45 protein-coding genes are annotated in these 50,132 nt (G+C 35.6%); 16 read left to right on the top strand and 29 right to left on the bottom strand.

Going from position 1 to position 50,132, the window contains the following annotated elements:
• Positions 1–14 precede the first annotated feature (14 nt).
• The 15 genes from ACP5P5_RS12285 to secA all read right to left on the bottom strand — a co-directional run bounded on the left by ACP5P5_RS12285 (position 15) and on the right by secA (position 18,407).
• Positions 15–1,154 carry an NAD(P)/FAD-dependent oxidoreductase gene (locus ACP5P5_RS12285; RefSeq protein ID WP_428286410.1) on the bottom strand — a complete coding sequence of 380 codons (1,140 nt, stop codon included), beginning with the start codon at positions 1,152–1,154 and terminating at the stop codon, positions 15–17.
• Positions 1,138–1,842 (bottom strand): methyltransferase domain-containing protein, encoded by a 705-nt coding sequence (locus tag ACP5P5_RS12280; protein ID WP_428286409.1) that lies wholly within the window; start codon positions 1,840–1,842, stop codon positions 1,138–1,140. The genes ACP5P5_RS12285 and ACP5P5_RS12280 overlap by 17 nt, the downstream gene beginning before the upstream one ends.
• Positions 1,839–2,900: a type III polyketide synthase gene (locus ACP5P5_RS12275; RefSeq protein WP_428286411.1), complete on the bottom strand. Its 1,062-nt coding sequence runs from the start codon at positions 2,898–2,900 to the stop codon at positions 1,839–1,841. Before ACP5P5_RS12275 ends, ACP5P5_RS12280 begins: the two co-directional genes overlap by 4 nt.
• A gap of 22 nt (positions 2,901–2,922) precedes the next feature.
• Positions 2,923–3,786 carry a UbiA family prenyltransferase gene (locus ACP5P5_RS12270; RefSeq protein WP_428286408.1) on the bottom strand — a complete coding sequence of 288 codons (864 nt, stop codon included), beginning with the start codon at positions 3,784–3,786 and terminating at the stop codon, positions 2,923–2,925.
• Positions 3,787–3,859: 73 nt separating this feature from the next.
• Positions 3,860–5,263, bottom strand: coding sequence for an MBL fold metallo-hydrolase (locus tag ACP5P5_RS12265; protein ID WP_428286407.1), 1,404 nt, complete (start codon positions 5,261–5,263; stop codon positions 3,860–3,862).
• 76 nt (positions 5,264–5,339) lie between these two features.
• Positions 5,340–5,741, bottom strand: coding sequence for a DUF4442 domain-containing protein (locus ACP5P5_RS12260; RefSeq protein WP_428286406.1), 402 nt, complete (start codon positions 5,739–5,741; stop codon positions 5,340–5,342).
• A 146-nt stretch (positions 5,742–5,887) separates the two neighbouring features.
• On the bottom strand, positions 5,888–6,625 hold the full coding sequence (locus ACP5P5_RS12255; protein ID WP_428286405.1) for an MlaE family ABC transporter permease: 738 nt from the start codon (positions 6,623–6,625) through the stop codon (positions 5,888–5,890).
• A 48-nt stretch (positions 6,626–6,673) separates the two neighbouring features.
• Positions 6,674–9,112, bottom strand: a complete 2,439-nt coding sequence (locus tag ACP5P5_RS12250; RefSeq protein WP_428286404.1) for an NADP-dependent malic enzyme — start codon at positions 9,110–9,112, stop codon at positions 6,674–6,676.
• A gap of 66 nt (positions 9,113–9,178) precedes the next feature.
• Positions 9,179–9,865: a response regulator gene (locus ACP5P5_RS12245; protein ID WP_428286403.1), complete on the bottom strand. Its 687-nt coding sequence runs from the start codon at positions 9,863–9,865 to the stop codon at positions 9,179–9,181.
• A gap of 163 nt (positions 9,866–10,028) precedes the next feature.
• Positions 10,029–11,210 (bottom strand): M20 metallopeptidase family protein, encoded by a 1,182-nt coding sequence (locus tag ACP5P5_RS12240; protein ID WP_428286402.1) that lies wholly within the window; start codon positions 11,208–11,210, stop codon positions 10,029–10,031.
• A gap of 19 nt (positions 11,211–11,229) precedes the next feature.
• A complete protein-coding gene (locus tag ACP5P5_RS12235) occupies positions 11,230–11,655 on the bottom strand; it encodes an SPOR domain-containing protein (RefSeq protein ID WP_428286401.1) in 426 nt (141 codons plus the stop codon).
• Positions 11,656–11,664: 9 nt separating this feature from the next.
• Complete coding sequence (locus tag ACP5P5_RS12230) at positions 11,665–12,552, bottom strand: aldehyde dehydrogenase family protein (RefSeq protein WP_428286400.1); 888 nt, start codon at positions 12,550–12,552, stop codon at positions 11,665–11,667.
• Between the two features lie 54 nt (positions 12,553–12,606).
• Positions 12,607–14,076: an aldehyde dehydrogenase family protein gene (locus tag ACP5P5_RS12225; RefSeq protein WP_428286399.1), complete on the bottom strand. Its 1,470-nt coding sequence runs from the start codon at positions 14,074–14,076 to the stop codon at positions 12,607–12,609.
• Between the two features lie 36 nt (positions 14,077–14,112).
• Positions 14,113–15,027, bottom strand: a complete 915-nt coding sequence (gene deoC, locus ACP5P5_RS12220) for a deoxyribose-phosphate aldolase (protein WP_428286398.1) — start codon at positions 15,025–15,027, stop codon at positions 14,113–14,115.
• Positions 15,028–15,119: 92 nt separating this feature from the next.
• Positions 15,120–18,407 carry a preprotein translocase subunit SecA gene (secA, locus tag ACP5P5_RS12215; protein WP_428286397.1) on the bottom strand — a complete coding sequence of 1,096 codons (3,288 nt, stop codon included), beginning with the start codon at positions 18,405–18,407 and terminating at the stop codon, positions 15,120–15,122.
• A gap of 380 nt (positions 18,408–18,787) precedes the next feature.
• Between secA and ACP5P5_RS12210 the strand changes: the two genes are divergently transcribed.
• From ACP5P5_RS12210 to mdh, 8 genes are all read left to right on the top strand, one after another.
• Complete coding sequence (locus ACP5P5_RS12210) at positions 18,788–19,252, top strand: DUF6992 family protein (RefSeq protein WP_428286396.1); 465 nt, start codon at positions 18,788–18,790, stop codon at positions 19,250–19,252.
• An 82-nt stretch (positions 19,253–19,334) separates the two neighbouring features.
• Positions 19,335–20,213: an ATP synthase F1 subunit gamma gene (gene atpG, locus ACP5P5_RS12205; protein WP_428286395.1), complete on the top strand. Its 879-nt coding sequence runs from the start codon at positions 19,335–19,337 to the stop codon at positions 20,211–20,213.
• Between the two features lie 42 nt (positions 20,214–20,255).
• The gene (gene scpB / locus ACP5P5_RS12200; RefSeq protein ID WP_428286394.1) at positions 20,256–20,993 is read left to right on the top strand and encodes an SMC-Scp complex subunit ScpB; all 738 of its coding nucleotides are present in this window, start codon (positions 20,256–20,258) and stop codon (positions 20,991–20,993) included.
• 47 nt (positions 20,994–21,040) lie between these two features.
• Positions 21,041–22,252 (top strand): diaminopimelate decarboxylase, encoded by a 1,212-nt coding sequence (gene lysA / locus ACP5P5_RS12195; RefSeq protein WP_428286393.1) that lies wholly within the window; start codon positions 21,041–21,043, stop codon positions 22,250–22,252.
• 12 nt (positions 22,253–22,264) lie between these two features.
• Positions 22,265–23,047: an ABC transporter ATP-binding protein gene (locus tag ACP5P5_RS12190; RefSeq protein WP_428286392.1), complete on the top strand. Its 783-nt coding sequence runs from the start codon at positions 22,265–22,267 to the stop codon at positions 23,045–23,047.
• Positions 23,048–23,207: 160 nt separating this feature from the next.
• Positions 23,208–23,555, top strand: coding sequence for a hypothetical protein (locus ACP5P5_RS12185; protein WP_428286391.1), 348 nt, complete (start codon positions 23,208–23,210; stop codon positions 23,553–23,555).
• 217 nt (positions 23,556–23,772) lie between these two features.
• Positions 23,773–24,279 (top strand): TlpA family protein disulfide reductase, encoded by a 507-nt coding sequence (locus ACP5P5_RS12180; RefSeq protein ID WP_428286390.1) that lies wholly within the window; start codon positions 23,773–23,775, stop codon positions 24,277–24,279.
• A 37-nt stretch (positions 24,280–24,316) separates the two neighbouring features.
• On the top strand, positions 24,317–25,246 hold the full coding sequence (mdh, locus tag ACP5P5_RS12175) for a malate dehydrogenase (RefSeq protein ID WP_428286389.1): 930 nt from the start codon (positions 24,317–24,319) through the stop codon (positions 25,244–25,246).
• Between the two features lie 44 nt (positions 25,247–25,290).
• On the opposite strand, the gene ACP5P5_RS12170 is transcribed toward mdh, so the two are convergent.
• The 4 genes from ACP5P5_RS12170 to ACP5P5_RS12155 all read right to left on the bottom strand — a co-directional run bounded on the left by ACP5P5_RS12170 (position 25,291) and on the right by ACP5P5_RS12155 (position 29,655).
• Entirely contained in the window at positions 25,291–26,301 is a 1,011-nt protein-coding gene (locus ACP5P5_RS12170) for a glycosyltransferase family 9 protein (RefSeq protein WP_428286388.1), read from the bottom strand.
• Between the two features lie 108 nt (positions 26,302–26,409).
• Entirely contained in the window at positions 26,410–27,627 is a 1,218-nt protein-coding gene (locus ACP5P5_RS12165; RefSeq protein ID WP_428286387.1) for an MFS transporter, read from the bottom strand.
• Positions 27,628–27,719: 92 nt separating this feature from the next.
• Positions 27,720–28,397, bottom strand: a complete 678-nt coding sequence (locus tag ACP5P5_RS12160) for a DedA family protein (RefSeq protein WP_428286386.1) — start codon at positions 28,395–28,397, stop codon at positions 27,720–27,722.
• A gap of 13 nt (positions 28,398–28,410) precedes the next feature.
• Complete coding sequence (locus tag ACP5P5_RS12155; protein WP_428286385.1) at positions 28,411–29,655, bottom strand: dicarboxylate/amino acid:cation symporter; 1,245 nt, start codon at positions 29,653–29,655, stop codon at positions 28,411–28,413.
• Between the two features lie 294 nt (positions 29,656–29,949).
• Between ACP5P5_RS12155 and ACP5P5_RS12150 the strand changes: the two genes are divergently transcribed.
• From ACP5P5_RS12150 to ACP5P5_RS12135, 4 genes are all read left to right on the top strand, one after another.
• Positions 29,950–31,440 (top strand): amino acid permease, encoded by a 1,491-nt coding sequence (locus ACP5P5_RS12150; RefSeq protein WP_428286384.1) that lies wholly within the window; start codon positions 29,950–29,952, stop codon positions 31,438–31,440.
• Positions 31,441–31,648: 208 nt separating this feature from the next.
• Positions 31,649–32,371 carry a YebC/PmpR family DNA-binding transcriptional regulator gene (locus ACP5P5_RS12145; RefSeq protein ID WP_428286383.1) on the top strand — a complete coding sequence of 241 codons (723 nt, stop codon included), beginning with the start codon at positions 31,649–31,651 and terminating at the stop codon, positions 32,369–32,371.
• 64 nt (positions 32,372–32,435) lie between these two features.
• Entirely contained in the window at positions 32,436–32,858 is a 423-nt protein-coding gene (locus tag ACP5P5_RS12140) for a thiol-disulfide oxidoreductase DCC family protein (protein ID WP_428286382.1), read from the top strand.
• A gap of 208 nt (positions 32,859–33,066) precedes the next feature.
• The gene (locus tag ACP5P5_RS12135; protein ID WP_428286381.1) at positions 33,067–36,321 is read left to right on the top strand and encodes a TonB-dependent receptor; all 3,255 of its coding nucleotides are present in this window, start codon (positions 33,067–33,069) and stop codon (positions 36,319–36,321) included.
• Positions 36,322–36,413: 92 nt separating this feature from the next.
• On the opposite strand, the gene ACP5P5_RS12130 is transcribed toward ACP5P5_RS12135, so the two are convergent.
• The gene (locus ACP5P5_RS12130; protein WP_428286380.1) at positions 36,414–38,801 is read right to left on the bottom strand and encodes an alpha-ketoacid dehydrogenase subunit alpha/beta; all 2,388 of its coding nucleotides are present in this window, start codon (positions 38,799–38,801) and stop codon (positions 36,414–36,416) included.
• 483 nt (positions 38,802–39,284) lie between these two features.
• Here ACP5P5_RS12130 and ACP5P5_RS12125 point away from each other — a divergent pair, with 483 nt between their 5' ends.
• From ACP5P5_RS12125 to ACP5P5_RS12115, 3 genes are all read left to right on the top strand, one after another.
• Positions 39,285–39,731 (top strand): DUF1573 domain-containing protein, encoded by a 447-nt coding sequence (locus tag ACP5P5_RS12125; protein ID WP_428286379.1) that lies wholly within the window; start codon positions 39,285–39,287, stop codon positions 39,729–39,731.
• Between the two features lie 69 nt (positions 39,732–39,800).
• Positions 39,801–40,175, top strand: coding sequence for a DUF1573 domain-containing protein (locus ACP5P5_RS12120; protein ID WP_428286378.1), 375 nt, complete (start codon positions 39,801–39,803; stop codon positions 40,173–40,175).
• An 85-nt stretch (positions 40,176–40,260) separates the two neighbouring features.
• Positions 40,261–41,457, top strand: coding sequence for a pyridoxal phosphate-dependent aminotransferase (locus ACP5P5_RS12115; protein WP_428286377.1), 1,197 nt, complete (start codon positions 40,261–40,263; stop codon positions 41,455–41,457).
• 3 nt (positions 41,458–41,460) lie between these two features.
• Here the strand turns inward: ACP5P5_RS12115 and ACP5P5_RS12110 are convergent, their stop codons facing one another.
• Positions 41,461–42,294 carry a ParA family protein gene (locus ACP5P5_RS12110; protein WP_428286376.1) on the bottom strand — a complete coding sequence of 278 codons (834 nt, stop codon included), beginning with the start codon at positions 42,292–42,294 and terminating at the stop codon, positions 41,461–41,463.
• 248 nt (positions 42,295–42,542) lie between these two features.
• Here ACP5P5_RS12110 and ACP5P5_RS12105 point away from each other — a divergent pair, with 248 nt between their 5' ends.
• Complete coding sequence (locus ACP5P5_RS12105; protein ID WP_428286375.1) at positions 42,543–43,211, top strand: PIG-L deacetylase family protein; 669 nt, start codon at positions 42,543–42,545, stop codon at positions 43,209–43,211.
• A 163-nt stretch (positions 43,212–43,374) separates the two neighbouring features.
• Here the strand turns inward: ACP5P5_RS12105 and ACP5P5_RS12100 are convergent, their stop codons facing one another.
• The 8 genes from ACP5P5_RS12100 to ACP5P5_RS12065 all read right to left on the bottom strand — a co-directional run.
• Complete coding sequence (locus ACP5P5_RS12100) at positions 43,375–43,815, bottom strand: hypothetical protein (protein WP_428286374.1); 441 nt, start codon at positions 43,813–43,815, stop codon at positions 43,375–43,377.
• A 30-nt stretch (positions 43,816–43,845) separates the two neighbouring features.
• Positions 43,846–45,222 carry a murein hydrolase activator EnvC family protein gene (locus tag ACP5P5_RS12095; RefSeq protein ID WP_428286373.1) on the bottom strand — a complete coding sequence of 459 codons (1,377 nt, stop codon included), beginning with the start codon at positions 45,220–45,222 and terminating at the stop codon, positions 43,846–43,848.
• A 72-nt stretch (positions 45,223–45,294) separates the two neighbouring features.
• Positions 45,295–46,122, bottom strand: coding sequence for a DUF4292 domain-containing protein (locus ACP5P5_RS12090; protein ID WP_428286372.1), 828 nt, complete (start codon positions 46,120–46,122; stop codon positions 45,295–45,297).
• Between the two features lie 3 nt (positions 46,123–46,125).
• The gene (gene dut, locus ACP5P5_RS12085; protein WP_428286371.1) at positions 46,126–46,569 is read right to left on the bottom strand and encodes a dUTP diphosphatase; all 444 of its coding nucleotides are present in this window, start codon (positions 46,567–46,569) and stop codon (positions 46,126–46,128) included.
• A gap of 186 nt (positions 46,570–46,755) precedes the next feature.
• Entirely contained in the window at positions 46,756–48,087 is a 1,332-nt protein-coding gene (locus ACP5P5_RS12080) for a vanadium-dependent haloperoxidase (protein WP_428286370.1), read from the bottom strand.
• Positions 48,088–48,374: 287 nt separating this feature from the next.
• Complete coding sequence (locus ACP5P5_RS12075) at positions 48,375–48,860, bottom strand: DoxX family protein (RefSeq protein ID WP_428286369.1); 486 nt, start codon at positions 48,858–48,860, stop codon at positions 48,375–48,377.
• 62 nt (positions 48,861–48,922) lie between these two features.
• Positions 48,923–49,696 (bottom strand): DNA-binding domain-containing protein, encoded by a 774-nt coding sequence (locus tag ACP5P5_RS12070; RefSeq protein ID WP_428286368.1) that lies wholly within the window; start codon positions 49,694–49,696, stop codon positions 48,923–48,925.
• The coding region (locus ACP5P5_RS12065) for a DUF692 family multinuclear iron-containing protein (RefSeq protein WP_428286367.1) at positions 49,680–50,132 on the bottom strand (453 nt) is incomplete at its 5' end. The genes ACP5P5_RS12070 and ACP5P5_RS12065, both read right to left, overlap by 17 nt.

The raw sequence follows: 50,132 nt of genomic DNA, 5'->3' as shown, positions 1-50,132 counted from the left end.
TTAACAAAGCAATACTAAAATGGTTGCCCATGTGTTGCTGTAATAATATGCCGAGCTAAATAAGGAATGCGACGCATTATTTCTAAAGAAAGCGAGGTTAACCATTGTGAACCCATTAATGATTGTACTTTTCTTCCATACCATAACCTAGTTTCAAAATGGTGTCGCCAGTTAATGATGTAGCGCCGCTCCATTTCAGGCCTATTAATATTCCCTTTCAAAAAATTGTCAACCACAGTAAAAGCTAACTTACCGGAATGCATGGCCATACTCATTCCATTACCACATAACGGTGTAATTAAACCGGCAGCATCACCAACCATCAAAACATGGTTTTGCACTTGCGATTTTGGCGCGAAAGATACTTGAGCTATAGTCTCCGGTTTTTCATATAAAAATTCTGCCTCACGAAATATTTTCTTTAAAGCAGGATTTTTATACAAAACTTTTTCCTGCATAACCTCAATTCTATTTTCATTTTCTTTTAAAGTACGCATTGTAGTTAGATAACACAAACAACATTTTTCATCTTCAATCGTGGAAATACCACAATAGCCATTTTTGAAATTATGAAGTGCTATCAAATTGTTAGGAAAAGGATAACGGATATGATATTTAATGCCAATGTATTTATTATCAATTGCATATTTTCTATCTTCTTTAATTCTATTCCACTGCACATCCAAATTACTACGTTTACCAAAACTGCCTATAACAATTCTTGATGAAAAATTTCCTTTAGCTGTATGTACCTCAAAATTATCTTCCAAGAAACTAACGTTCAAGACCTTTGTACGCGAAAATACCTGTACTTTTTTTTGTACAGCAAGTTTATATAATTCATCATCTAACTTAAACCTGCTTATTCCAAATCCTCCTAAATCTAATTTAAACGGATATGCATTGCCGTTTATATCTGTTAATAACAATTTTTCAATTTCAGGCAAGTTCCATGAGCTTAATGGTAGTCCTAATTGAATTAAAAATAATTTACTTTCATTACTTACATATTCGCCGCATACTTTATGAAATGGATATTGTTCTTTTTCAAAAACTGCTACCCGGTAACCGGCACCAGCACATTGTATGGCAAAAGTTAAACCACCCAGGCCACCACCTACAACAACTACATCAAAATTATTTTGTTTTTGCATGTTGCACCAAGATTAAATATCGAAATGCCCATTTCCAGGAAATAGTATAATATTGAATATTAGTAAGCGCCAATAAAGCAATCCACTCTTTTTTTCGCCATCCTCTAGCTACGCTTAAAGCTGCATCATATTTTACTAAATATGATTGTGAAAATATTTTAGTAAGGAATAAAATAGAATAGTAAGCTAAATAATTTCTATGCAAATCATTTATGAAAAAACCTAACTCAGAATTTTCTTTCATCCATTCTAATTGGAAACGAATTTCATTATCTGTGAAATGATGGCAGAATAAACTTGAAAATATAATATCGGGCTTTTGTTTAAAATTAACAGTGGCATAATCTGCTATTATCCAATTCGTATTTATTCTACTGTCAAATAATTCTTTAGCAACATCAATACAATTCTTGTTTTTATCAATTCCAACTATGCTAAGGATAATATTATGCCGAATACAAAAATTAGCAATAGCTTTTAAATTATCGCCTCCGCCACAACCTATTTCACAAACAGTAACTGATTTCCTATTACCTACTAATTTTTTAAACCCATTCAATGTAATTTTATGCCCGCCTAACCAAGTATTAATTACACTCAATTCCTGCATGTTTATTTTGATGTCATCAAAAGGGATATTCTCACCATCTAATAATTCAGGTTGATATGAGCGTTTTTGCAAATTCATATTAAAGTAGCAGTAAAGGTTTCCATTGTTAAACCAGGGCCGAATGCTACTCCAAAAATGGACTCTTCGTGCAATGGCTTTTGCTTTATAATTTCATTTAACACAAATAATATACTTGGTGAAGACATATTTCCATAGTTTTCTAAAACATATCGGGAAGGAATTGTTTTACACGGCAACAATTGTAATTTTTGTTCAACCACGTCAATAATTTTTCTTCCTCCGGGATGAATACACCAATGAGTAATATCTTTTGTTAAAAGATTGTTTTTTTCTAATGCATTGGTTACTAAAGTATCAATATCGCTTTCTATAATTGTTGGAATAAAACTACTCAAGGTCATTTCGAAGCCATTATTACCGATTTTCCAAGCCATATCGTTTTTACCTTTCGATTCGATTGAGGAATAAAAATTATTTAGTTGAACAATAGCTTTTAAACTATTTTGAACACTTTGATTAGAAACTAATACAGCAGCAGCTCCATCAGCAAATAACATACTACTTGATGCATTATCTTCAGAAAATTTTGGCTGAAAATGTATTGTACATAATTCAACAGCCACAATTGCTACTAAAGCATTTGGCTCTGCATTGCAAATATAATTGGCCATTTTTAATGCATGTATAGCAGCGTAACATCCCATAAAATTGACCGATGTTCTAAAAATATTTTTAGGCATTTGAAGCATTTCAACCAATTGCAAATCAATACCGGGGGCACACATACCTGTACAACTTACTGTAATAAGATGAGTAATTTCAGAGGATACTGCTACCCCCTCTAAACAATTTTGAAGAGCAGAAAAAGCCAGCTGTGGTGCTAACAACTGATATAGCTCCATACGCTTAGCTACAGAAGGGTTTTCTTTTCTGTCAATAAATAATTGTCTGTCATTTAGTTCCTGATTTGAAAAATCATCAAGTACGGAGTAGCGTTGACGAATAGAACTTTGACGGTATAAATAGGCTAAGATTCGTTTTTGTGATTGGTTTAAAGCATACATATCCTGCATAAAATGCAGAATATGTGTTTGCTGATGACAATATTTTGGCACAGCAGTTCCTATGGATATGATATTAGCCAAAGTGTTTCAGTATAAGTATAAAAATAAAAGCTACATTAGTAAATATAGCAGCAATCCAATTCATTCGCATTGTTTGTTTAAAGTTTGCATATGTGACATCTTTCCACACCCAATACAACCAGTAAAAAAAGTAAACCAATACAGGCACAAAAAACAATTGAATAATGATAAATATGTAGGCAGTAGCTATACTTATAAAATAGTAGGCCATACATAAAAATGCCAACATATACATGAACATACAAAACAAAAATGTTCCTTTTACACCTAACAACATGGATAAGGTAGTTACACCATCGGCTTTATCAGCTGCATGTTGGTATACCTGTGTAATTGGGTAAAAACCACCAATCAATAAAATTGAAATTAAGACTCCAATTATAGGGAAAGTAACAATTGACTCGTAAGTTGAAGCTATATAAACAGTAAAAAAAATCAAACCTCCTTGATTGAGTACCACCGTAAGAAAACCAATAACCGGAAATTTTTTTAATCGAATTCCTCGGTAGCTATAAAGCCGAGAAAAACATACATATATGCCTATACATATGCCAACAGTTGTACTTAACTGAAGTGCCCATAAAATCGCTAATACATCCATTATTAATGAAACATAAAATAGTTGCTTAGAGGGCAAAAGTGGTTTAGCTACCCCGCCAATACTTTCGGTATCCTTATCCATATAACTATTATAGGCATTACTTGCAGGATATAATAAAACATGAATAATGATAAAAAGCTGTAATGCAATTGCCCAATGTACTGTTTTTACAAACAATAAAGCAAACCAAAATACCGGCATTAAAAAAAAAGAAAAAGGGAAGCGTAATAATTGTAAAGTGGATTGCTTTAGCATGGTTGATTATTATAGTCGAACTTGTTTGTTCGCATAATTGATAATTATAATAAACACTTTCCCCTCAATACCATTAATCTAATAAATGCTCTGAATGAAGTTCAGGTATTACTACCTCTTTAAATCCTTTTCTCAATAATCTACTGCGAAAATCTTGTTGTACATCATATTCTCCGTGCACTAAGAATAATATGCGTACCAAATCTTTTTGTTGGCAAGCTACAAACTGCAATAAATCGTCGTAATCACCATGCGCACTCATACTATGCATTTCACCAATTTCAGCGACTACTTTATAATAATCGGCAAATATTTTTACCTCTTTTGCACCAGCCAATAAACGTCCGCCAAGGGTATGCGGCTCGCAATAACCCACCATTAAAATGGTATTTTTATTATCACCTATATTATTCAAAATATGATGTTTTACCCTGCCGGCATCAGCCATACCACTTGCAGAAATAATTACACAAGGTTCAGTTTTAAAATTCAATGCTTTACTTTCATCTACTGTTTTAATAAAAGTCAGACCGGGAAAATCAAATGGATCACTATCTGTTTCCATTATCTTCCTAATTCTATTATTAAAGTATTGCGGATACGATTTTACCACTTGTGTAGCTTCTCTACTTAAAGGACTATCCACATAAACAGCCACTTTTGGTAATCTTCTCTCTAAAGAAAGTTGATTTAAAGCATATAATAATTCTTGGGTACGTCCAACACTAAATGCTGGTATAATTAATTTTCCTTTTTTTTCAACACAAGTATGTTCAATCCACTTTAATAAAGTATCGGGTATACTATGTACTTCATCGTGCAACTTATTGCCATAAGTGCTTTCTAAAATAATATAATCAGCTTGAGAAAATGTTTGTGGCGAACGTAAAATAACATCATTATATCGACCAACATCACCGCTAAAAGTTATCTGTTTGGTCTTGCCATTTTCCGTAACTCGTAAATGTATAGCTGCACTACCGATAATGTGACCTGTATCGGTAAACATAAATTCTATACCTGGCTCAATAGTTGTCCATTCACCATATTCAGCCAAATTAAAATAATCAAAAGCTTTTTCTGCATCCGATAAGTCATATAAAGGTTCATAAGGAGGAAGCCCTTGTTTGGCCCTTTTTTTATTAATGAATTTAGTATCATCACGTTGAATTTCTGCGGAATCTTGTAATAAAACATCACTTAATTCACGAGTAGCCGGCGTTGAAAATATTTTACCCTGAAAACCTTCTTTTACCAACTTTGGTATTAGCCCACAATGATCAATATGTGCATGCGATAATATTAAATAATCAATCTCAGAGGGTACAAACCCAAATTCCATATTCAATGGTTCAGTTTCTTTACCTAAACCTTGGAACATACCACAATCTAATAATATCTTTCTTCCATTATCTAATTTTACGAGATGTTTAGAGCCAGTAACTGTTCTAGCTGCACCATGAAATACAATTTTCATATTTAAACTAAATATAAATTATTAAATGATTCTTTTAAAGTTAATACAAATTCATATTCAACTTTCAAATACTGGTTTATTTTCTTTTAAAACTCCATTTAAATTCAAAAATGGCAACAATTTCATCATGTTCATTTACTCCCACTGACCGACAGGTAATGCTCACTCCTTCACCGGTATTAATTGTTTGTTGAATAGCTGCAGCAATTTCTTCCCCATTGTTACATTTAAAATAAACAAAACCGGTAGCTTTTTTCAGAAATTGGGCATTTAAACCAACTACCAACATACTTACGTTTACGCGCTTATCGGCAATATGTGCAAAAGCTAAAATGCCGGTACTTAACTCTGCTGCCATACTTAGCACAGCAAAATATATGGAACGAAATGGATTTTTATTTAAATAACGATACTTTACGCCAATGACTGCCTCATTGGTTGTTAATTGTTTTACACATAAACCTGCCCAAAATGCCATGGGCAAATTTTTTAATAAAAACAACCGATATAAGAATGGGTTACTAACAACGTTTTGAAAGGATTGGAATGATTGTACTTTCATATATGCAAACTGAATAAGCTACAATTTAATAAATTATAGCCGGCAACCCAAACAAAACAACATTAAAGCAATAGAGCAGCTAATGCATAATCAGCAAATAGAATTAAAATGCAACTGGTTACTACGGCACTGGTACTAGCTTTTCCAATTTCTAATGCACCGCCCTTTACAAAGTAACCAAAATAAGCAGGAACACTGCTAATAATAAAAGCAAAGGTGTATGATTTGTATAAAGCAAATTGTATGTTGTAAAGATTTAAATTTTGCCGTAAACCAACATCATAAATATCATGCGATATAATACCGGTTAAACTCCCGGCTTCTCTTCCACCCCATATTCCTAACACAGCTGAAATAACTATTAGTGCAGGAACAACTATTAAAGCGGCTAATATTTTTGGGAACAACAAATAACTTTTTGTATTGATTCCCATAATTTCAATGGCATCAATTTGTTCGCTAATGCGCATATTACCTAATTCACTTGCAATTTTACTACCTACAACTCCCGCCAATACAATACACACAACTGTTGGCGAAAGTTCCAAAATCATACTATCACGAACAATTTGTGCAATGGTTGCTTGAGGCACTAAAGGGCTAACCAATTGATAGGCAGTTTGTACTGTTGTTACCGCACCTAAAAACAAAGAAATTATTACAACAATTGGTAAGGCACCTACACCAATATCAACACATTGGTTCATCAATTCCTTCCAATACATTTTCCAGTTTTCAGGCTTAGTAAACATGCCCTTTAACAACAATAAAAAAGCGCCTAAATGCGAGAAAAATGACATTCGTTTTCGTTTGTGTATTGTTAGATTGTAAAAAACTTATTAAAAATATTAATTCTTTTTCAAACGGCGTTTTTTCCACCATTTGGTTTTTTGAATTTCTGCTTCAGTATCCAATTTACATTTCATTTGTGCATCAACAACGGCTATTAATGCCATATTTACAATACTACGCACACTGCTACCCAATTGCAAAACATGAACCGGTTTTTTTAGCCCTAATAAAATGGGCCCAATTGCATCGGCACCACCTAACTCTTTCAGCAAATTATACGCAATATTTCCTGAAGTAAGATTAGGAAAGATAAGTACGTTCACATCCTGATCAACCAAATCACTGAACGGATAATTATCTTTTAAAATTTCATTATTAAAAGCTAGGCTGGCTTGCATCTCTCCATCAATAATTAATGAAGGGTTTCGTTGCTTTACAATTTGTACAGCTTCAGCAACCAACTTTGCCTCGTAAGAATTACTGCTTCCAAAGTTACTGTAACTAAGCATTGCAATGCGAGGGATTAAATTAAATGTTCGTACCTCACGGGCTACCATTAAAGTAATATCAGCTAACTCTTCAGCAGAAGGATTAAAATTAATTGTAGTATCTGCCAAAAATAAAGGCCCACGTTTCGTAAGCAATAAATACATGCCTGCTATATTTTTTACACCCTCATCGGTTCCAATAATTTGTAATGCAGGCCTAATGGCATCGGCATAGTTGCGAGTTAGTCCCGAAATCATTGCATCAGCATCTCCTGTTTCAACCATCATGCAACCAAAATGGTTCCTATCTTTCATACGTTTAAAACTCTCATAACGGTTAAACCCTTTGCGTTGTCGTTTCTGGAAAAATATTTGTCCATAAAATTCACGCTTATCTGCACAAGCTTCACTTCTTGGATCAATTATGGGCAAATCAGAAATATCAATACTGTTTTCGTTGGCTATACGTATAATATCTTCTTCAACACCTAATAATATAGGGTATCCAATTCCCTCATCATAAACAATACTGGCTGCTTTTATAATTTTTAAATTATCTGCCTCTGCAAAAACAATTCGTTTGGGTGCTCTGCGTGCTTTGTTACTAATAATCCGCATCAGCTGGTTGTCTAATCCCAGGCGCTTATTCAGTTCCAGCGCATATTCATCCCAATTTTGAATGGTGCGTTGTGCCACACCACTTTCAATGGCAGCCCGTGCTACTGCAGGCGCTACGGTAGATAGTAAACGCGGATCAATTGGTTTGGGAATAATATATTCCGGTCCGTAGCTTAAATTTCTCTGGTTATAAGCCAGGTTTACAATATCAGGCACCGGTTTACGGGCCAATTCGGCCAAAGCCTTCACTGCAGCTAATTTCATGGCTTCGTTAATTTGAGTAGCACGTACATCTAATGCGCCCCTAAAAATGTACGGAAATCCCAATACGTTATTTACCATATTCGGATAATCGCTTCTGCCGGTAGCCATAATAATATCTTTCCTAACGGCAATTGCATCTTCATAACTTATTTCCGGATCGGGATTAGCCATGGCAAATACTATAGGATTCTTAGCCATGCTTTTAATCATTTCTTTAGATACAACATTACCTACACTTAAGCCTAAAAACACATCAGCATCTTTCATTGCTTTTGCCAAATCCCAGTCGGGTTTATCAACTGCAAATTTCTTTTTTAAATCATCTAAGTCGGTACGGCCTTTGTGTAACACTCCATCTTTATCAAACATAATAAAGTTTTCATACTTCGCCCCTAACTCAATGTACAATCGTACACAAGCCATGGCTGCGGCACCTGCACCATTTACTACAAATTTAGTTTTTTCAATTTTCTTTTTTTGAATATCTAATGCATTCAGCAAAGCAGCGCTACTAATAATTGCAGTGCCATGCTGGTCATCATGCATAATCGGGATTCTAAGTTGTTTACGCAGTTGTTCTTCAATGTAAAAACATTCCGGTGCTTTAATATCTTCCAAATTAATACCGCCAAATGTTGGCTCTAAACTTTTTACAATAGCCACAAATTTTTCCGGATCCTTTTCATTAATTTCAATATCAAACACATCAATGTCCGCAAAAATTTTAAACAAAACTCCTTTCCCTTCCATCACAGGCTTGCTGGCTTCGGGGCCAATATCGCCCAAACCTAACACTGCCGTTCCGTTTGAAATAACGGCAACCAAATTGCCTTTTGCTGTGTATTTGTAAATATTTTCAGGATTTTCTTTAATAGCCTTGCAAGGCTCTGCAACACCGGGGCTATAGGCTAACGATAAGTCGCGCTGTGTTTTTGCTTCTTTGGTAGGTATTACTTCAATTTTTCCCGGGCGTCCTTTGGCATGGTATTCCAATGCCTCTTCTCGCTTTAACTTTTTAATATCCATGGCTGCATTTTTTTGTTGCCGGCTAATACAACTTTGGGCATCGCCTGTTGTGTCACTCACTTCAGGGTTCGGGGCAGTGGGCAACAATGCCGTTGCCAAAAACATTGTTTTAGCCGCATGCAAAGTACAACTAAAATACAGAAATAACCATGATTGTAACTAGTGCTAAAAATTTTGCGTGTAATCGGCCATATGTGTTAAGCCATGCTGATGGGCAAATAAAGTTAAATGCTGACGGCTGGTAAGTTTTAATTTATTGGATACTGCTTCAAAATAGCCATGTACCGATTTTTCACTTAGGTTCATTAAATCGGCCACTTGCTTATACTTTAACGAAGTGGCAGCTAAAATAATGAATGCCATTTCTTTGGGGTTAAGTGTAGGTAATGCATTCCGAAAAGCAATAATTTTTTCTTTCCGCTTTTTAACGGTTACCAAAATGTGCTCAATATCAAAGTCAAGCCTATAGTCAATAAAAATATCTCCTTTTAGCACTTTCTCAATGGCTTCGGCCAAAATATTTTCCAACAAGGCTTTTGCAACAAAACCATCCATTCCGGCTGTAATAGCATGTATGGCCATTCCTTCAGTACTATGCGAGGTTAATCCTATAATACGAATTTGGGGAAATTGATCTTTTATAAAACTGGTGGCTTCAATACCATCTATCAATGGCATTTCAATATCCATTAATATTACATGAGGTAACTCTTTGTGGGTAATTATTTCCTTCAGTAAATCCATACCGTTACGAGCAAAATACAACAACTGCATTCCTGGTTCCCGTAATACCCAACCGGTAGTTTTATCTAAAAAATTTACATTATCTTCTGCAATCACTATTAAGGCCATACTCAGCAGCAAATTAGAATATTACATCAATTTATATTGCAAGGTATGGGTTTACGCTTTACAAAAATTCCGTGAAATCACCTGATTTTTTTGTTGAAAAGTATAGTAGATTTGCAAGTTTATATTGTTTCCTAATTAAAAAATTTCATCATCCATATTTGAATTATATGGAAGCACTTGCTCCCAACCAAGCCATCATACCCATTCCAATTTCTATTGCTGCTTCATCAATATTAAAAGTGGGTGTATGTACCCCGGAAATAATTCCTTTTTCTGCGTTCATTACACCTAACCTAAAAAAACAGCCGGGTACAACCTGCGTATAATAACCAAAGTCTTCAGCACCCATTCTTACTTCCGTTTCTTCAATATTATTTTTACCCATGTATTGGTTAGCTAATTGCCATGTCTTCTCCGTCAATTCAACATCGTTATCAACAGTTGGGTAACCAATATCAATATGCAGTTGCACTTCTGCCCCCATACTTTTAGCCATGCCATTTACAATTTGATCAATTAATGTATGAGCTTTAAAGCGCCACTGTTCATCCATCGCTCTAAACGTTCCCATTAACTTAACCTCGCTGGGTATTACATTAGTAGTATGCCCTCCTTGTATGGAACAAATTGATAACACTGATGGCGACAAGGGGTTGTTATTACGAGAAATAACTTGTTGTAAGGCAGTAATGATGTGGGCAGCTACCAAAATAGTATCAACAGTTAAATGAGGCGCAGCCGCATGTCCACCTTTACTTTTTATAGTAATATAAATTTCATCGGCACTTGCCATTACGCGTCCTTTTCTAAAACTTAGTCTTCCTATTGGCAAACCCGGATGCACATGTAAGCCAATAATACCTTGTGGTTTAGGATTTTCTAATGCGCCTTCTTTAATTAATAAACTAGCACCGCCTGGATTTCTTTCTTCACCGGGTTGAAAAATAAATTTTATGGTACCTTTCCACTCATGCTTCAACTCATTTAATATTTTAACTGCCCCCAACAAGCAGGTGGTATGTACATCGTGCCCACAGGCATGCATTACACCATCATTAGTTGAGCGATAGCTAACCGTATTTTCCTCTTGAATGGGCAAAGCATCCATATCGGCACGCAAAGCCATTATTCGAGATGCAGGTTCAATTCCTTCAATTGTACCAACAACACCTGTACCTGCTTTTACTTGAAATGGTATACCACACTCCGCTAGTTTTGATTGAATGAATTTAGAAGTTTCAAATTCCTGATAACTTAATTCAGGGTGTGCATGTAACCAATGGCGCACTTCAATAAATTCGTTGGCATATAACTTAGCCTTTTGTTGAATGGCTGACAAAAGCATAATGACAGTTTAAAATCTTTTAATTAATAGCACCCGTAGCTGTGTATTCCACCATATCATCCACCACATAAACGCTGAATGGGAATGTATTATTTAATTGCGTTCGTAATGCTTCCGCATCTTCTCGTTTTAAGAAATTACCAATACGTACTTTAAAATAAGGGCTTTGAAAAAGAACGTATGATTTCTGTTCAGGAAATTTAGACAATAGTTCAGATTTTATTTTAAAAGCTTCATCGCGACTACTAGTGCTTAATACTTGAATGCGATAACCTTTTACCAATCCACCGGTTGCTTTTAATAACATTCGTTTATTCATAGCTGCCTGCTTGGCCACCAAAGTATCCATCCGTGCATCTTTATATACAATAATTGTATCTGCACAATTAGCATATACTTGTGTGCCTAAGAAAAGAAATAAAGCTATTATCAATCCTCTAATCATATACATTTTTTAATATCCCGATTTTCCGGCAGATACCGTTTCAATTGGATGCCACGTTGTTTTTATTTCCTGAAGATCCATTATGCAATAAGGCGATTGTGCATTGTCTTCTAACCAATTCAATGCATTATATTCTATCACACGTTTTACATTTAAAGCCGATTTTTCTTTCACTAGCTGCATTTCCTGATTTGTTAGTTGATAAGTTACAATAGCGTTTACATCCATGTGATCGGCAAAATATTTTAGCAGCTCGCTAACTTTTCCGGTTAAAATATTCACTACGCCTGCAGGCACATCAGATGAATGAATAATTTCTGCGAAACTAATGGCAGATAAAGGCAACTGTTCTGCCGCCAAAACTACACAAGTATTACCGCCAGCAATTATGGGAGCAACAGCAGAAACCAAACCAATTAAAGCTGATTGCTGTGCGGCAACAATAGCTACCACACCGGTAGGTTCTGGAACAGAAAAATTAAAGTGAGGCGATGCTACCGGATTAACTGAACTAAAAACTTGCTGATATTTATCGCACCAACCCGCATAATATACCATACGGTCAATGGCTGCACTTACCTCATTGTGGGCATCTATAGATTTATATCCTAATAAAAGTAATTCATCAATTAACTGGGTTCTTCTACTCTCCATCATTTCAGCTATACGGTATAGTATTTGCGAACGATTAAAAGCTGATTTTCCTGACCAGCCGCTAAAGGCACTTCTTGCAGCAACAACAGCATCGCGAAAATCTTTCCGAGAGGCTAAACACATGTTAGCAATCAATTTTCCATTGGCGTTTTTTACGGCATAATATCGTCCGGACTCTGTTCTTGGAAATTGTCCGCCAACGTAAAGTTTATAAGTTTTTAGTACATCAATTCTTTCAGTCATATTTTCAAATTGAAGATTCAGATAATTTTACTTTGATACACAATCGCCATTACGTTACTTAACATAAGCATTTAATCCATGCAAACCACCTTCACGTCCAAAACCGCTTTCTTTGTATCCGCCAAATGGTGAAACCGGATCGAACTTATTGTACGTATTTGCCCAAACTACACCTGCACGTAAGCGCGTTGTAATGTTGAATATTCTAGACCCTTTGTTGGTCCATACTCCGGCACTTAAACCATAGGGTGTATTATTGGCTTTTTCAATTACTTCATCATCGGTTCTAAAAGTTTGAATGGCTAATACCGGGCCAAAAATTTCTTCTTGTGCAATACGACTACTTTGTGCAACATTTGTAAATAAAGTAGGACGACAGAAATAACCTTTATTTGGTAAAGCACAACTGCTTTCAAACATTTCAGCACCCTCCTTTTTTCCAATGGCAATATATTTTTGAATGGTTTGCAATTGTTGCTTTGAATTAATGGCACCAATATCAGTATTTTTATCTAAGGGATTTCCAACAATTAACGTAGCAATTCTGTCTTTCAGTTTCTGAAGTACTTCCTTGTAAACAGATTCCTGAACAAACAAACGAGAACCGGCACAGCATACGTGGCCCTGATTAAAATAAATACCGTTGATTATACCTTCTACTGCCTGGTCAATCGGTGCATCTTCAAAAATAATATTTGCTGCTTTACCTCCAAGTTCAAGCGTTAATTTTTTATTAGTGTTAGCAGTAGCACGTTGAATAATTTTACCCACTTCTGTACTGCCGGTGAAAGCAATTTTATCAATATCGGGATGATTAACAAGCGCTGCACCTGTTTCACCAGCACCTGTAATAATATTTACAACACCCGGTGGCAAATCGCAGTCCTGAATTAATTCTGCCAATTTTAAAGCAGTTAAAGGCGTGGTTTCGGCCGGTTTTAACACAACGGTATTACCACAAGCCAATGCAGGGGCTATTTTCCAAGCAGCCATTAACAAAGGAAAATTCCACGGAATAATTTGGCCTGCAATACCTAACGGTGACACACTTCTGTTTGGGAAAGCATAATTTAGTTTATCAGCCCATCCGGCATAATAAAAGAAATGATTGGCTGCAAGTGGTATATCAATATCGCGTGATTCGCGAATAGGTTTTCCACCATCTAAACTTTCTATAATTGCAAATTCACGAGCACGCTCTTGAATCATTCTGGCAATTCGGAAAATATATTTAGCTCTTTCTTTGGCAGGCATTTTACCCCATTGTCCATTATAAGCAGCACGAGCAGCCTTTACTGCTTTATCAACATCGGCCGTACCTGCTTCTGCAACGGAAGCAATTTTTTGCTCAGTAGCGGGATTAATTGTATCAAAATATTTTTTGCTTAATGGTTTTTCAAACTTGCCATTAATGAATAAATTATATTGTTCATTAATAGAGGCAGCACTTACACTTTCCGGGGCAGGCGCATATTTTATATTAAATTTTAGTGCGGGTTGAATATTTTTTGATGATTTAGCCATAAACTTTTATTAATAATTTTTTAAATTCAAATACGCTTAATCTATAGAGAAATAATTTGCTGCCTGGTATACACCGGTACGTTCTTTTTCCAGTTGCATTAATACATCATTTGCAAGACTGCTGGCACCAAAGCGAAACCATTCATTGCTTAACCAATCGGTTCCCAAAGTTTCCTGTACCATTACTAAGTAATGCAGTGCAGCCTTTGCCTTTGAAATACCACCGGCAGGTTTCATGGCAATTTTTTTCCCGGTTCGGTAATAAAAGTCGCGTATTGCTTCTAACATTACTAATGTAACAGGCATTGTTGCTGCAGGCTGAATTTTACCGGTTGAGGTTTTAATAAAATCGGCACCTGCATACATGGCAATTTCACTGGCACGGCGCACATTATCGTAAGTAACTAACTCACCTGTTTCTAAAATTACTTTTAACCGAGCATTGCCACAAGCTTCTTTAATGGCAGCTATTTCATCAAATACAAAATTGTATTCGCCTTGTAAAAATTTGCCGCGACTTATTACCATATCTATTTCATCGGCACCTTGATCAATGGCAAATTTGGTATCACGCAACTTTACATCGCGAGAGGACTGACCACTGGGAAAGGCAGTTGCAACAGCAGCTACCTTTACATTTGAACCTTGTAAGGCTTTTTTAGCTACCGCTACCATTGAGGGATACACACATATAGCCGCTACCGTTGGTAAACCCGGATAGGCATCATGTAAATGCATTGCTTTATAACATAACTGCTTTACTTTACCATCGGTATCTTTTCCCTCTAAAGTGGTAAGATCAATCATGTTCAAAGCCAACTTTAAGCCCTCAACTTTACTTTCAGTTTTTATACTACGCTTGGTAAACCTTGCAGCACGTTCTTCCACACCAACATGATCAATTTGAGGGGTATTTCTAAAATCGGGTATAAATGCTGTTACAGCGGGCATATAGCAAGTTTAATTTTTTTCAAATGTAAATAAAAAAGGGGGTAAAAGCCAGTAAGCTTATAACCCCACTAAAATGACAAATATGATTATGCTTATTTACCGTGGCAATTTTTATATTTTTTTCCGCTACCACAAGGACAAGGATCGTTACGACCTATTTTAGGACCTACTTTTACGGGTTCTTGTTTTACAGGAGTAGGATCGTAATAATCATCTTCAGTAGTTGCACCATCAACAGATTCTTTGCGGGTACGCATATTACTTAAATCTGTTTTTTGTTGGCGTCCTTCGCGTACTGCTTCACCTTCCTGTGTTGGAATAGTAGCTAAACAAAGAAACTGAACAATTTCTTTATTAACCTCACTATCCATTTGCTTAAACAAGTTAAAGGCTTCTACTTTATAAATTACCAGTGGGTCTTTTTGTTCGTATGCAGCAGTTTGAACACTTTGCTTTAAATCGTCCATAGCCCTTAAATGCTCTTTCCAAGCATCATCAATAAAGGCTAAAGTGATCCAACGTTCTAATGCATTCACCAATTCAACACCGTTGGTATCAAGTGTTTTTTGCATGTTTACCAATACCTGTAATTGTTTGCGACCATCACTGAAAGGAACAATTACATTTTCAATATGTGCGCCTTGTTGTTGACGAATGTTTTTAAACACCGGCAAAGTTTCAGCGGCTAATTCTGCTTTTTTATTTTGATAATTACTAATAGCTTGATTATATAACTTTTCTGTTAATTGCTCAGCCGACATTTTATTCAGCTCTTCAGGGGTTATATTAGTATCCGTACCAAAGTGAACAATACAAGCTAACCGTAAGCCTTCAAAATCTTCATCAGTTTTAAACCCATTAATAATTTCGCTGGCAACACTGTAAAAAGCATTATCTAAATCTAATGCTAAGCGTTCTCCAAACAAAGCATGATTCCGTTTGGTGTAAATAACGGTACGTTGCTTGTTCATTACATCATCATACTCCAATAAACGCTTACGAATACCAAAGTTGTTTTCTTCTACTTTTTTCTGTGCACGTTCAATTGATTTGGTAATCATACTGTGCTGAATTACTTCACCTTCTTTATAACCGGCAAATTCCATTACTTTGGCAATTCGGTCGCTACCAAACATGCGCATTAAATCATCTTCTAAAGACACAAAGAAAACAGAAGAGCCCGGATCACCTTGGCGGCCTGCACGTCCACGCAACTGCAAATCAACCCTGCGCGATTCATGCCGTTCTGTACCAATAATAGCTAATCCACCTGCCTGCGCTACGCCTTCGCCTAATTTAATATCAGTTCCACGGCCAGCCATATTCGTAGCTATAGTAATGGCACCGGCCATACCGGCTTCAGCAATTACTTGCGCTTCTCGGGCATGTTGTTTAGCGTTCAATACATTATGTGGAATTTGTTTTTGACGTAACATCCTACTCAACAATTCACTTACTTCTACTGAAGTAGTACCAACTAAAACGGGACGCCCCATTTTATTCATCTTCAAAATTTCATCAATAACAGCTCCAAATTTTTCACGCTTGGTTTTATAAACCAAATCATTACTGTCTTTTCGTGTTATCGGCTTATTGGTAGGAATAGTTACCACATCTAACTTATAAATGTCCCACAATTCAGCTGCTTCTGTTTGTGCAGTTCCGGTCATACCGGCTAATTTGTGGTACATTCTAAAATAGTTCTGTAAGGTAACGGTGGCATAGGTTTGCGTAGTAGCTTCAATTTTTACATTTTCCTTCGCTTCAATAGCTTGGTGTAGTCCATCTGAATAACGTCTTCCATCTAAAATACGTCCGGTTTGTTCATCAACAATTTTAACCTGTCCATCCATCACTACATATTCAACATCTTTATCAAATAATGTATAGGCTTTTAATAGCTGCTGTACAGTGTGAATACGATCGGCCTTTTGTGTGTATTCATTAATTAACGCCTCTTTTTTATGCAGTTTATCTTCAACAGAAATTTCTTTCATATTTTCAATTTCACCAAGACCAACACTTATATCAGGTAACACAAAAAATTGAGGATCTTCACCCGATTTTGTAATAAGATTAATACCCTTATCGGTTAATTCAACTGAATTATTTTTTTCGTCTATATAAAAATATAATTCTGAATCAACTATATGCATTTCTCTAGACTGATCGGCCAAATAATAATTTTCAGCTTTTTGAAGCTTCATACGAACACCGGGTTCGCTTAGGTATTTAATGAGTGCACTATTTTTGGGGAGGCCGCGAAAAGCACGATATAACAATAGCCCACCATCTTTAGGATCATCATTTCCTTCAGCTAATTTTTTCTTAGCTTCATTTAAAAATTGATTAACTGCTTTCTTTTGTGCTTCAACCAATTTTTCAATTCGTGGTTTAAGTTCAAAAAACTGTTCAATATTGTCTTGTTTTCCAATTGGGCCAGAAATAATTAAAGGCGTACGTGCATCATCAATTAAAACACTATCTACCTCATCTATAATAGCATAATGGTATTTACGCTGTACCATTTCATTGGGTGAGTGTACCATGTTATCACGCAAATAGTCGAAGCCAAATTCATTATTCGTGCCATAGGTAATATCGGCCAAATATGCATTTCGTCTATTCTCCGAATTAGGTTCATGTTTATCAATACAATCAACTTTCAATCCTAAAAATTCAAAAATAGGACCATTCCACTCGGAGTCTCTACGGGCTAAATAATCGTTTACCGTAACAATATGTACGCCTTCTCCTGGTAAAGCATTTAAATAAGCAGGCAATGAAGAAACCAATGTTTTACCTTCACCTGTTGCCATTTCGGCAATTTTGCCTTGGTGTAAAACAATACCGCCTATTAACTGCACATCATAATGCAACATATTCCATACCACTTGACCACCTGCCGCCAGCCATGTATTTTTAAATACAACCTCATTGTTTTGTATAGAAATATAATCTTTTTTTACGCTTAGCTCACGGTCCAAATCGGTAGCCGTAGCAACTAATGCGCTATTTTCTTTAAATCGGTGAGCAGTTTCCTTAATAACCGCAAAAGCCTCGGGCAGAATTTCATTTAAAACTGCTTCAATATGTTTATCTCTTTCTTTTTTTAGTTTATCGATTTTATGGTATAACTTATCTTTCTCATGAATTTCTTGTGGTGGTAAAGAATCGGCAGTTTGTTGCAGTTCAGTAATTTCGGCATCAATTTCCGTAAGATGTGCATTTATCTTTGCTTTGAATTCAACTGTTTTATTCCGCAGTTCATCATTACTGAGTGTTTGAAACTGCTCGTAATAATGATTAATTTTTTTTACAATAGGGAGTATTTTCTGAACATCTTTCTCGCTCTTGTTTCCCCCCAAAATTTTCGACATTAATTTCAACATAACTTAAAATAACTGATGATGCTTAAATAAATTTTAGTTCAAATTGGATGCTACAAAATGCTTTAAGCCAAATTGACATGAATAATAAGTATCAAAGGTACTTATTTTGTTACTTTGAATACATTATTACAGCAATAATACTGCTTTATCAAATACTTAACGAATTGAGTTTTTATTTTGAAGACCCATAATTTCAAATTTATAAACAAAAATATTGTATGGACAGGTCATTAAATTTTTGTTACAAATTATTATTAGTTAGCGGGCTTGTTTTTTTTTGTCAAAAGAGCTTTGCCCAAATATCGAGCCCATATCAGGAATTATCAGATAGTGTTTATAAAAACCGACAGAATATTATAAAAAAAAACATGACAATATTGGGTGCCTGGGCTGGTGTAAACATTATTCAAAGTAGCATTAGTGCAGCCAGTACTACCGGTAGCACACAAGCATTTTTTAAAATGAATGTATATTGGAATATAGCTAATGCAGCAATTGCCGGCATAGGGATTTTGAGTGCCAAAAGAGCCTTAAAACATACTATATCGGCACAAAAAAATTGGCAACAACAACAAAATATAGAAAAATTGCTATTACTGAATACCGGCTTAGATGCCGCATACATTACAACAGGCTTGTACCTTAAAGAGCATGGTTTACGCGTTAACAATCCACAAACCGAGGGGTATGGAACCAGCATAATGGTTCAGGGTGGATTTTTACTCATTTTTGACCTAATTCAATACTTTGACCATCACCAAAATGGCAAAAAATTAAACCAATTAAATTTTGAACCTACCAATAATGGTGTGGGCTTGGTTTGGCACCTGTAATTAAAATTTTAAGTAGTTTTTCAGGGAAGGATGGGAATTTAACTTCAATCTGCTACTTTTGCAGCCAATTTAAAGTTGAACTATGCCTGGTCAGTTAAAAGAAGTACGTAACCGTATTAAAAGTGTACAAAGTACGCAGCAAATTACGAAAGCCATGAAAATGGTAAGTGCTGCTAAATTGCGCAGAGCCCAAGATGCCATTATTCAAATGCGTCCTTATGCCAATAAATTACAGGAAATGCTCAGCAATATTGTGAGTAATATGGAAGGTGGCACCTCATTAGCTTTAGCTGAGGAACGCCCTGTTGAAAAAGTATTGTTAATTGTCATTACCAGCGACAGAGGTTTATGTGGTGCTTATAATTCAAACGTAGTTAAACTTACCAAGCAAATTATTGCTGAAAAATATGCTACCCAATACAAAAAAGGAAACGTTAGTATTTGGAATATTGGGAAAAAAGGATATGAAAGTTTAAGCAAGCAAGGATATCACACAAATGATTCCTACAAAGATATTTTTCTCCATCTTAGTTTTGAACAAGTACAAGAAGCTGCTCAGGCCGCTATGAATGCATTTGTAAACAAAACTTTTGATGCAGTTGAAATTGTATACAGCGAATTCAAAAATGCTGCTTCACAACGTTTTGTTGCTGAACAATTTTTACCTATTCCAAAAATTGAACAATCGGGTAAACAAAAGGCTGACTTTATTTTTGAACCAGAAAAAGAGGTATTATTAACTGAATTAATGCCTAAAATTTTAAATACCCAATTGTATAAAGCTGTTTTAGACGCGCATGCAAGTGAACATGGCGCAAGAATGACTGCTATGGATAAGGCTAGTGATAATGCGAATGAACTATTAAAATCATTGCGTATATCATACAACCGAGCACGCCAAGCTGCCATTACTACCGAATTAACCGAAATTGTAAGTGGTGCGGCTGCACTTCAAGGTTAAGAAAAAAATGTTATTTTAGTAGCCCTTAACAACTAAGCATTTGTGGAACTAAGTGAAATTATACCCCATTTAGAGGCTTTAATTTTTGCCAGCGAAAAGCCCTTAACTGCTGCCGAAATGGTAGAGTTAGTGAATAACGCCTTGGGGTTTATGGAGGAACGCATAATGTCCGAACAGGTAGAACAAGCCTTAGAAGCTATTAAAGAAAAATACCAATCGGAATTTTACGCTTTTGAAGTTGTTGAAAGTGGCGGTGGATGGCAGTTTTTAACAAAAAAAGCCTATCACAAAACTGTTGTACAATTAAATGGCGATAAGTTTTTAAAACGCTTATCCAATGCAGCTTTAGAAACCTTGGCCATTATTGCATACAAACAACCTATTACTAAAGGTGAAATTGAAACTATACGTGGTGTAAACAGCGATTATAGTGTTCAAAAACTTTTAGAAAAAGAACTTATCCTAATAAGTGGCCGAAATGAAGAGCTTCCAGGTAAGCCTTTACTATACACAACTTCAAAAAATTTCATGGATTATTTTGGCATTAATTCACCCAATGATTTACCTAAAATTAAAGAGGTATTAGCCGATGAAACCATGAACGCTACCATTATTAAACCTGAAGATTTTACCAGCAATACCGCTTCAGCAGAAGATAGTGAAAATAGTACCATTGTTGTAAATGAACAGGGTGAATTGCTGATTAATGATGATGGCAATACCAACAATGAAAATTCAGAAAACAAACAAGAAGATTCTTCTAAAAATTCTGAGGAATAAAACAATCCAGGCTTATTCACATTACATTCAAGCTGTATCTTCGCAAAATGCAGCAACTGAATAACCAAACATTACTATCTATTGCAACGCAATATGGTACACCGGTTTATGTGTATCATGCGGATAAAATTAAAGCGCAATACCAACAACTAACACAAGCATTTGAAGGCATAAACACCCGTTTCTTTTATGCATGCAAAGCATTAACCAATGTTAACATTTTAAAATACATTGGTAGTTTAGGATGTAATATTGATTGTAGCTCTATTAATGAAGTAAAACTGGCACTATATGCCGGAATTCCTGCCAGCAACATATTATACACTTCAAATGGTATTGCCTTCAACGAAATTGAAGAAGCCGCAGAAGCGGGTGTACACATTAATATTGATAGCATTGCCAACCTGGAAAAATTTGGTAAAAAGTACGGCAATACTTACCCCGTTGGCATTCGGTTGCGTCCCAATATTATGGCCGGCGGTAATTTAAAAATTTCTACCGGGCATAATAAAAGCAAATTCGGTATTCCTATTGATCAAATAGATGAAGTTATAAACGTAATTAATCAAACTAACCTTATTATAAAAGGGCTACATATACATACCGGAAGTGAAATAAAAGATGTGGCTATTTTTGTAGAAGGCATAGAAGTTTTGTTTGATTTAATATCCAAATTTCAACACCTTTCCTACATTGATTTAGGTGGTGGTTTTAAAGTACCTTATAAAGAACAAGAGGAAGGAACCAATATTCAACTATTGGCCGAAGCAGTTAAAAAAGCATTTGCGGTGCACCCTAACCCCAATGGCCAACCGTTAACTGTTTGGTTTGAACCTGGTAAATATTTGGTTAGCGAAGCAGGTTATTTCATTACACAGGTAAATGTAATTAAACCTACATCAGCAACTACTTTTGTTAGTGTAAATAGCGGATTCAATCATTTAATACGCCCTATGTTCTACGATGCTTACCATCGCATACAAAACATTAGTAACCCTGATGGACCATTACATCACTATTCCGTTGTAGGCTATATTTGCGAAACCGATACATTTGCATGGAACAGACCCTTAAATGAAGTTAGAGAAAACGATTTATTGGTTTTTTATAATGCCGGTGCTTATGGTTTTGAAATGAGTAGCAATTATAATAGTCGCTTTAAACCCGCAGAAGTATTGGTATTAAACAATGAAGCACATTTAATAAGAGAAAGAGATAGTTTCGAAGATCTGTTGAAAAATCAGTTAATTATTCTATAAGCATTTTTCCTTATGATTGAAATAAGCCACATACGTAAAGCCTTTGGCGATAAAACCATTTTGGAGGACATTAGTGCCCAAATGGAAGCAGGTAAATGCAACCTGATTATTGGTACTAGTGGCAGTGGTAAAACAGTTTTAACAAAATGTATTGTTGGCTTATTTACACCCGACTCAGGTGATGTTTTATACAGTGGTGAAAGCATGCTTACCATGAATAAACACGAAAAAAAATTGTTAAGACAACAAATAGGAATGCTTTTTCAAGGTTCTGCACTATTCGACTCTAAAACTGTTGAAGAAAATGTTCGTTTTCCACTTGATATGTTTTCTAAGCAAACCATGGGTGAAAAACAAAAAAAAGTGGATGAGGTACTGGCTAGAGTAAACTTATCAGGTTCCAATAAAAAATATCCAGCCGAATTAAGTGGCGGAATGAAAAAGCGTGTTGGTATTGCACGAGCCATTGTATTGAATCCCAAATATTTATTTTGCGATGAACCAAACTCAGGGCTTGATCCTCAAACCTCACTACTTATTGACAAACTAATTAAAGATATTACACATGAATTTAAAACCACAACTATTGTGGTTACACACGATATGAATAGTGTAATGGAAATTGGCGATCATATCATATATCTGCACAATGGTAGAAAACAATGGGAAGGAAGCAATAAAGACATTATATTTAGTAAAGATACATTATTAAACAACTTTATTTTTGCATCAGAGTTTTTACAAGATGCCAAAGAAATGCGCATGATTGAAGCATCGAAAAAAAAGCAGCTATAACTACCCCCTTTTTCGTAAGTAATTTTTTCTAAGTAAGTATTCTTTACTTAGCTTTTGCAATAATTCTTTTTAAAAAAATTATTAGTTACAAAATAAACTTCTGCGTTTGCTACAAGTCTGTAAATAAAACCACTTTTAAAAAACAAAAAAAATGAAACTCATGAAAAAAACAGTTTTTTTACTTGCTTCCGGCTTATTTTTTACCGTAGCAGCAATGGCACAAACAGGCACAACCAGTAGTACAACAACTACTCAAAACCCTGCAGTAAAATCAGGCATGAAAGATATGCGCCACGATATCAGAGATGAAAGAAAAGACAAAAGACAACGTGCAGAGGCTATTGAGAATGGCAATAAAGCCAGAGCTAAAAAATTAACCAAAGACATTCATTCCGATCAAAAAGACATTAATAAAGACAAAAATCAGTTACAAAGCGAGGGAGTTAAGCATCCCATTAAACGTGCCGACCGCCAAATTCACAGACAAAATATGGCACATAAGGGATAAATGTTGAGGTATTTAGTTGTTCAAACCTGCGAAATCACTTGAATGATTTTTGCAGGTTTTTTTATGCCCCAAAAATGCAAAGCCTATTTTAACAATATAGCCAACATTTCTCAATTAATTTTGCAAAGCCAATAAGTGGCAATGCAGCTATTCGTATCTTTACATTTTAATAAACTTGAATAGTGCGTTTATTTAAAACCTCTTAAAAATAGTTTACATGAAGCAGCTTCTCATTGCTTTCACTATGATTTGCCTTTATCCAATTATGGCAAATGCACAGCAAAACACCGACAGCTTACCACCTTACTTAAAAAATCCAAACATTCCTTCTTTTCAAATTTTAAGTACTGATAGTACTTGGTTTACTAACCGCTCAATACCCAAAAATATTCCTGTGGCTATTGTGTATTTTAGTCCAGAGTGTGGTCACTGCCAGTACGAAGCCAAAGAGTTGAATAAAAAAATGGATAGTTTATCGAATATATTTTTCGTTTGGGTAAGCTACCACCCTTTTCCGGATATTAAAAAGTTTTATTACGAATATGGATTGAGCAAATACAAGAATATTGTTGCCGGAAGAGATCCTCAATATTTTATTCCTGCATTTTATAAAGTAGAATTTACACCTTACATAGCTTTGTACAATAAGCAAGGCAAGTTTGTAAAAGAATTTAGGCAAGGCGCTTCCCCTCAGGAAATTATGGAAGCACTACACTTAAATTAAATATAAATTTTATTCACTAATTTTTAAATATACATTTATGAAAATTACAGTTGTAGGTGCAGGCGCCGTTGGTGCTACTTGCGCCGATAATATTGCCAGGAAAGAACTTTGCCAGGAATTGGTATTATTAGACATTAAAGAAGGTATTGCAGAAGGAAAAGCACAAGATATGATGCAAACCGCTGCATTATTAGGTTTTGATACCCGTATTACCGGAAGTACAAACGATTATACTAAAACTGCTAACTCAGATGTAGTTGTAATTACTTCAGGTTTACCTCGTAAACCTGGTATGACCAGAGAAGAACTAATTGGCGTAAATGCCGGTATTGTGAAAGGTGTAGCTGAAAACATTTTGAAGTATTCTCCCAATGCAATTTTCATCATTATATCCAACCCAATGGATACTATGACCTACTTAACCCTACAAGCAACAGGTTTACCCAAACACCGGATTATAGGTATGGGTGGCGCATTGGATAGCTCACGCTTCCGCTACCAATTAAGTCAACACTTGGGTTGTAGCCCTGCCGACTTAAATGCAGTAGTTGTAGGTGGTCATGGTGACACTACTATGATTCCTTTGATCCGCATGGCTACATGGAATAGTGTGCCTGTAACCAAATTTTTATCAGCTGAAAAACAACAACAAATTATTAATGATACGATGGTAGGCGGTGCTACTTTAACCAAATTAATTGGTACTTCTGCATGGTATGCACCCGGTGCTGCCTGTGCTTCAATGGTTGAAAGCATTGTACGTGATGAAAAGAAATTAATAAGCTGTTGCGTTTACTTGGAAGGCGAATATGGTCAAAAAGATATTTGCCTGGGTGTACCTGTTATTATTGGCAAAAATGGCTGGGAAAAAATTATAGATTTCGATTTAAATGAAGAGGAAAAAGCCGCTTTTGCGAAAAGTGCTGCAGCAGTTAGAAGCATGAATGATGTATTAAAAACATTATAATAATTGCCTTACTAAATATTGAGCCTCGTAAACTTTTATGAGGCTTATTTTTTTGATACACTTTCTAAAGCATCAGCTGCAATTTTTGTAACATCTTGCCATTCCATACAATGAAAATGTTTTTTTGGACAAGTACGTGTTCCAAAATTAGAACAAGGTTGGCACGATAAATTAGGTACTACATAATTATGAGCTAAATTTTCTAACTGCTCATGATTAAATGCTGTTCCATAAAAAGGGGCTACATCTAATGCAGGAGATGTGCCTCCCCAAACTGCTAAAACCTTTTTTTGAAAAGCACAGGCAATATATAATAATCCGGTATCGTGCGAAATAACGAGATGGGCTTGCCGTACAATATCAGCCGATTCATGAAGAGAAAATTTGCCACAGGCATTATAAACTTTTATTTCGTCAATATCGGCCACTAAGGCCCCAATGGCGGCATCTTCTTTCCCACCCACCAATACTATTGGATAGTTTAGCAATGAACATAACTGTTGCAGCTTTTCAACAGGTAATTTTTTTGTATAGTAAGATGCCCCAATAACAATGGCAATATATCCGGCACTGTGCGAAACCGGTAAATCGCCTGCTTTTATAACTGCATGTGGTGGAATAAAATAATCTAATCCTTTACCATCATCATATACACCCAATGGGGCAAGTGCATCCAAACATCGCAAACTGATGTGGCGGCCAGGCATGAAGTTGATATGAAAACGGGTTAATAACCACTTTTGCCAACTTAACTTTTTAAACGATAAAACTTTTGTACGTAGTGCCTGACGTATTTTGTATGAACGAAAGTTTTTATGTAAATCAATTATATAATCAAAGTTCTCAGGTTTTAGCCGCTTGATTAATAGTGACAAATTACCCTCATAATAATGAAAATAATCAATATAGGGATTGGCCTCAGTAACAGCTTTAAATTGAATTTTACTCACAAAATGAATTTCAACATCGGACAATTGTTGTTTCAAACACCTAAAAACTGGAGTAGTTAAAACAATGTCGCCAATTGAGGAAAAACGAATGACCAATATTTTCATAGCGTAAATTTATCCAACAACACATTCATTTCATACACATTGGTACAAGTTCGAAATAATAAATGTGTTGCTATTAATGAATTAAATTGACAATGAAGCCTTCACTTCCTATTCAACATAATTCAAATCTTTATGAAAAGTTTCTTCTGTAAATAATAATGCAAGCAGAGCAATTATCATTACTACAATTCCTGTTATCCATGCACTGGTTACATAACTGCTATAAGTTTGCAATGCAGTGAACAATAAGGAAACCAATACTAATGAGCCACGTACCATATTGGGTACCGTTGTGGCCACTGTTGCACGAATATTGGTGCCAAATTGCTCAGCTGCCATCGTTACAAAAATGGCCCAAAATCCGGTACCAAAGCCTAGTATGGCAGATACCAAATAAAGTGTATTTACAGTACCATCATACAAGTTAAAATACCATATCATAGAAAGGGCAGTAATAGCGTAAAATATTAAAACAGCTTGCTTTCTACTTTTCAACAACTGACTTAAAAAGCCAACCAAAATATCACCAATTGAAATAGCTACATAAGCATACATCACTGCCTTTCCGGGGTCAATGTTTCCCTTAATGCGCATGTGTGCACCAAACTCTTTTGAAAAACTAATCAAAATTCCAATTACATACCAGGTTGGTAAACCAATTAAAATAGCTTTGATATACTTGAAAAAATATTTTCGACTAGAGAACAACATAAAAAAATCGCCCTTACGTACATTTTTATTTTGTAAGGATTGAAACATACCAGATTCTAAAACACCAACGCGTAATAATAACAATAACAAGCCCAATCCGCCTCCAATAAAATAACAAGTTCTCCATTCAAATTCTTCTTTAATAAAAAATGCGAAAACAGCCCCGGTAAGCCCAATACCTGCCACTAGCGAGGTTCCAATTCCTCTTTTTTCTTTTGGTAATAATTCACTTACCAAAGTAATACCGGCACCCAATTCGCCAGCAAGGCCAATACCGGAAATAAAACGCACCAATGCATATTGATTAACGGTTTGTACAAAGCCATTGGCAATATTGCCCAGTGAGTATAAAATAATAGATGCAAACAATACCTTCAATCTCCCTTTTTTATCACCCAATACGCCCCATAATATGCCACCCAATAAAAGCCCAATCATTTGTATATTCAAAATAAATAATCCATCGGCAGCAATGGCAGCATCGGTTAAACCAAACGATTTTAAAGAGGGAACACGGATAATACTGAACAATAATAAATCGTATATATCTACAAAATAGCCTAATGCACCAACAATTACAGGCAATGATAAAATACCATATTGCTTTTGATTCATAGGTATGCTTCTCGTTTTAAAAGCATGAATATAAATAAAATGCAGGTAGCAATAAAATTGATGTTGGAATTTGCGCTTGCAGTTCAGTGCAGCTAATGCTGTTTATTTTTTTTTCTAAAGAATAATTTGAATAAAACGGGTGCAGTGGTTACCAAAACAATTACCAAAACAATAATTTCCAAATGCTTTTTAATATCGAACTGATAGGTTTCAATAAAAAATTTGTCTAAGTAATGCCCACCGGCAACCATAGCAATTACCCAAGCCACACAACCAATTACATTAAAAAAAGTGAATTTTTTTTGATGCATATTCACTATACCTGCAACTATGGGGGCAAAGGTGCGTACAATGGGTACAAAGCGGGCAAAAATAATAGCTCCACCGCCATGCTTTTCATAAAAATCGTGCGCCTGTTGCAAGTAATGTTGTTTAAATATAAAGTTATCTTTCCAATTGTACATTGCTGGACCCACCTTTCGGCCAAACCAATAACCCGTAGCATTCCCTAATATTCCCGCTAGGGATATAAGTATAATCAATAATACCAAATTAATAAAGCTATTTTGTGTATCAATAAATGAATGCATTAACATATTACTATATATACCGGCAACGAACAATAAGCTATCACCCGGTAAAAAAAATCCTACGAACAAACCTGTTTCAGCAAACACAATAAACAATAATACCCAAAGCCCTCCATGTTCAATATAAAATTGGGGTTGTAATAACTGATGCCACTCAAATGAGGATAATAATATATTCATAATAAAAAACGTTTTAGGCCGCTTGTTCATATTCCAATGCTCCTTCCCACTTACTAACTACCGAAGTGGCCAATGCATTGCCTAACACATTGGTTGCCGTTCTAAACATATCACAAAAATGATCTATTGGTAATATGAGTGCAATGCCCTCGGGGGGAATATTAAACATGGCACAAGTGGCCGTTACAACTACTAACGATGCACGTGGCACACCTGCAATACCTTTGCTGGTTAACATTAATACAATTAACATGGTTAGCTGTGTGCCTAAGTCTAAATGTATACCATAAGCTTGAGCAATAGCTAAACTGGCAAAGGTCATATACATCATACTGCCATCTAAGTTAAACGAGTAACCTAATGGCAAAATAAAGGCTACAATTTTATTATTACAGCCATATTTTTCTAACTCTTCTGTTAATTTTGGAAATACAGCTTCACTACTAGTGGTGCTAAATGCAATAATTAACGGTTGTATAATTCTTTTTAATAAAGCCGGCAATCTGTTTTTTAAGATTAAAAGCCCTACCAATAATAATAAGGCCCATAATAAAAAAATGCCTAAAATAAAGTATAGTAAATAAAAACTATAGAACTTAAAAACTTCCAAACCATTAGTGGCAATTACCGCAGCAATGGCACCAAAAACGCCTAGTGGCGCAAAGGCCATAACGTAAGCCACCATTTTTAAAATAACATGAGCCACTGCATCTAACCCTTTTATCACTACTTTACCTGCATCGCCCAATGCGGCTGTAGCAATACCAAAGAAAACTGAAAAAATTACAATTTGTAAAATTTCATTTGAAGCCATGGCCTCAAAAATACTTTTTGGAAAAACATGAATTACAAAAGTTTCTAATGAAAAACTTTGTGTTTTGCCAATTACATCTTTGGCATTCCCTGCATCATGCACAGTTAAATGTATGCCGTGGCCGGGTTTAAAAATATTCACCAATAATAAGCCCAATAATAAACTAGCAAAAGATGCACTAATAAACCACAACAAAGCTTTACCACCCACACGCCCTACTGTTTTTAAATCGCCTAATTTAGCAATGCCCACTACCAGCGTACTAAATACTAGTGGGGCTATAATCATTTGCACTAACCTTAAAAAAATAGTAGTTAATAAATTTACTTTAGGTGCAAAAGTTGCAATGAAAGTTGGTGTGGCTGTTTTATTAACTATGTAGCCTACACCAATGCCCAAAAACATGGCAATTAAAATGTAAAGTGTTAATCTGTTTTTTTTCATACGGTTTGTATCAATCAAGCAAAGTATGCAGGTTTACTAAACCATTCATCAATAGTTTGTTTAGCCCTTTTCAAGGCGGCAATATAGGTATAAACTATTGATAATTGTGTTTAAGTAAACATGAATATCACAAATAAGACCAAAATTAGCGTACCCAATACATTCCAATTCTTAATTAATAAATGTTGTACAAAAATGTAATACTTACCTGTAATTCATAAAGTTTTACTGCATCCAATCAATTAAATGCCTATTTTGCCAATCCGAAAATTGTAAAACCTAATCAACTGTACCATGAGTTTATTTAGAAAAAAATCGATTGAAGGTATACTTGCACAAGCTTCCGATAGTGAATCAGGATTAAAACGAACGCTGGGAGCAAGTAACCTTATTGCCTTAGGTATTGGTGCCATTATTGGCGCAGGATTATTTGTTCGAACAGCAGCAGCTGCCGCCGAAGCTGCAGGACCAGCAGTTACTATATCATTCATTATTGCAGCCGTTGGCTGTGCCTTTGCAGGGTTATGCTATGCTGAATTTGCCTCTATGATTCCCATTGCAGGCAGCGCTTACGCCTACTCTTATTTAACCATGGGCGAATTAATTGCCTGGATTATTGGTTGGGCACTCATTATGGAATATGCTTTGGGTGCAGCTACTGTATCTATTGCCTGGAGCGAGTACTTAAATAATTTGCTGGGAGGGCAAATTCCTTACGAATGGTGCCATTCGCCATTTGAAACATCATTAAAAGGGGAACATGGTATTATTAATTTGCCCGCTTTATTCATTTTATTAGCATTAACCTTATTATTAATTCGTGGCATGCAAGAGTCTGCCACTGTTAATATGATTATTGTATTCATTAAAGTAGCCATTGTTATAGCATTTATTGCCATTGGCTGGCAGTTTATTAAACCTGCTAACCATACCCCTTATTTAATACCTGCCGATGCTCCCGGACATGCCGGATACTTTAAACATGGTTGGGGTGGCGTTTTAGGCGGTGCTGCTATTGTGTTTTTTGCCTTCATTGGTTTTGATGCGGTTAGTACCGCAGCCCAAGAAGCCAAAAACCCAAAACGCGATATGCCTATTGGTATTTTGGGCTCATTAGTTATATGCACCATTTTATACATACTATTTGGCCATGTTTTAACCGGTGTTGCCAACTGGAGTGAATTTGCACATGCAGGTAAAGAAGCTTCAGTTGCTTATGCCATACAAAATTACATGACAGGCTATAGCTGGTTAGCTACCGCTGTAACAGTAGCCATCTTAGCGGGTTTTTCCTCTGTTATATTAGTAATGTTAATGGGCCAAAGCCGTATTTTTTATACCATGAGTAATGATGGATTAATTCCTAAAGCTTTTGGCGACTTACATCCCAGATTCAAAACACCATACAAAGCCAACTGGATTTTATTTGTATTTGTGGGCATTTTTGCAGCCTTTGTTCCGGGTAATGTAGCTGGTGACTTAACCTCATTTGGTACTTTATTTGCCTTTTTATTAGTTAGCCTAGGTGTTTGGATTTTACGTGTTAAATCACCCCAAATACACCGTCCTTTTAAAACACCGTTAGTTCCCTTAGTTCCCATTTTAGGATTCATTATTTGTTTGGGAATGATTATTGCCCTTGATCCCGAAACCCTTAAAGCTGCTTTTACTTGGATGATTTTGGGTATTATTGTATACTTTACTTATAGTCGCAAACACAGTAAATTAAATTCACCTGCCGATATCTTACCAAAGTCTGATGATTTTAATGAAAAAAAAATATAATAACTTTACAAAGAACCCCAATTATTTGGGGTTTTTTGTTGTACCATCCTTAACCGCTAAATTTGCCAACAATTTTTTTGTTACTGGCTGTCGGTACTTTGGGCATCGCCTGTTGTGTCACTCACTTCATCGTTCCTGCATAAAGGAGCCGGCTTTGCAACCATTACTAACAGCTCAACTTATTTAATAAACGTTTATTGATTATTTTATGGGAAGGATTTTTGAAGTAAGGAAAGCCACCATGTTTGCCCGCTGGGACCGCATGGCAAAACAATTTACCCGTATAGGTAAGGAAATAGTAATTGCCGTAAAAGCCGGTGGCCCCGACCCCACAACCAACCCCGCCCTAAGACGCTGTGTACAAAATGCCAAAAGCGTAAACATGCCCAAAGACAGGGTAGAAGCAGCCATTAAACGGGCCATGGGTAAAGAAGCCTCTAACTACGATGAAATATTATATGAAGGGTATGGACCTCATGGGGTAGCAATTTTAGTAGAAACAGCTACCGATAACCATGTACGCACAGTAGCAAACGTTAAAAGCCATTTCAATAAGGGAGGTGGCACCATGGGCACCAGCGGCAGCGTTAGTTTTCAATTCAAAAAAATGGGTGTATTCAAATTAAAACCCGATCATTTAGATATTGAATCGCTTGAATTGGAATTAATTGATTATGGCTTAGAAGAAATGGGCGAAAGCACTGATGATGAAGGCAACAATATTGTAGTATTGCGTTGCGCTTTTGTTGATTTTGGTAAACTACAAAAAGCTTTAGAAGATAAAGGTATTACACCCATTAGTGCCGAATTAGAATGGATACCCACAACCACTGTTCCTGTTACCGATGCGCAAGCTGAAGAAGTAAGTAAGTTAATTGAACGATTGGAGCAAGATGAAGATGTAACAAAAGTGTTTCACAATATGGGTTAATAACCCTTTTTTTAAACAGAGATAGCTAAACCCTATCTCTGTTTTTTTGTTCTTTTATTTTATCATGACAACTTCTAATAAATCTTCATCCGGTAATTCTATTATTTTATTTGATGGAGTTTGCAATTTGTGCAGCCATTCAGTATTGTTTGTACTGCGTAATGATTCAAAACAACTATTTCAATTTGCCTCTTTACAAAGTAATTTCGGGAAAAATATTTTACTAAAATACAACCTACCCTTAGAACATTTCGGCAGTTTTATTCTTTTACAAAACAACAAAATATACACCCAATCAACAGCCGCATTAAAAGTTGCCACTGAGTTAAAATTTCCAATAAACTTGTTGGCAATTGGATGGATTATTCCCAAATTCATCCGAGATAAAATTTACAACTATATTGCAGCAAACCGTTACCGTTGGTTTGGGAAAAAAAATATCTGCTTCATACCCGATGAAAAATGGAGAAATCGATTTATTGAATAGCTGCATTAGTCTACTAATACAACATAATTAAACATAAAATTTTATCAATATTTCTTTTTTGTATCAACAATAATAATATTTTCCACACCTAATGCACAAAATTATTGCAAAAACAAGATTATTGAAATAGGCAGTAAAGTTTAGTTAAAATTAATTAACAAAATGGTAATTTTAACTTTACATTATTTTATTCAATAAACCTTGCAAAATGATTAAAAACTACTTGTTGAAACCATTGCTATTGTTAGCACTATCTATTTTAAGCGCTATTACACTCACAGCACAGATTACCACGGCAATACTCAGTGGTACGGTAAAAGATGAAAAGGGTAAACCACTATCGGGTGCAGTTGTAACTATTGCTTATCCTGATGCGGGAATTAATAAAAGAATTATTACAAAATCAGATGGAAGTTTTGAAGTACCCAATCTCAGGGTTGGCGGACCGTATAATGTAACAGCAAGCTATACAGGCTATACCACCAAAACAGAAAGCAATATTTTTCTTGATCTGGGTCAGAATACAAGTGTTGCAGTACAACTAAGTACCAACATTAATCAATTGAATGATGTGGTAGTTTCTTCAGCAAGTTCAAAAATATTTAATGAAAACAGAACCGGTGCAGCAACAAATATTAACTCCAGACAATTAAGACAGCTTCCTACAATATCTAGATCGGCAGATGATTTTACCAGATTAACTCCATCTGCTTCACAAGGTTATAACGGCACTTCATTTGCTGGAAGAAACGGACAATACAACAATTATTCATTAGATGGTGCGGTTTTTAATAATCCGTTTGGATTAGATGCACCCACTCCGGGTGGACAAACCGGTGCCCAACCTATATCATTAGATGCAATTGATCAAATACAAGTAAATATTGCCCCTTACGATGTTACACAAGCCGGCTTTACCGGTGCCGGTGTTAATACTGTTACAAAAAGTGGAACCAATAAATTTGGCGGTACAGTATATGGATTTTACAGAAACCAAACATTAACCGGCCATAAAGTAGAAGGTACAAAATTCAGTATTCCTTCCTTAACCGATTTTCAGGGAGGTGCTTCATTAGGTGGAGCCATTAAAAAAAATAAATTATTCTACTTTGTTAATTTTGAAACTCAACAAAGAGAAGATCAGGCCAGCGCCTATGTAGCACAAAATGCTTCTAATGCCGGCGGATTAACAACATCAAGGGTATTACAGTCTGATTTAGATACCGTAAGCAAAATTTTATTCAATCGCTTTGGTTATGTTACAGGCCCTTACCAGGGTTTTAATTTAAAGCAAATTAATTACAAATGGCTGGCTAAAATTGACTGGGTAATTAATGAGCAGCATTCATTATCGTTTACATACAATGGCTTAGATGCTACACAGGAAAAACCTGCACATCCCAATGCCATCAACCGAAGAGGTCCTGATGCCATTACACTGCAATTCCGAAATTCAGGGTATCAAATGGTTAATAAATTACATTCTTTTGGATTAGAATTAAAATCAAATTTCAATAGCACTTTTGCCAATAAATTCAGGGCAGTTTATACTTTATTCAGAGATCACCGTAATGCATTTTCAACGCCCTTTCCTGTTTTAAATATTACAAAATATGGCGTTCCATATATAGTGGCGGGATATGAACCGTTTTCAATTCACAATGTATTAAATCAAGATGCTTTACAATTAACGGATAATTTCAATGTAATTCTTGCAAAACATACATTAACATTTGGTGCTTCATACGAACAATTTAAGTTTGGTAATTCATTTAATTTGTTAGGTTTTGGACCATCGTTGTTTAGCCCAATAGATATCAACACTTTCAAAACACAGGTTCCAATTGGTGGCAATGTAATTTTTGGAGCCTACCCACTTGATGTAGATGTAACTTATGCAAAAAACAGAGCTGCAGCAGATAAATGGGTATGGTATTATTTAACAGTAGGTCAGCTATCTGCTTATGCACAAGATGAATGGAAAGTAGCAAAAAACTTTAAATTAACTTATGGTTTAAGGATTGATAAGCCTATTTACTATCCATCAAAAGCAAGTTATACAAGCCCCAATATGAATAGTAATGGCACTTTTGCAGGAAGCTATACCAGTGGTTCGCCAACTGTTGCCAATACAGATAATTTGAAATTATATAATCCCGAAGGTGTACCAGTAAAAAACGGGCCGGGACAAACCATTGATAATACACGTATGCCTAACGGCACTGCATTGCTGTCGCCAAGAATTGGGTTTAATTGGGATATAAATGGTGATAAAATTGTTCAACTACGCGGTGGTACAGGTTTCTTTACAGGAAGATTTCCATTTGTATGGCTCGGTAATGCCATTGGCAATCCCTTTTCAGGATACTATAATGTAACTTCCAATAATTTCAAATGGCCGCAAATTTGGAGATCAAGCTTAGGTGTTGATTATAAAGTAGCCCCAAGCACTATTCTCACAATAGATGTGGCATACACAAAAGATGTAAATGCAATGATGGTTAGAGATTATGGATTAGGTACTCCTACCGGCCATTTAAATTCTGGAACAGGTGATAATAGAAGCATCTATAATCCATCAGATAAAGGAAGCACAGGCACCTATGTTTTTACCAATACAAAAGTAGGCAATTCATTTAATGCAACTTTCCAGATGCAACATACATTTAAAAAAGGTTTATTTCTCACTGGTTCATATAATTATTTGGCAGCAAATGATGCAAGCTCCATTTCAGCTGAAATTTCAGGGGATGCATTTGATAGGAACCCCGTTCTAGGGAATGCTAATATTGCAGTAAGTTCACCATCATTATATGGTAATACACACCGTTTTGTATTAGCAGGGATTAAAAAATTTGAATATGGAAAAGAAAACCAGCATGCAACAACCATATCATTTTTTGCCAACTGGTCAAGCGGTAATCGTTTTTCTTATGTATATGGTGGAGATGTAAATCAGGATGGTTCAAGTTTCAATGACTTAATGTATGTTCCTACAAAAGCTGAAATCAATAACATGAATTTTGCATCCTTAACTGATGCTTTTGGTAACATTCAAAGTGCTGCTCAACAAGGTGCCGCACTCGAAGCTTTTATAGAGCAGGATAAATATTTAAGAAAACATCGTGGACAATACACAGGCAAATATGCCGGCGTTACACCTTGGTTTAGCGAAGTTGACATGCGTATTTTACAAGACTTTATTATAAAAGATGGTAATAAAAAAAGAACCATACAATTAAGTTGGGACATTATAAATCTTGGCAATTTAATTAGTAGTAATTGGGGTTTGAGAAAATATGCCAGTGCTACCGGTTATTATCAACCTATTACTTATTTAGGAACCGATAATACCGGTAAATCTATATATCAGTTCGATCCCTCTCAAAAAAGTACATTTACAACCAGTCCTGATTTACCATCCAGATGGCAAATGCAATTTGGAATCAGATACATTTTCTAATTGATTCACTATAATAACCAAAGAGAGAGGCTACCCCTAAAGTATAGCCTCTCTTTTTATTTCAATTATACATTCATTAATAAAAAACTACATTACTCCTGCATCATATTTAAAACCATTTTCACCACATCTTCAACATTGGGCTTACTGAAATAATCACCATCACTACCATAAGCCGGGCGATGAGCCTGAGCGGTTAAAGTACGTGGAGCAACATCTACCCAACGATAACCGCCTTGTTCTTCCATTACTTTATTAAACATATAAGCAGCAGCACCTCCGGGTACATCTTCATCAATAAATAAAATACGATTGGTTTTTTTTAGCGATCCTACAATATCTTGGTGAATATCAAAGGGCAATAAAGTTTGCACATCTATTATTTCGCAACTAACATTTAATTTAGCCAAACGCTCTGCTGCTTCTTCTACAATACGCAGTGTGGATCCATATGAAACAAGGGTAATATCCTCTCCCGGTTTAATAATTTCAGGCACACCCAATGGAACTGTAAATTCCAATAAATTAGCCGGCAATTTTTCTTTTAATCTATACCCATTCAGGCATTCAATAACAATACCAGGATCGTTACCTTTTAGCAAAGTGTTATACATACCTGCCGCTTGTACCATATTACGCGGTACACATACATGAAAGCCTCTTAAAGCATGAATTACCAAGCCCATTGGGCTTCCACTATGCCAAATACCTTCTAAGCGATGACCACGGGTACGAATAATAACGGGACAGCTTTGACGTCCAAATGTGCGATAATGTGTTGTAGCAGCATCATCGCTTAAAGTTTGTAAGCCATACAATAAATAATCAATGTATTGTATTTCTGCAATGGGGCGCAATCCACGTAAAGCTAAGCCAATGGCCTGCCCCATAATGGTTAATTCACGTATGCCGGTATCAAAAATACGGGTGACGCCATGTTTGGCTTGCAAGCCGGCAAAACCTTGGTTCACATCGCCAATATTGCCCACATCTTCTCCAAAGGCCAACACTTTTGGATTATTGGCAAATACTATATCAAAATACTTGTTTAAAATTTCATAACCATTTAATAAAGGGGCATCAAAAGGAATTAATGGTTTTACTGTTTCAACTTTTAAAGCACTGGCAGCACCTTCGTTGTACAAATGAGAATTATACAACTGATTATTTTCTTTAAGCAATGCATGATAATATTCTTGAATATCATTATATGAAGGTGAATGAGGTGCCATTTCCATAGCAACATGTAAAGTGTGCAACACATCGCGACGCAGGGGCTCAATATTTTTTTGCAGTTCACTTACTTTTTGTTGAATAGTACGATACACATCCATATCATTCACCACCATTTCATTCAACAATTCAGCAGTTTTTTGTACCTGAACTTTTATGGGTTGAATAAATTTTTCCCATGCATTATTGCGGGCCTCTTTCACTAATATTTTAGCTTCTTGCGCAATGTAATTCAATTCATCATCAGTAGCCAATCCACTTAACACAATCCATTCCCTAAATTTTTTAATGCAATCCCATTCCCTTTCCCATGCTAAACGGTCAGCACTTTTATAGCGTTCGTGGCTACCACTGGTGGAATGTCCTTGGGGTTGTGTTACTTCTTCCACATGAAACAAAGCGGGTGTATGTGTTTCGCGAACTTTCTGTAGCGCTGCTTCAAACACTTCACACATGCCTGCATAATCCCATGCTTTTACTTTATAAATGTTGATACCGTTGGTATGATCATCTTTTTGCATACCCTGCAATGCCTCTGAAATAGAGCCTTTGGTAGTTTGATATTCCCGCGGTACGGAAATACCATAACCATCATCCCAAACAAATACCGCTAATGGCACTTGTAACACTCCCGCAGCATTAATGGTTTCCCAAAAAGGGCCTTCGGAAGTTGAAGCATCACCAATGGTACAGAAGCAAATTTCATTTCCGTTGTTACTTAAATGCTTCAACTGCCTTAATACCGGCGTATTTCTAAAACATTTAGAGGCAAAAGCTAAACCCAATGAACGGGGCATTTGCCCTGCAGTGGGTGCTATATCAGAAGAAATATTTTTTCGGTTGGCCAAATCGAGCCAATTTCCCTCTTCATCAACATTCGGTGTAGCAAAATGCGAAACCATTTGTCTTCCGGCGCTAAATGGATCATTTTCTATATTGGGATCTGCATAAAGTTGCGAAAAAAACTGTTCAACAGTGGCCAGCCCTGTTGCAAACATAAAAGTTTGATCGCGGTAGTAACCACTTCTAAAATCTCCCGGTTGAAAATATCGGGCCATGGCTACCTGTGCCAATTCTTTACCATCACCAAAAATGCCAAACTTAGCCTTTCCGGTTAACACCTCTTTCCTTCCTAATAAACTGGCTTCTCTGCTAATTACGGTAATTTTAAAATCGTTCAGCACTTGTTGCCTAAAGCCTTCAAATGATAACACATTGGTTTCAACAGCAGTATTTGTTTGTTCCATAACACAAAAATAATTTTAAAAAACTATCAACTGTAAGTTTTTTGTTCTTTGGTAAACTGTCAATTATGCAGCATTACACCACAACACTATATGGCTAACTATATATCATTTAGCTAATAAGGCTGTGCATTTTTCATAGGATTAAACAACTTCATGTTAAGGTAAATAAAATTATGCACTACAGGGGCAATTGTGTCAAATTGTCAAAAAATAGTGGATAAGTACAACAGTATTAGCAACTTATAAAAATCCATTTTTTATAAGATAGCTCACTTTTAGCATTTCTTAATTTTTTTTGGCTTAGCATTACTTAATTTTATTTTAGGAATGTGGTGACTTTGTGATAATTTAATACACTGAAATGAGCCTATGTAAAACCGCATCAATGTGTTAATATTGTTAAAGCAGGCACCATTCATTCCAAGTTAGCATTGTATTTGTTAAACAATAAATTACTCATCACATCATTTTAAAATGGTACTAATGAAAAAAATTTATGCTTTTCTAATTATTTTAATGGGTTTATCCGGTGCATTAAAGGCGCAGATTACAAACGCTGATATTACGCACCAATTTAATTTCACCAACGATAATTTTGATTTTGGAAAAATACCCTATGGTAAGCCTGCACAATACACACTTACCATTACCAATATTGGAAAAGATACTGCCAGTTTAGATGATGTACGCCCCAGCTGTGGTTGTACTACTCCACAATTTGAACGCGGTAAAAAATTTGCACCCGGTCAATCTGTAAACGTGGTTTTAGGCTTCAATGGCAATACATTAGGCCCCTTTTATAAAACGGCGGGTATATTTTTAAACAATTATAAATTAAGCAAGCAAGTAAGTTTTAAAGGTGAAACCTTTCAACAACCTGTAACCGATTCCGGAAAAATGAAACAAACAGGCACCGTTATTCATCAATAAATCATAACCTTATTAAATACAATTTTTGCTTTACCAAATCCATTATTTTTACAACAAAATTTCTATACTATGAAACAATTGCTTTTAGCTGTTTTTTTATTGACAGGTACCGTTTGTTTTGCGCAAAGCCCTGTTGAGTTTACAACCGTAAAACACGATTTCGGCAAAATAAAAAAAGGTGTTCCTGCCACTTATGTTTTTCATTTTAAAAATATTGGAACAAAACCCGTTGTAATAGAAGTAGCCACAGCAGAATGTGGTTGCACTACCCCTGAATACCCCAAATCGCCTATTGGAAAAGGAAAAACAGGTGAAATTAAAGTAACCTATAATGCAGCCTTGTCCGGTGCCTTCACCAAAAGAGTAAACGTTAAACTAGCCGGCGTAAACGACCCCATTGTATTAACCATTGAAGGGGTAGTTGAAGATGGCAGTCACAAATAACTACTTTTAAATTATTAAGAATAAATAAGCCACTTTTAAAATGAAGGTGGCTTTTTTGTTACCTAACGCTTGTTATCTTTGCGCCATGTTAAGTATTAGTAAGCGTGGCATAGCAATGCCCCCAAGCCCTATTAGAAAATTAGTACCCTATGCCGAAGTAGCCAAACAAACAGGCATTCAGGTTTACCATTTAAACATTGGCCAACCCGATATTGAAACGCCAGAACCTGTTTTAGATGCAGTAAGGCACAGCAATTTTAAAGTATTGGCATACAGCCATAGTGGAGGTAATGAAAGTTATCGAAAAAAATTAACAGAGTATTATCAACGCAAGGGTATTACCGTTACTAAAGATGAAATTATTGTTACAACCGGCGGCAGTGAAGCTATTTTATTTGCTTTTATGGCCTGTTTAGATGCGGGTGATGAAGTAATTATACCTGAACCATTTTACGCTAATTACAATGGTTTTGCAGTAGAATCTGGTGTTACAGTAGTACCTGTTACCGCTTCCATTGAAAATGGATTTGCTCTACCTCCTATTGCAGCGTTCGAAGCAAAAATCACTCCCAAAACAAAAGCCATTTTAATCTGCAATCCTAATAACCCTACCGGCTATTTATATACTGCTGCGGAAATGGAGGCCTTAAAAAATTTAGTATTAAAATATCAATTATATTTATTTTCCGATGAGGCCTATCGCGAATTTTGTTATGAAGGCACACACATTAGTGCTATGCATTTAAAGGGTATTGAGGAACATGTTGTTTTAATGGATACCATTAGTAAACGTTACAGTGCTTGTGGTGGTAGAATTGGTGCATTAGTAACCAAAAACAAAACAGTTTTAGATACTGTAATGAAATTTGCTCAGGCAAGGCTTAGCCCACCATCATTTGCGCAAATAGCCGGTGAAGCAGCAGTTGATTTGCCCGATAATTATTTTGATGCTATAAAAGAGGAATACCAAAGGCGCAGAGATATTATTGTTCAACGATTAAACGCCATGCAAGGCGTACATTGTCCTAACCCTGGTGGTGCATTTTATGCTATGGCTGCTTTGCCGGTAAAAGATGCGGAAAACTTTTGCCAGTGGTTGTTAGAATCATTTGAATACAAAGGGCATACTGTTATGTTGGCTCCTGCCGGTGGATTTTATCAAACACCCGGTTTGGGAAAAAATGAAGTAAGATTAGCATATGTATTAAATCAAAACGATTTACATACTGCTATGGATTGCTTGGAAGCAGCTTTAAAACAATACCCCAACAAAACCATATAAAGGCTATTCCGCTGATGCAGCTATACCATTACTAAAGGCAGGAAAATCAACCACCCTGCCTTTATTTTTTTTGAACATGGGCCAATTGCATTTATCACAAACTTCATCCCACAAGGCTTCATAAAACTGTATAGATTTTGCCTCTTTTAGTTGATGGAAAATAGATTGCTTATTAAAGCTGATGTTTTCAATGTCAGAATAAAAAGGAATGTAGTTGTTTAATTTTGCAATTCTACCGGATTGTTCTTCTAAATAACGACGATGCAAATTTTTTCTAATCTGCACCATATTGTAAAATGACATAATGTTTTTTCCCTGTTGTTGAAACACTTTTAAATCAGTTTGTAACACCTGAAAACAATATAAAGAAAGTGGTGCCGGTATATTGGGTATCAATAATAAATGGGCGGCAGTAAACACATTGTTATGCAGTGAAAACTTACCCGGTGGACAGTCAATAATACAAACATCATAATCATCTTCTACTTTTTCAAGTGCGGCCTGAATAGTGGCATTATTGGCAAAATTTAACCGCGACAATAATGAGCCTTTGCTTAAAACATCATCACCAAAAAATGCATCATTGCTTATAATATCAATATGATGCGTATCGCAAGTTTGTATTACTTCGTAAATGGAAATATCATTTTCAAACAACCGCTTATACCGCTGGTTATTAGCTCCTTCACAATTAAAAAAATAGCTGGTACCACCTTGAGGATCTAAATCCCAAATAAGCACACTAAAGCCCATTTTGGCCATTAAACAGGCAATGTTAATAGAGGTGGTGGTTTTACCAACCCCACCTTTAATGTTGTAAACGGCAATCGTTTTCACTTTGCGTTTTTTAAAAGGGTGAATAGGGAATACAATTTAAGTGAAGTTTTCCACATACGTGTGGATAAATTCATTTTTTCACAAAAAAATTTCACAAATAAGTAGCAGTAACCTCTCTGTTCAGTTTATCAATTAAAAAATACTAATAACATTCAACAATTCAAATTTTGAGTTAGCAAAAAAGCCCCATTGGGTGAAAAATTGGTTTACTTTTAATAACAACCTAAACTAGCAATCACCCAACAAGTATGTCAGTAAATGCTAAAAACCGTAGGCAATTTGTAAAAAATGTTACTGCTGGAATCAGTTTTTTAAGCTTACCAAATTTACTGCAGGCCCAAACAGGGACTAAAGTAAATAGAAAAAAAATTGTATGCGTTGGCGCTCATCCCGATGATCCGGAAAGTGGTTGTGGAGGAACTTTAGCCATGCTTACCAATTTAGGCCACTCCGTTACGATCATTTACCTAACTACCGGTGAAGCAGGAATACCAAACAAAAGTCACGAAGAAGCCGCAACTATTAGAAAACAGGAGGCCATTAACGCCTGCAAAATATTAAGTGCCAAACCCGTATTTGCCGGTCAGATAGATGGAGCAACCATTGCAGACAATGCAACTTTAAAACAATTAAATAAATTAATTACAAGTGAACAACCCGATATTGTTTTTACACACTGGGCTATTGACTCACATAAGGATCATCAAATAGCAAGTTTACTAACCATACAATGTTGGGTAGCTAATGCTGCTAAATTTGAACTGTATTTTTTTGAAGTTTGCAATGGCGAACAAACTATGGGATTTCACCCAACAGATTGGGTAAATATTTCTGACACACAAGCCATAAAAAGAGCTGCTGTATACTGCCATACCAGCCAAGACCCCCGGGTATATACAATTGCGGACATGCAATAATGGAAGCATTTAGAGGAAGAGAAATAGGCGTAAATGCTGCTGAAGGGTTTGTAAAAATGTCGGGTAAAGAAAATGGGTTACTTAAAATATAGTAGCACCTTATTATGCAATTTGAATTAGGATTGCCTTTAAAATGCGATAAATAGTCTAACAACAACTTTTACTACAATAACTTTTGCCATTGTTTTAGTTGGCTTTTTTCTTCGTTAGTTAACAACTGCTTTAAATTACATTTTGTTTGTAGCAATAGTGCCCCTTTATGTTGCGGGTATTTCTGTAAGATGGATGCAATGATGGTTAAAAATTCTTCATAAGGATTCGTTGTATTATTAGCAGAAAGAACAGGTATTTCATTAGCAATTTTATGTCGCTCGGGCATTTTTAAAATAATAGCTTGTAAGGTACTTAACCAGTGCTGGGGCAAATCTGGAACATTAGAGGCTTTTTGATGTAGTCCCATCAATTGCTTTTTACTTAAACTTCCTCTTGCTTCATATTGATGCATTAAACTCAAAATAAATAAAGCATCGGGATTATATTGGTAACAAGCATCCAATATTTTTTCAATTACATCAACTGCCTTTTTATTAGGGTGTTTTGACATGTTGGTGTATTTATGCTTTATTGAAATAATTTATCGGGATTTCAGCCATTGTTCAGGATTCACAAATTTGTTGCTGCCATTCATTACCCTAAACTCAATTTTACCCTCCCCATCAAAATCAGCGGCAGCATGTCCAATTAAAGTACCGGCTTTTACTTGTTGCCCCCTGTTTACGCTAACATCAGATAATTTATTGTAAACGGTAAAATATTTACCATGTTGAACTAATACGCCTTGAAAATCGCCCAAATCCATCACAGAAATCACTTCTCCATCGGCCACACAACGGACAGGAGCCCCAATTTTGGTAGAAATAAAAATACCATCATTGGTTTCTTTCAATTTAGTACCCGGAACAATATTTGTTCCAAATTGTCCAACCACAGCACCTCCCGAAACCGGCCAAGGTAAACGCCCTCTATTATTTTCGAAATTGATTGACATTTCACGTCCTTCTGGTGTTGATTCGAATACACTATAAGTTCGCGTCTCATTTCTATCGGCTGAAACCACCCCTGTAATTGGTTCATCGGAAGCTTTTGGAGTGTTGGTGGCTGATGTGTTATTATTTTTGGGTAGAGGCGTATTATTGGCTGTTGCAGAAGGCTTTTTAGCAGCGTCTGCTTTAGCTTTAGCCAACCGCTCTCTTTCTCTACGTTCTGCTTCAGCAATTTCGCGGCGAATGGCGGCTTTAATGGCTTCATTTAATATTTGCCTTTGCCTTTCGGTTTTACGCAACTGAGCTAAATAATCTTTTTCTTTGTTCTTTAGTTGATTAACAATTTGGTCTTTCTCTTTTTTATCTTGCTCCAATACCTTTAACTGATTACTTTGTGTTTCTAATACCTTGGTTTGTTGCTCTTTGGCATTGTTCATATCAACAATTGCCTGTTGTCTTAACTCGCTGGTTTTTAAAATGGTCTGCGCTTCTGCTTCTCGATACTGACGGTAGCTTCTTAAAAAAGCCATTCTTTTTAGTGCATCATTAAAATCGCTTGCTGAAAATAAAAAGTTTAGGTATTCGTAACTACTTCGGTTTTTATACGCAAATACAATGCTTTTAGCATAATTCTGCTTCAGGGTATCTAATTGCCTTTTCAGCCTATTAATTTCTAATTGTTTATTATAGATGTCATCATTCAACCGTTGTATTTCCTGATTAATTTTATGAATTAAGCGTTCACGTATAGCCAGTTTTCTTTGAATAATGGCCACTTCAGTTAATGATTGCTTCTTGTTTTTGCGAATGGCATTTAAGGTTGCATTTAAGTTGTCAATTTCTTCTTGCAATTGTTTTTGTTGTTGCTGCAAAGCTTCACGGGTAGGTGGTTGCTGTGTACTACCTTGTGTTTGTGCCCATACCGGCAAAATGGGAAACAGTAAAAAACAAAACAATATTAAACGCATGCTAAAAACCTCCACATTTTAAAAAAAAGACTTATGAATTAATTTTTCATTAACGCTACAGCCCCAACAATATTATTTCATTTTATATTTTTTAGGAACCGAAAAGGTATATTTTAACGGCTCATTAAATGAAAACTCTTTAAAATCAAGAAATATATCCAATCGCGATTTTTCAGCTACTGATATTTGTCGAAAGGTAGCAAACAAAAAATCATCAATGGGCTGATAATTACTAAAAGTAATATCGCAAGTGCGGTTCCGTTGTAAATCAACATCATCTAACTTACTATGTAATATTCTGAAATCTATATTATCTAATGTTACCAAATGCTTAAACATATCACCCACCATCAATACCAACAATTGTTTATTGCCCGATTTATAGGAAACCACGTTACTATCTAAAAAAACCGGATTCCCCACAATTAGGTTTTGCAGTGTAGTAAAATCAAAAGGTATTTGCGTAACTTCTTGCAAATAAGCAATACTTCTGTATTGAATAGACTTACCACCTTTAAGTTTAATTAACACCACACTGTCGGGCGTTACCAAAACATTTGCCACTACACCATAGGGAGGCAGTGCAATTTTTACATAAATAACACTATCTTTAATCATGCTTAAGTAAGCAGTAACATGTTCACTTTCTTCGGCCCCTTCATAATCAACTTTAATTTTAGCATTAAAGGTTTTAAAATCAATAGAGCGTTTCATTACCTTCTCCATAATATCCTTCACAATAGCTGCCGAATCAACCTTCGGGGTTTCAGTAACAATCACTGTTTGAGCCGTATCTTTTTTTGAAATAGCCTTTTCAATATTTTGTACCTTTTTTACAGGATGGCAGGCAAAAACAGCAGAAACCAAAAGTATAAAAACAAAAAGTCGTTGCATCATCATATTTTATTGTTTTCCGGTATGTCCAAATCCGCCTTCTCCACGGGTAGTTTCCGTTAAACTTTGCACAGGCATCCAATTAATTTGTTCAATTTTTTGAATAACCATTTGTGCAATTCTATCGCCATCATTAAGTGTTACCGGTTCATTAGAAAGATTAATTAAAATTACTTTTATTTCACCTCTGTAATCGGCATCTATTGTTCCAGGAGTATTCAGGCAAGTAATACCTTGCTTAATAGCCAAACCACTGCGAGGTCTTATTTGTGCTTCAAAGCCTTCGGGTAATGCTATATGCAGTCCGGTGGGAATTAAAGCGCGTTCTAATGGCTGCAAGGTAACAGATTGAAGTAGAAAAGCGCGTAAATCCATACCGGAAGATCCTGCAGTAGCATAGGCAGGTAATGGGTGATGAGAATGATTGGTAATGGGAATAGCTAACTGTTGCATGCAGCGAAGGTAGGGGTTTAGCTTAAATTTGCTAAGGCTAGGTAGCTTAAAAGTGTGCTTGAAGCTTGTTGGTTTACTTGGCAAATGAATGATTAAAGCCTTACATTATTGCCCTATAATCAATTAAAAAAGCGCCTTCGTAAAAAAATACTAGGCGCTAGATAAGGGATTAAAAAGAGAGTGCTATTATTCTTTGTAATTTTTTAACAATTTGCTCATTACTAATAAACCAATTTCCTTGCCCTGCGCATAGGCATCCCAAACAGAAGGCAAATAGTGGATACCACCGTAATAACGACTCATAGAAACTTCCCTTGCAGCTGAATCTATTGATGGGAAACTTCTATCCGGCCACCCCCAATTACGTTCACTTGAATCCCTGAATGGAGTTTCATTTCCGTAAATAGTTTTTAAAACAGCTGCAGATGCACTAGAAATAGTGGAGTGGGCACTATTGTATTCCGGAAATGGTGGTGTTTGTAAATAAGGTTTCCAATTAGCGTCTATATATTTATTAATGTAGGTTTCCGGTCTTATTAAATCGTAAGTGTATTTAGCATTCCAAGAGGCAATAAAAGCATCAAAAATACCCAATGACACACCGGTATAAGTATATACAGTTTTATAAAAGTCGGCATTTTTATTTTTGGCAATGGTACCGGCAATTTCCATCCAGTGGCCACAGGGGGTCATTGCTTTAGTAGCAAACATAAGGTGTCCTTGTACATGCAATTTAAAACTATTACAGTCCCAAAAATTGGCTATCCATTTCTCGGTAGAATCTAAATGATTGCCGGTTTCCATTACTTGCTTTGCCATTATATAAAAAGGGCTACCGGGTTGTTTATTGAAAGGAATTGGACCTGGTGCTTTTATTTGCTGAGCAGAATCCATCACTAAAGTTCTTATAGTCATCCACTTGGGTTCTACTGCATCAAAATATCCCGGAGGTGTAGGTTCCCAATGACCTTCTAAATTAGTTACCGTAAATCGAGCCCCACGTGTTTGGGCATAATTATCTTTTTTACTCCATTGAATAATAGCATTGGCTACTGCGGTTCCATAGTTTACAGAATTATTATAAACATCATTGGGTATCCCCGATTCCTTTATAACATCTAACAGAGAATCGGTAATATGTTGCATTTTATCTTGCGAGAAAGTGAGTTCTTTTCCTACTTTCATAAAAGCTATGGTAGCTGCAAAAGGGTAATCAATAGCATTTTTTTCAACCGCGGTTGGGGCAGGAATACTATCTAAATCCTTAATTTTTCCTTCTAATGATTCAAAATGTTTACCTTCTTTTGCCAATACTTCATAAGCAGCTAAATTAGAATAAGCAAATACCCTTGAAGCTACAGGAGGGGTAAAAATGTCGTAAATAATTACATAATTTAATTCATGCTGCATTTGTGTGTACAGCATTGGGTTGTGGGTTATTTTTTCATAAGCAGTTTTAGATTTACAAGCCATGAATAGCAATGGTAATGAAAGGAGAATGCACAGTGTTTTTTTCATTTTTATGTGATTTGTTTTTTATTTACTTTTAATACTAACAATATACAATTTGGATAAAAAAAAACTATGAGCCATTACCCCACAAAAGTGTGGTATGCTTCATAGTTCATCTAACCTGCTTTAATATACAACTACTAAATTGTTAAAAACGTTTATTAAAACAGTTCATAAATATAGCAACAATTTTGAAATTTCATAAAAACAATCCTTAAAAAACTATTAATCACACTTATATTATAAATGTAATTACCCAATCAATTTCTTCTAAACGCCAACCCTAAATTAGATTAATGACTTAGCATTGATTTGTTTATGGCTGCAGGTTTTACTTTAAACTTACTTGATAACCAAGCATCCAAACTAATTTTACCGGCACCGAAACTAATTAAAGTGAGTAGCATAATAATGTAATATAAAGGAATTTCAAAACCATTGTTACCTGCTTCAAAACCATTGCCCCAATGCGCGGTTCTTATGGCTACCAACATTACAATAATTAAAGGAATTGCTATGTACCGGGTACCTAAACCCAACAACAACAATACCACTCCAACACTTTCTGTTGAAGCAGCCAAGTAGGCATTAAAATGAGGGGCAGGTATACCTAGTGTTCCAAACCAATCGCCAACGGCATGTATATCATTCCATTTCATGGTGGCTGGGCCCAAAAATCCATATGCTAGTATTAAGCGTATAAACAAAAGTGGTAAATAACCGAACTTTGCGGTAATAACCTCGTATTGGTTACATATTGATTGTAAAGAATTTTTCATATTGCTATATACTTTAAAACTGAATAATATTTAAAAAATGGTTTTCCTGCAAGGATATTAGATTAAATCAATACATTTTTTGAATGCCCAACAGCAAATCCTATGATAATTTGTTGCTTTAATGCATTATGAAAAAATTGAATTAAATTTTGCTTATCAATTTCAGACAAGTTAATATTATATTCATTTTCCAACTGTTGAATCAATTCTATTATAGAAAGTGGCTTTTCTTCTAAATACTCAATCATACGTACCAACACTGGCGATAAATCGGTAAACCCAACATTACCTTCCTTATTTCTATGGCCAATTAAATAATAATTACCTTTATCCGCAGGCAAAATCTTAGATACATTTTTTTGATGTATAGGATAATTAAATGCCAATAAACGATGTTCCGGATTGATGATTAATTTGCTAAAAAGCACATCGCCTGTAGTAGTGTAAGGCACATCGATGTCTTCCATCATAAATAATTCTACCTCGGCCCATTCATACAACATTAAATTTGGTAAATGAGGATATTTTGTAAGCATAGCCGGAACTTTATTGCATACAAATGCTAAAAATTCTTGAGGCATGAACCATATTTGTGGTGAAATACAATTGTGTGTACTAAAAAACTGTTGAACACAATTATTCCATTCGTTTTCTAAAATCAGGCTATGCATAACGGGGTAGGCATGCTGTAACATTTCATCAATTACATTGTAAACCAATCTTCTATATTGTTGTACGTGTGTAGTATGTACACCCGGAATATGTAACCATTCACCTGTTCTGCAATACTTTGCCAATTGGCTCTGATAAATTTGTGTATTAGTATGTAACTGCATATGATTGAAGTTGAAGTATTTGCTGTTTAATTTGTCTAAGTTTATTTATTTCGAATTGCAATTCAGCTAATTCCGGAATATTAAAATCTCGCTCTAATAATACAGGTACATCTCTGTTTAAAAGTTGTAAAGTATAAGCAAACAAATCATATACAGGGTCAATGATAGCTTCGCCATGTGTATCAATAATTAAATCATCAGCCACTTTTTCGTGTCCTGCCATATGTATGTATTTTACTCTTTGCATGGGTAGTTGCGCAATAAATGTTTTGGGGTTATAATTGTGATTAAATCCATTCACAAAAACATTATTTACATCGAGCAGCAAATCGCAATCAGCTTCTTGTAAAATGGCATTTATAAAATCTATTTCACTCATTTCAGGTGCAACAGGGGTATAATAACTTACAATTTCAATGGCCATTGAAATTGTAAG

This window comes from Hydrotalea sp., from assembly GCF_049968455.1.
GTDB lineage: Bacteria > Bacteroidota > Bacteroidia > Chitinophagales > Chitinophagaceae > Hydrotalea.
Note: the sequence above shows the minus strand (reverse complement) of the source record. Positions and strands in the feature narration are given on the sequence as shown.

Bases quoted from the DNA above. Each gene is read 5' to 3' on its own strand.
- ACP5P5_RS12285 (WP_428286410.1), bottom strand. From the start codon at position 1,154: ATGCAAAAACAAAATAATTTTGATGTAGTTGTTGTAGGTGGTGGCCTG.
- ACP5P5_RS12280 (WP_428286409.1), bottom strand. From the start codon at position 1,842: ATGAATTTGCAAAAACGCTCATATCAACCTGAATTATTAGATGGTGAG.
- ACP5P5_RS12270 (WP_428286408.1), bottom strand. From the start codon at position 3,786: ATGCTAAAGCAATCCACTTTACAATTATTACGCTTCCCTTTTTCTTTT.
- ACP5P5_RS12265 (WP_428286407.1), bottom strand. From the start codon at position 5,263: ATGAAAATTGTATTTCATGGTGCAGCTAGAACAGTTACTGGCTCTAAA.
- ACP5P5_RS12260 (WP_428286406.1), bottom strand. From the start codon at position 5,741: ATGGCATTTTGGGCAGGTTTATGTGTAAAACAATTAACAACCAATGAG.
- ACP5P5_RS12255 (WP_428286405.1), bottom strand. From the start codon at position 6,625: ATGTCATTTTTCTCGCATTTAGGCGCTTTTTTATTGTTGTTAAAGGGC.
- ACP5P5_RS12245 (WP_428286403.1), bottom strand. From the start codon at position 9,865: ATGGCCTTAATAGTGATTGCAGAAGATAATGTAAATTTTTTAGATAAA.
- ACP5P5_RS12240 (WP_428286402.1), bottom strand. From the start codon at position 11,210: ATGCTTTTGTCAGCCATTCAACAAAAGGCTAAGTTATATGCCAACGAA.
- ACP5P5_RS12235 (WP_428286401.1), bottom strand. From the start codon at position 11,655: ATGATTAGAGGATTGATAATAGCTTTATTTCTTTTCTTAGGCACACAA.
- ACP5P5_RS12230 (WP_428286400.1), bottom strand. From the start codon at position 12,552: ATGACTGAAAGAATTGATGTACTAAAAACTTATAAACTTTACGTTGGC.
- ACP5P5_RS12225 (WP_428286399.1), bottom strand. From the start codon at position 14,076: ATGGCTAAATCATCAAAAAATATTCAACCCGCACTAAAATTTAATATA.
- deoC (WP_428286398.1), bottom strand. From the start codon at position 15,027: ATGCCCGCTGTAACAGCATTTATACCCGATTTTAGAAATACCCCTCAA.
- secA (WP_428286397.1), bottom strand. From the start codon at position 18,407: ATGTCGAAAATTTTGGGGGGAAACAAGAGCGAGAAAGATGTTCAGAAA.
- ACP5P5_RS12210 (WP_428286396.1), top strand. From the start codon at position 18,788: ATGACAATATTGGGTGCCTGGGCTGGTGTAAACATTATTCAAAGTAGC.
- atpG (WP_428286395.1), top strand. From the start codon at position 19,335: ATGCCTGGTCAGTTAAAAGAAGTACGTAACCGTATTAAAAGTGTACAA.
- lysA (WP_428286393.1), top strand. From the start codon at position 21,041: ATGCAGCAACTGAATAACCAAACATTACTATCTATTGCAACGCAATAT.
- ACP5P5_RS12190 (WP_428286392.1), top strand. From the start codon at position 22,265: ATGATTGAAATAAGCCACATACGTAAAGCCTTTGGCGATAAAACCATT.
- ACP5P5_RS12185 (WP_428286391.1), top strand. From the start codon at position 23,208: ATGAAAAAAACAGTTTTTTTACTTGCTTCCGGCTTATTTTTTACCGTA.
- ACP5P5_RS12180 (WP_428286390.1), top strand. From the start codon at position 23,773: ATGAAGCAGCTTCTCATTGCTTTCACTATGATTTGCCTTTATCCAATT.
- mdh (WP_428286389.1), top strand. From the start codon at position 24,317: ATGAAAATTACAGTTGTAGGTGCAGGCGCCGTTGGTGCTACTTGCGCC.
- ACP5P5_RS12170 (WP_428286388.1), bottom strand. From the start codon at position 26,301: ATGAAAATATTGGTCATTCGTTTTTCCTCAATTGGCGACATTGTTTTA.
- ACP5P5_RS12165 (WP_428286387.1), bottom strand. From the start codon at position 27,627: ATGAATCAAAAGCAATATGGTATTTTATCATTGCCTGTAATTGTTGGT.
- ACP5P5_RS12160 (WP_428286386.1), bottom strand. From the start codon at position 28,397: ATGAATATATTATTATCCTCATTTGAGTGGCATCAGTTATTACAACCC.
- ACP5P5_RS12155 (WP_428286385.1), bottom strand. From the start codon at position 29,655: ATGAAAAAAAACAGATTAACACTTTACATTTTAATTGCCATGTTTTTG.
- ACP5P5_RS12150 (WP_428286384.1), top strand. From the start codon at position 29,950: ATGAGTTTATTTAGAAAAAAATCGATTGAAGGTATACTTGCACAAGCT.
- ACP5P5_RS12145 (WP_428286383.1), top strand. From the start codon at position 31,649: ATGGGAAGGATTTTTGAAGTAAGGAAAGCCACCATGTTTGCCCGCTGG.
- ACP5P5_RS12140 (WP_428286382.1), top strand. From the start codon at position 32,436: ATGACAACTTCTAATAAATCTTCATCCGGTAATTCTATTATTTTATTT.
- ACP5P5_RS12135 (WP_428286381.1), top strand. From the start codon at position 33,067: ATGATTAAAAACTACTTGTTGAAACCATTGCTATTGTTAGCACTATCT.
- ACP5P5_RS12130 (WP_428286380.1), bottom strand. From the start codon at position 38,801: ATGGAACAAACAAATACTGCTGTTGAAACCAATGTGTTATCATTTGAA.
- ACP5P5_RS12125 (WP_428286379.1), top strand. From the start codon at position 39,285: ATGAAAAAAATTTATGCTTTTCTAATTATTTTAATGGGTTTATCCGGT.
- ACP5P5_RS12120 (WP_428286378.1), top strand. From the start codon at position 39,801: ATGAAACAATTGCTTTTAGCTGTTTTTTTATTGACAGGTACCGTTTGT.
- ACP5P5_RS12115 (WP_428286377.1), top strand. From the start codon at position 40,261: ATGTTAAGTATTAGTAAGCGTGGCATAGCAATGCCCCCAAGCCCTATT.
- ACP5P5_RS12105 (WP_428286375.1), top strand. From the start codon at position 42,543: ATGTCAGTAAATGCTAAAAACCGTAGGCAATTTGTAAAAAATGTTACT.
- ACP5P5_RS12100 (WP_428286374.1), bottom strand. From the start codon at position 43,815: ATGTCAAAACACCCTAATAAAAAGGCAGTTGATGTAATTGAAAAAATA.
- ACP5P5_RS12095 (WP_428286373.1), bottom strand. From the start codon at position 45,222: ATGCGTTTAATATTGTTTTGTTTTTTACTGTTTCCCATTTTGCCGGTA.
- ACP5P5_RS12090 (WP_428286372.1), bottom strand. From the start codon at position 46,122: ATGATGATGCAACGACTTTTTGTTTTTATACTTTTGGTTTCTGCTGTT.
- dut (WP_428286371.1), bottom strand. From the start codon at position 46,569: ATGCAACAGTTAGCTATTCCCATTACCAATCATTCTCATCACCCATTA.
- ACP5P5_RS12080 (WP_428286370.1), bottom strand. From the start codon at position 48,087: ATGAAAAAAACACTGTGCATTCTCCTTTCATTACCATTGCTATTCATG.
- ACP5P5_RS12075 (WP_428286369.1), bottom strand. From the start codon at position 48,860: ATGAAAAATTCTTTACAATCAATATGTAACCAATACGAGGTTATTACC.
- ACP5P5_RS12070 (WP_428286368.1), bottom strand. From the start codon at position 49,696: ATGCAGTTACATACTAATACACAAATTTATCAGAGCCAATTGGCAAAG.